The organism is Haemophilus parainfluenzae (assembly GCF_014931395.1).
In the GTDB taxonomy this organism is placed as follows: domain Bacteria; phylum Pseudomonadota; class Gammaproteobacteria; order Enterobacterales; family Pasteurellaceae; genus Haemophilus_D.
Genome location: NZ_CP063120.1, coordinates 115343 through 172811, shown reverse-complemented (window position 1 = coordinate 172811; position 57469 = coordinate 115343). Strand labels below are relative to the sequence as shown.

At 40.1% G+C, this 57469-nt stretch carries 58 protein-coding genes and 1 riboswitch (2 of these 59 cut by a window edge); of the genes, 35 read left to right on the top strand and 23 right to left on the bottom strand.

All coding sequences use genetic code 11. The features are described 5' to 3' along the window. The 8 genes from tatB to rplS all read left to right on the top strand — a co-directional run. Window positions 1–153: the end of a Sec-independent protein translocase protein TatB gene (gene tatB, locus INP94_RS00825; RefSeq protein ID WP_197543730.1), read on the top strand. It extends 453 nt beyond the left edge of the window; the window shows 153 of its 606 coding nt (coding positions 454–606); its start codon lies off the left edge, out of view; the stop codon is at window positions 151–153. Between the two features lie 9 nt (window positions 154–162). After that, entirely contained in the window at window positions 163–957 is a 795-nt protein-coding gene (tatC, locus tag INP94_RS00820) for a twin-arginine translocase subunit TatC (RefSeq protein WP_049372776.1), read from the top strand. 56 nt (window positions 958–1013) lie between these two features. Continuing rightward, on the top strand, window positions 1014–2036 hold the full coding sequence (gene hemB, locus INP94_RS00815) for a porphobilinogen synthase (RefSeq protein WP_197543729.1): 1023 nt from the start codon (window positions 1014–1016) through the stop codon (window positions 2034–2036). Between the two features lie 233 nt (window positions 2037–2269). Beyond that, on the top strand, window positions 2270–3619 hold the full coding sequence (gdhA, locus tag INP94_RS00810; protein ID WP_049371531.1) for an NADP-specific glutamate dehydrogenase: 1350 nt from the start codon (window positions 2270–2272) through the stop codon (window positions 3617–3619). 226 nt (window positions 3620–3845) lie between these two features. After that, window positions 3846–4091, top strand: a complete 246-nt coding sequence (gene rpsP / locus INP94_RS00805; RefSeq protein ID WP_005697005.1) for a 30S ribosomal protein S16 — start codon at window positions 3846–3848, stop codon at window positions 4089–4091. Window positions 4092–4135: 44 nt separating this feature from the next. Then, a complete protein-coding gene (gene rimM / locus INP94_RS00800; RefSeq protein WP_197543728.1) occupies window positions 4136–4663 on the top strand; it encodes a ribosome maturation factor RimM in 528 nt (175 codons plus the stop codon). A 37-nt stretch (window positions 4664–4700) separates the two neighbouring features. Next, complete coding sequence (gene trmD, locus INP94_RS00795; RefSeq protein ID WP_197543727.1) at window positions 4701–5441, top strand: tRNA (guanosine(37)-N1)-methyltransferase TrmD; 741 nt, start codon at window positions 4701–4703, stop codon at window positions 5439–5441. Window positions 5442–5477: 36 nt separating this feature from the next. Next, entirely contained in the window at window positions 5478–5828 is a 351-nt protein-coding gene (gene rplS / locus INP94_RS00790) for a 50S ribosomal protein L19 (RefSeq protein WP_005697898.1), read from the top strand. Between the two features lie 60 nt (window positions 5829–5888). Here the strand turns inward: rplS and rho are convergent, their stop codons facing one another. After that, window positions 5889–7151 carry a transcription termination factor Rho gene (gene rho, locus INP94_RS00785; protein WP_005695393.1) on the bottom strand — a complete coding sequence of 421 codons (1263 nt, stop codon included), beginning with the start codon at window positions 7149–7151 and terminating at the stop codon, window positions 5889–5891. 230 nt (window positions 7152–7381) lie between these two features. On the opposite strand from rho, the gene argH reads away from it, so the two are divergent. Continuing rightward, window positions 7382–8755 carry an argininosuccinate lyase gene (gene argH, locus INP94_RS00780; protein WP_197543726.1) on the top strand — a complete coding sequence of 458 codons (1374 nt, stop codon included), beginning with the start codon at window positions 7382–7384 and terminating at the stop codon, window positions 8753–8755. A 58-nt stretch (window positions 8756–8813) separates the two neighbouring features. Here the strand turns inward: argH and INP94_RS00775 are convergent, their stop codons facing one another. The 3 genes from INP94_RS00775 to serB are packed head-to-tail and all read right to left on the bottom strand — an operon-like array spanning window position 8814 to window position 10751. Then, the gene (locus INP94_RS00775; protein WP_232087404.1) at window positions 8814–9290 is read right to left on the bottom strand and encodes a hypothetical protein; all 477 of its coding nucleotides are present in this window, start codon (window positions 9288–9290) and stop codon (window positions 8814–8816) included. A 4-nt stretch (window positions 9291–9294) separates the two neighbouring features. Beyond that, the gene (locus INP94_RS00770) at window positions 9295–9786 is read right to left on the bottom strand and encodes a YajQ family cyclic di-GMP-binding protein (RefSeq protein WP_005695407.1); all 492 of its coding nucleotides are present in this window, start codon (window positions 9784–9786) and stop codon (window positions 9295–9297) included. 20 nt (window positions 9787–9806) lie between these two features. Beyond that, window positions 9807–10751, bottom strand: coding sequence for a phosphoserine phosphatase (gene serB, locus INP94_RS00765; RefSeq protein WP_197543725.1), 945 nt, complete (start codon window positions 10749–10751; stop codon window positions 9807–9809). A gap of 68 nt (window positions 10752–10819) precedes the next feature. Between serB and INP94_RS00760 the strand changes: the two genes are divergently transcribed. The 4 genes from INP94_RS00760 (at window position 10820) to hpf (ending at window position 16036) form a co-directional block, all read left to right on the top strand. Continuing rightward, the gene (locus tag INP94_RS00760) at window positions 10820–11497 is read left to right on the top strand and encodes a YtjB family periplasmic protein (protein WP_197543724.1); all 678 of its coding nucleotides are present in this window, start codon (window positions 10820–10822) and stop codon (window positions 11495–11497) included. 85 nt (window positions 11498–11582) lie between these two features. Next, window positions 11583–13580: a transketolase gene (tkt, locus tag INP94_RS00755; protein ID WP_197543723.1), complete on the top strand. Its 1998-nt coding sequence runs from the start codon at window positions 11583–11585 to the stop codon at window positions 13578–13580. Between the two features lie 310 nt (window positions 13581–13890). Next, a riboswitch (glycine riboswitch) is annotated at window positions 13891–14012 on the top strand. Between the two features lie 88 nt (window positions 14013–14100). After that, on the top strand, window positions 14101–15471 hold the full coding sequence (locus INP94_RS00750; RefSeq protein ID WP_197543722.1) for an alanine/glycine:cation symporter family protein: 1371 nt from the start codon (window positions 14101–14103) through the stop codon (window positions 15469–15471). 241 nt (window positions 15472–15712) lie between these two features. Further along, window positions 15713–16036, top strand: coding sequence for a ribosome hibernation-promoting factor, HPF/YfiA family (gene hpf, locus INP94_RS00745; RefSeq protein WP_197543721.1), 324 nt, complete (start codon window positions 15713–15715; stop codon window positions 16034–16036). A 65-nt stretch (window positions 16037–16101) separates the two neighbouring features. Here the strand turns inward: hpf and INP94_RS00740 are convergent, their stop codons facing one another. Further along, window positions 16102–18396: a TonB-dependent hemoglobin/transferrin/lactoferrin family receptor gene (locus INP94_RS00740; protein WP_197543720.1), complete on the bottom strand. Its 2295-nt coding sequence runs from the start codon at window positions 18394–18396 to the stop codon at window positions 16102–16104. A 150-nt stretch (window positions 18397–18546) separates the two neighbouring features. Here INP94_RS00740 and INP94_RS00735 point away from each other — a divergent pair, with 150 nt between their 5' ends. Next, window positions 18547–19545, top strand: coding sequence for a transferrin-binding protein-like solute binding protein (locus INP94_RS00735; protein WP_178165597.1), 999 nt, complete (start codon window positions 18547–18549; stop codon window positions 19543–19545). 52 nt (window positions 19546–19597) lie between these two features. Here the strand turns inward: INP94_RS00735 and INP94_RS00730 are convergent, their stop codons facing one another. The 5 genes from INP94_RS00730 to pnp all read right to left on the bottom strand — a co-directional run bounded on the left by INP94_RS00730 (window position 19598) and on the right by pnp (window position 26358). Then, window positions 19598–19741, bottom strand: coding sequence for a hypothetical protein (locus INP94_RS00730; protein WP_005697833.1), 144 nt, complete (start codon window positions 19739–19741; stop codon window positions 19598–19600). 56 nt (window positions 19742–19797) lie between these two features. Next, window positions 19798–21192: a membrane-bound lytic murein transglycosylase MltF gene (gene mltF, locus INP94_RS00725; RefSeq protein ID WP_049372788.1), complete on the bottom strand. Its 1395-nt coding sequence runs from the start codon at window positions 21190–21192 to the stop codon at window positions 19798–19800. Between the two features lie 95 nt (window positions 21193–21287). Then, the gene (locus tag INP94_RS00720) at window positions 21288–23138 is read right to left on the bottom strand and encodes a DEAD/DEAH box helicase (RefSeq protein ID WP_197543719.1); all 1851 of its coding nucleotides are present in this window, start codon (window positions 23136–23138) and stop codon (window positions 21288–21290) included. Window positions 23139–23213: 75 nt separating this feature from the next. Beyond that, window positions 23214–24155 carry a lipoprotein NlpI gene (gene nlpI, locus INP94_RS00715; RefSeq protein WP_178164772.1) on the bottom strand — a complete coding sequence of 314 codons (942 nt, stop codon included), beginning with the start codon at window positions 24153–24155 and terminating at the stop codon, window positions 23214–23216. 64 nt (window positions 24156–24219) lie between these two features. Continuing rightward, window positions 24220–26358 carry a polyribonucleotide nucleotidyltransferase gene (pnp, locus tag INP94_RS00710; RefSeq protein WP_049367217.1) on the bottom strand — a complete coding sequence of 713 codons (2139 nt, stop codon included), beginning with the start codon at window positions 26356–26358 and terminating at the stop codon, window positions 24220–24222. Window positions 26359–26600: 242 nt separating this feature from the next. Here pnp and nanQ point away from each other — a divergent pair, with 242 nt between their 5' ends. Further along, complete coding sequence (gene nanQ, locus INP94_RS00705; RefSeq protein ID WP_197543718.1) at window positions 26601–27068, top strand: N-acetylneuraminate anomerase; 468 nt, start codon at window positions 26601–26603, stop codon at window positions 27066–27068. A gap of 67 nt (window positions 27069–27135) precedes the next feature. On the opposite strand, the gene INP94_RS00700 is transcribed toward nanQ, so the two are convergent. The 5 genes from INP94_RS00700 to polA form a co-directional block, all read right to left on the bottom strand. After that, complete coding sequence (locus INP94_RS00700; protein ID WP_005631077.1) at window positions 27136–27357, bottom strand: sulfurtransferase TusA family protein; 222 nt, start codon at window positions 27355–27357, stop codon at window positions 27136–27138. Window positions 27358–27366: 9 nt separating this feature from the next. Then, window positions 27367–28410, bottom strand: coding sequence for a YeeE/YedE family protein (locus INP94_RS00695; protein WP_269475103.1), 1044 nt, complete (start codon window positions 28408–28410; stop codon window positions 27367–27369). A 166-nt stretch (window positions 28411–28576) separates the two neighbouring features. Continuing rightward, the gene (locus INP94_RS00690; protein WP_197543717.1) at window positions 28577–29881 is read right to left on the bottom strand and encodes an L-cysteine desulfidase family protein; all 1305 of its coding nucleotides are present in this window, start codon (window positions 29879–29881) and stop codon (window positions 28577–28579) included. A gap of 18 nt (window positions 29882–29899) precedes the next feature. Further along, on the bottom strand, window positions 29900–30214 hold the full coding sequence (locus tag INP94_RS00685) for a cupin domain-containing protein (protein WP_197543716.1): 315 nt from the start codon (window positions 30212–30214) through the stop codon (window positions 29900–29902). A gap of 11 nt (window positions 30215–30225) precedes the next feature. After that, window positions 30226–33024: a DNA polymerase I gene (gene polA, locus INP94_RS00680; RefSeq protein ID WP_197543715.1), complete on the bottom strand. Its 2799-nt coding sequence runs from the start codon at window positions 33022–33024 to the stop codon at window positions 30226–30228. Window positions 33025–33184: 160 nt separating this feature from the next. Here polA and INP94_RS00675 point away from each other — a divergent pair, with 160 nt between their 5' ends. Continuing rightward, entirely contained in the window at window positions 33185–33490 is a 306-nt protein-coding gene (locus tag INP94_RS00675; protein ID WP_005695425.1) for a cell division protein ZapA, read from the top strand. Window positions 33491–33538: 48 nt separating this feature from the next. Here INP94_RS00675 and INP94_RS00670 read toward each other — a convergent pair whose 3' ends face one another. Together INP94_RS00670 and ispB are read right to left on the bottom strand one after the other, a co-directional pair. After that, window positions 33539–34279, bottom strand: coding sequence for an epoxyqueuosine reductase QueH (locus INP94_RS00670; RefSeq protein ID WP_197543714.1), 741 nt, complete (start codon window positions 34277–34279; stop codon window positions 33539–33541). A 1-nt stretch (window position 34280) separates the two neighbouring features. Further along, on the bottom strand, window positions 34281–35270 hold the full coding sequence (gene ispB / locus INP94_RS00665; protein ID WP_197544247.1) for an octaprenyl diphosphate synthase: 990 nt from the start codon (window positions 35268–35270) through the stop codon (window positions 34281–34283). 229 nt (window positions 35271–35499) lie between these two features. Here ispB and rplU point away from each other — a divergent pair, with 229 nt between their 5' ends. From rplU to cgtA, 4 genes are all read left to right on the top strand, one after another. Further along, a complete protein-coding gene (gene rplU, locus INP94_RS00660; protein ID WP_005695431.1) occupies window positions 35500–35811 on the top strand; it encodes a 50S ribosomal protein L21 in 312 nt (103 codons plus the stop codon). Between the two features lie 20 nt (window positions 35812–35831). Continuing rightward, window positions 35832–36089, top strand: a complete 258-nt coding sequence (rpmA, locus tag INP94_RS00655) for a 50S ribosomal protein L27 (protein ID WP_005539872.1) — start codon at window positions 35832–35834, stop codon at window positions 36087–36089. Window positions 36090–36275: 186 nt separating this feature from the next. Next, window positions 36276–37193 (top strand): DMT family transporter, encoded by a 918-nt coding sequence (locus INP94_RS00650; protein ID WP_197543713.1) that lies wholly within the window; start codon window positions 36276–36278, stop codon window positions 37191–37193. Between the two features lie 27 nt (window positions 37194–37220). Next, entirely contained in the window at window positions 37221–38393 is a 1173-nt protein-coding gene (gene cgtA / locus INP94_RS00645) for an Obg family GTPase CgtA (protein WP_197543712.1), read from the top strand. A 50-nt stretch (window positions 38394–38443) separates the two neighbouring features. Here the strand turns inward: cgtA and ykgO are convergent, their stop codons facing one another. The 4 genes from ykgO to arcA all read right to left on the bottom strand — a co-directional run bounded on the left by ykgO (window position 38444) and on the right by arcA (window position 40326). After that, complete coding sequence (ykgO, locus tag INP94_RS00640) at window positions 38444–38581, bottom strand: type B 50S ribosomal protein L36 (protein ID WP_005695435.1); 138 nt, start codon at window positions 38579–38581, stop codon at window positions 38444–38446. A gap of 9 nt (window positions 38582–38590) precedes the next feature. Further along, entirely contained in the window at window positions 38591–38857 is a 267-nt protein-coding gene (locus INP94_RS00635) for a type B 50S ribosomal protein L31 (RefSeq protein ID WP_014064115.1), read from the bottom strand. Between the two features lie 160 nt (window positions 38858–39017). Continuing rightward, window positions 39018–39500, bottom strand: coding sequence for an SsrA-binding protein SmpB (smpB, locus tag INP94_RS00630; RefSeq protein ID WP_197543711.1), 483 nt, complete (start codon window positions 39498–39500; stop codon window positions 39018–39020). A 112-nt stretch (window positions 39501–39612) separates the two neighbouring features. After that, window positions 39613–40326, bottom strand: coding sequence for a two-component system response regulator ArcA (arcA, locus tag INP94_RS00625; protein WP_197543710.1), 714 nt, complete (start codon window positions 40324–40326; stop codon window positions 39613–39615). A gap of 179 nt (window positions 40327–40505) precedes the next feature. Here arcA and INP94_RS00620 point away from each other — a divergent pair, with 179 nt between their 5' ends. The 11 genes from INP94_RS00620 (at window position 40506) to INP94_RS00570 (ending at window position 52869) form a co-directional block, all read left to right on the top strand. Then, complete coding sequence (locus INP94_RS00620; protein ID WP_197544246.1) at window positions 40506–42272, top strand: protein-disulfide reductase DsbD; 1767 nt, start codon at window positions 40506–40508, stop codon at window positions 42270–42272. A 116-nt stretch (window positions 42273–42388) separates the two neighbouring features. Further along, window positions 42389–42787 carry a DoxX family protein gene (locus INP94_RS00615; RefSeq protein ID WP_197543709.1) on the top strand — a complete coding sequence of 133 codons (399 nt, stop codon included), beginning with the start codon at window positions 42389–42391 and terminating at the stop codon, window positions 42785–42787. Between the two features lie 184 nt (window positions 42788–42971). Further along, window positions 42972–44570: a bifunctional phosphoribosylaminoimidazolecarboxamide formyltransferase/IMP cyclohydrolase gene (purH, locus tag INP94_RS00610; RefSeq protein WP_197543708.1), complete on the top strand. Its 1599-nt coding sequence runs from the start codon at window positions 42972–42974 to the stop codon at window positions 44568–44570. Between the two features lie 192 nt (window positions 44571–44762). After that, window positions 44763–46052 (top strand): phosphoribosylamine--glycine ligase, encoded by a 1290-nt coding sequence (gene purD, locus INP94_RS00605; RefSeq protein ID WP_197543707.1) that lies wholly within the window; start codon window positions 44763–44765, stop codon window positions 46050–46052. Window positions 46053–46076: 24 nt separating this feature from the next. Next, window positions 46077–47300 carry a DUF711 family protein gene (locus INP94_RS00600; protein WP_197543706.1) on the top strand — a complete coding sequence of 408 codons (1224 nt, stop codon included), beginning with the start codon at window positions 46077–46079 and terminating at the stop codon, window positions 47298–47300. A 63-nt stretch (window positions 47301–47363) separates the two neighbouring features. Continuing rightward, the gene (locus INP94_RS00595; RefSeq protein WP_197543704.1) at window positions 47364–47909 is read left to right on the top strand and encodes a hypothetical protein; all 546 of its coding nucleotides are present in this window, start codon (window positions 47364–47366) and stop codon (window positions 47907–47909) included. A 79-nt stretch (window positions 47910–47988) separates the two neighbouring features. After that, a complete protein-coding gene (locus INP94_RS00590) occupies window positions 47989–48561 on the top strand; it encodes a hypothetical protein (RefSeq protein ID WP_232087403.1) in 573 nt (190 codons plus the stop codon). A gap of 115 nt (window positions 48562–48676) precedes the next feature. Then, window positions 48677–49942, top strand: a complete 1266-nt coding sequence (glyA, locus tag INP94_RS00585; protein ID WP_197543703.1) for a serine hydroxymethyltransferase — start codon at window positions 48677–48679, stop codon at window positions 49940–49942. Window positions 49943–50145: 203 nt separating this feature from the next. Beyond that, window positions 50146–50622 (top strand): hypothetical protein, encoded by a 477-nt coding sequence (locus INP94_RS00580; RefSeq protein WP_197543701.1) that lies wholly within the window; start codon window positions 50146–50148, stop codon window positions 50620–50622. A 161-nt stretch (window positions 50623–50783) separates the two neighbouring features. After that, on the top strand, window positions 50784–52490 hold the full coding sequence (locus INP94_RS00575) for a tetratricopeptide repeat protein (protein ID WP_197543700.1): 1707 nt from the start codon (window positions 50784–50786) through the stop codon (window positions 52488–52490). 103 nt (window positions 52491–52593) lie between these two features. Next, entirely contained in the window at window positions 52594–52869 is a 276-nt protein-coding gene (locus INP94_RS00570; RefSeq protein WP_014064103.1) for a DUF1294 domain-containing protein, read from the top strand. Between the two features lie 75 nt (window positions 52870–52944). Here INP94_RS00570 and dsbB read toward each other — a convergent pair whose 3' ends face one another. Both dsbB and nhaB read right to left on the bottom strand, forming a co-directional pair. Next, window positions 52945–53478 (bottom strand): disulfide bond formation protein DsbB, encoded by a 534-nt coding sequence (gene dsbB / locus INP94_RS00565; RefSeq protein ID WP_014064102.1) that lies wholly within the window; start codon window positions 53476–53478, stop codon window positions 52945–52947. A 19-nt stretch (window positions 53479–53497) separates the two neighbouring features. Continuing rightward, entirely contained in the window at window positions 53498–55036 is a 1539-nt protein-coding gene (gene nhaB / locus INP94_RS00560; RefSeq protein ID WP_197543699.1) for a Na(+)/H(+) antiporter NhaB, read from the bottom strand. Window positions 55037–55169: 133 nt separating this feature from the next. Here nhaB and fadR point away from each other — a divergent pair, with 133 nt between their 5' ends. The 4 genes in view from fadR to ruvX are tightly spaced (at most 58 nt apart) and all read left to right on the top strand, a layout consistent with a single transcriptional unit that may run on beyond the window. Next, window positions 55170–55898, top strand: coding sequence for a fatty acid metabolism transcriptional regulator FadR (gene fadR / locus INP94_RS00555; RefSeq protein ID WP_005697938.1), 729 nt, complete (start codon window positions 55170–55172; stop codon window positions 55896–55898). Window positions 55899–55956: 58 nt separating this feature from the next. Continuing rightward, a complete protein-coding gene (rsmE, locus tag INP94_RS00550; RefSeq protein WP_197543697.1) occupies window positions 55957–56691 on the top strand; it encodes a 16S rRNA (uracil(1498)-N(3))-methyltransferase in 735 nt (244 codons plus the stop codon). Then, window positions 56691–57251: a YqgE/AlgH family protein gene (locus INP94_RS00545; RefSeq protein ID WP_005695456.1), complete on the top strand. Its 561-nt coding sequence runs from the start codon at window positions 56691–56693 to the stop codon at window positions 57249–57251. The genes rsmE and INP94_RS00545 overlap by 1 nt, the downstream gene beginning before the upstream one ends. Further along, a protein-coding gene (gene ruvX / locus INP94_RS00540; RefSeq protein WP_197543696.1) for a Holliday junction resolvase RuvX crosses the window boundary here: on the top strand, window positions 57251–57469 show its 5' portion. The gene runs 201 nt beyond the window's last position; only the first 219 of its 420 coding nucleotides appear in the window; its start codon is at window positions 57251–57253; its stop codon lies beyond the right edge, outside the window. Before INP94_RS00545 ends, ruvX begins: the two co-directional genes overlap by 1 nt.

Sequence of the window (57469 nt, the reverse complement as noted above, 5' to 3'; positions counted from 1 at the left end):
ACTGTCGAAGTTTTGGAATCTGAAAAAACAGAAGTGGATTTGACCGCACTTGAACCTCATGAACAAGCTGAATTAACTGAGCGTTTATCCGATTACTATTCGCCGGATGATGTGGAGCTACAGCCAGCACCGAAATCTGAAGCGAAGTCCTAGAGAATAATTATGAGCAATATGACGGACGATTCCCAACCGTTAATTACCCATCTTGTTGAACTCAGAAACCGCTTATTACGTTGTGTAATTTGTATTTTAGTGGTTTTTGTGGCGTTGGTTTATTTTTCTAATGATATTTATCATTTTGTCGCCGCACCTTTAACCGCGGTGATGCCAAAGGGTGCAACCATGATTGCAACCAATATCCAAACGCCTTTCTTTACGCCAATTAAATTAACCGCGATTGTTTCGGTGTTTATTTCTGTACCTTATTTGCTTTATCAAATTTGGGCGTTTGTTGCACCAGCACTGTATCAACATGAAAAACGTTTAATTTATCCGTTATTATTTTCCAGTACAGTTTTATTCTATTGCGGTGTAGCGTTTGCTTATTATGTTGTTTTCCCTTTCGTGTTTAGTTTCTTTACGCAAACTGCACCAGAAGGGGTAGCTATCGCAACAGATATCAGCAGTTACCTTGATTTTGCGCTAGCATTATTCTTGGCTTTTGGTGTGTGTTTTGAAGTACCCGTTGCCATCATTTTGCTTTGCTGGACTGGCGTCACAACCACGAAAGCATTAGCTGCAAAACGCCCTTATATTATTGTGGGAGCGTTCTTTGTTGGCATGATCTTAACGCCACCAGACGTGTTCTCTCAAACTTTACTTGCTGTACCAATGTGTCTTCTCTTTGAATTAGGCTTGTTAGTTGCGCGTTTCTATCAACCGAAAGAGGATGAAGAAGAGGCAACTGATGAGGAAAGTGCGGTAGAAAATCAGGGTGATTTGAATCACAAAGATTAAGAAAATGGGCGTAGGTGATACGCCCTTTTAACATCATAAAAACAGGAAATATTATTATGACTCAACAAATTTTAGGCGGTTTTCCAACTCGTCGTCTTCGTCGTTTACGTAAACATGATTTTAGTCGCCGTTTAGTGGCAGAAAATACTTTAACCGCGAATGATTTAATTTATCCGGTATTTATCATTGAAGGCGAAAATCATCGTGAACCAGTCCCTTCTATGCCTAAAGTTGAACGTTTAACGATCGATCAGTTATTAATCGAAGCAGGTCTTTTAGTGAAATACGGCGTGCCAGTGATTTCATTATTCCCAGTGGTTGCACAAGATAAAAAATCTTTAATGGCAGATGAAGCGTTTAACCCGAATGGTTTGGTACAGCGCGCAGTGAGAGCATTGAAAGCCGCTTATCCAGAATTAGGGGTATTAACCGATGTCGCACTCGATCCTTATACACTACATGGACAAGACGGGATCATTGATGAGGAAGGCTATGTCTTAAACGATATCACAACAGATATCCTGATTAAACAGGCTGTTTCACACGCTGAAGCGGGTGCTGATATTGTGGCACCGAGTGATATGATGGATGGACGTATTGGTCGTATTCGTCAGGCATTGGAAGAAAATGGTCATATCAATACACAAATTATGGCATACTCAGCAAAATATGCGTCTAACTATTATGGTCCATTCCGTGATGCAGTCGGTTCTGCCGGCAACCTGAAAGGTGGTGACAAGAAAACCTATCAACTAGATCCAGCCAACGGTAATGAAGGCTTGCAAGAAGTGGCTCTTGATTTACAAGAAGGGGCAGATATGGTGATGGTGAAACCAGGTATGCCATATTTAGACATGGTATATCGCGTGAAAGACTATTTCGGTGTGCCAACCTTTGCTTATCAAGTTTCTGGTGAATATGCGATGCATATGGCTGCGATTCAAAATGGTTGGTTGAAAGAAAAAGAATGCATCATGGAATCATTGCTTTGCTTTAAACGTGCTGGTGCGGATGGCATTTTGACGTATTTTGCAAAGCAAGTCGCGGAATGGCTTTACTTAGAAGGTAAAAATAAATAAGCACTTTTTAACTTGAAGTGCTAATCTAAGTGCTAATTTTAGATCTCATCTAATAAAAACGAGAAAATATTAAATGTTTTCTCGTTTTTTATTTTTTCTTCATTTTTTCTATAAAAAAACTATTGCCTAGTTGATTTTTCTATTGTTATATTGATGACACGCCGCAACAAGACGGTGATAAATAAAATAACGTTACACACATCATATTAACTCACTACTAGAAGGAAAATCCTATGTCAGCAGTAGCATCATTAGACGCATTTCTTGAAAAAGTGGCTCAACGTGACGGCCACCAACCTGAATTTTTACAAGCCGTTCGTGAAGTCTTCACGTCAATCTGGCCTTTCTTGGAAGCAAACCCTAAATACCGTTCAGAAGCTTTATTAGAGCGTTTAGTTGAGCCAGAGCGCGCAATCCAATTCCGTGTGGCATGGACTGATGATAAAGGCCAAGTTCAAGTAAACCGTGCTTTCCGCGTGCAATTCAACAGTGCAATTGGCCCTTTTAAAGGTGGCATGCGTTTCCATCCATCCGTTAACTTATCAATCTTAAAATTCTTAGGTTTTGAACAGATCTTTAAAAATGCCTTAACCACATTGCCAATGGGCGGTGCGAAAGGCGGCTCAGACTTTGATCCTAAAGGCAAATCAGATGCTGAAGTGATGCGTTTCTGCCAAGCATTAATGGCTGAATTGTATCGTCATGTTGGCCCAGATACCGATGTGCCCGCCGGTGATATTGGTGTAGGTGGTCGCGAAGTCGGTTATCTTGCAGGCTATATGAAAAAATTATCAAACCAAGCTGCTTGTGTCTTTACTGGTCGTGGTCTTTCATTTGGTGGAAGCTTAATTCGCCCAGAAGCAACGGGGTATGGATTGGTTTATTTTGCCCAAGCAATGCTTGCAGAGAAAGGGGATAGTTTCCAAGGTAAAACGGTTTTAGTGTCCGGTTCGGGTAACGTGGCGCAATATGCCATTGAAAAAGCGATGGCGCTAGGTGCGAAAGTTGTAACCTGTTCTGACTCTGCAGGTTACGTGTATTTACCAGAAGGATTCGATCGTGAAAAATTAGAAGCGTTATTAGAGCTTAAAAATGTAAAACGTGGTCGAGTAGAAGAGTTTGCAAAACAATTTGGTCTTCAATATTTTGCAGGTAAACGCCCTTGGGAAGTGAAAGCAGATATTGCACTTCCTTGCGCAACCCAAAATGAATTAGAGATCTCTGATGCAAAAGCCTTAATTGCAAATGGTGTGAAATTAGTCGCTGAGGGGGCAAACATGCCAACCACTATCGAAGCGACAGAAGCATTCTTAGAAGCTGGTGTATTATTTGGCCCAGGTAAAGCGGCTAATGCTGGTGGTGTTGCGACATCCGGCTTAGAAATGGCGCAAAGTTCACAACGTTTATACTGGACAGCTGAAGAGGTGGATAGACAGCTTCATCGCATCATGTTAGATATTCATGCAAACTGTAAAAAATACGGTTCAGCAGAAGGCCAAGCAAACATTAACTATGTAGTGGGCGCAAACGTAGCTGGCTTTGTAAAAGTAGCCGATGCAATGTTGGCACAAGGGGTTTATTAATCCAATAAATGAGTGAAAACTTGACCGCACTTTGTGATGAAGTGCGGTCATTTTTTATGGTGAATTTCTCAAGTAGAAATAGGCTATTGGCTTGCTTTTTTGCTCAAAAAGTGTAAAATCTTCAGGCTTTTTGTCTATATATACAGAGAAAAAAGTAAGCTATATTCTTAAATCACTTTCGAGTTTGAGAATATTCTTTTAGTAATTAAACATTTAGAGGAAGGTTATGGTAACCATTCGTTTATCTCGTGGCGGAGCTAAAAAACGCCCATTTTATCAAATTGTAGTAGCTGACAGTCGTTCACCACGTGACGGTCGTTTCATTGAGCGTGTAGGTTTCTTCAACCCAATCGCACAAGGTAACGCAGAGCGTCTTCGTGTTGATCTTGAGCGTGTAAACCACTGGGTTGCTCAAGGTGCATCACTTTCAGATCGTGTTGCAACGTTGGTAAAAGAAGCTCAAAAAGCATAATCTCGCTTTTTGATTTAGTTCTTAAACTAAGATAGGTGAAAAATATGGAACAACAACGCATTGAAGTTGTGGGCAAATTAGGCTCAACCTACGGTATCCGTGGGTGGTTACGTATTTATTCATCAACAGAACAAGCTGAAAGCATTTTTGATTATCAACCTTGGTTTTTAAAAATCAAAGGTGAATGGCAGCCAACTGAATTAGAAAACTGGCGTCATCATAATCACGAAATCATCGTTAAATTAAAAGGCGTTGATGATCGTGAAGCTGCACAAACTTTAGCGAATGTTGAAATTGGTGTGGATTTATCTGTTTTCCCTGAACTGGAAGAGGGCGATTATTACTGGCACGATTTAATCGGTTGTTCAGTCGTCAACCTAGAAGGTTATACAATGGGAACGGTAACAGAGATGATGGAAACCGGTTCTAATGATGTGTTAGTAGTTAAAGCCAATGCCAAAGATGCTTTTGGAAAACAAGAGCGGTTAATTCCGTTTTTGTATGAACAAGTAGTTAAAAGAGTCGATCTCACCACGAAAACAATTGAAGTGGATTGGGACGCTGGTTTCTAATCTCAAGTATGCACAAACGTAATGTAGTAGGCTTTTTATGTGGATAGGGGTGATTTCATTATTCCCTGAAATGTTTAAAGCGATTACGGAATTTGGGGTTACAGGTAGAGCCGTAAAACACAATCTTCTGCAAGTGGAATGTTGGAATCCAAGAGATTTTACATTCGATAAGCATAAAACTGTGGATGACCGTCCTTATGGTGGTGGTCCTGGAATGCTGATGATGGTGCAACCTTTACGGGATGCGATTCATGCTGCGAAAGTTGCTGCAGGAGAAGGCGCAAAGGTGATTTACCTTTCGCCACAAGGACGTAAACTCGATCAAGGCGGCGTAACGGAGCTTGCTCAAAATCAGAAATTGATTTTGGTATGTGGACGTTACGAAGGTATTGATGAGCGATTGATTCAAACTGAAATCGATGAAGAATGGTCAATCGGGGATTATGTTCTGACCGGTGGAGAATTGCCGGCAATGACATTAATTGATGCTGTTGCGCGTTTTATTCCCGGTGTATTAGGCAAGCAAGCCTCTGCAGAAGAAGATTCTTTCGCAGATGGTTTATTAGATTGTCCTCATTACACCAGACCGGAAGTGTTAGAAGGATTAACTGTACCACCCGTGCTGATGTCGGGACATCACGAAGAAATTCGGAAATGGCGATTAAAACAATCGCTACAAAGAACGTGGCTCCGACGCCCTGAGCTCTTAGAAGGCCTAGCTCTGACTGACGAACAACGTAAGCTGTTAAAAGAGGCGAAAGCCGAACATAACAGTTAGTTTCAGTTACATCTAGGATCAATAAAGGATCAAACAATGTCTAACATTATCAAACAACTTGAACAAGAACAATTAAAACAAAACGTACCTAGCTTCCGCCCAGGTGATACTTTAGAAGTTAAAGTATGGGTAGTTGAAGGTAGCAAACGTCGTTTGCAAGCATTCGAAGGCGTGGTTATTGCAATTCGTAACCGTGGCTTGCACTCAGCATTCACTTTACGTAAAATTTCTAACGGCGTAGGTGTTGAGCGTGTATTCCAAACTCACTCTCCAGCAGTAGATTCTATCGCTGTTAAACGTAAAGGTGCAGTACGTAAAGCTAAACTTTACTACTTACGTGAACGTTCAGGTAAATCAGCTCGTATTAAAGAGCGTTTGGGCGAATAATTCGCAAAATAAAAAAGGCTTGGTTTTCCAAGCCTTTTTTGTTTTTAAGTGCGGTCAGAATTAAGACCGCTTCATAATTTCAAAAAACTCATCGTTGGTTTTCGCCACCATAAGTTTGTCGATGAGGAATTCCATCGCTTCCACTTCACCCATTGGGTTAAGGATTTTGCGAAGAATCCACATTTTTTGTAATTCATCTGGTGTGGTAAGTAAGTCTTCTTTACGCGTACCAGAACGGTTGAAGTCAATCGCTGGGAACACACGTTTTTCTGCAATTTTACGAGAAAGATGTAATTCCATGTTACCGGTACCTTTAAATTCTTCAAAGATAACCTCATCCATTTTTGAGCCGGTATCTACAAGTGCGGTTGCAATAATGGTTAAACTCCCGCCTTCTTCTACGTTACGTGCAGCACCAAAGAAACGTTTTGGTCGATGTAAAGCATTTGCATCCACACCCCCAGAAAGAATTTTACCAGACGCTGGTGTAACGGTATTGTAAGCACGTGCCAAACGTGTAATAGAGTCGAGTAAAATCACTACGTCTTTTTTATGCTCAACAGAACGTTTTGCTTTCTCTATAACCATTTCAGCCACTTGAACGTGACGAGCAGCTGGTTCATCAAAGGTTGAAGCAATCACTTCACCTTTTACTGAACGTTGCATTTCCGTTACTTCTTCTGGACGCTCATCGATTAAAAGTACAATAAGTTCACATTCTGGGTAGTTGTGCGTGATGCTTTGTGCAATATTTTGTAGCAACATGGTTTTACCAGCTTTTGGTGGAGCCACGATAAGACCACGCTGACCTTTACCAATCGGAGAGGCTAAATCCAAAATACGCGCAGTTAAGTCTTCGGTTGAACCATTACCACGTTCCATTCTTAAACGAGAATTTGCGTGTAATGGGGTTAAGTTTTCGAAAAGAATTTTGCTGCGAGAGACTTCAGGTTTGTCATCGTTGACTTGGTCGACTTTTAAAAGTGCAAAATAGCGTTCGCCTTCTTTTGGTGGACGGATTTTACCTTCGATTTTATCACCAGTTTGAAGATTGAAGCGACGAATTTGACTTGGAGAAACGTAGATGTCATCAGGACCAGCAAGGTAGGAACTGTCTGCGGAGCGTAAGAAACCGAAACCATCGGGTAAAATCTCCAACACGCCGCCGCCAAAAATATCTTCACCGCTCTTGGCGTGTTGTTTCAAAATAGCAAAAACAATATCTTGTTTACGTAAACGGGCAAGATTTTCCAAACCCATTTGTTCTTCACCAAGTTTCACAAGATCAGAAACAGGCGTATTTTTAAGTTCTGTAAGATGCATAATTAATAATGTTGGAACGAATAAGAGTTGATAATACTGAAATGTTTGAATGGTGGGCAATGCCCTTAAGAATGGTGCGTAAATTACCACTAAAATTTAATACTGTCTAGTTTTTGTTAGAAAAAACAGGGTAAAATAGCAAACTATGAAGAGATTATTATTGCATATTGATTAATTATGCGTAATAATTGAATAATTAATCAATTTTGGTATTAAGAGAAGGATAACCTATGGCTCTCTGGGGTGGTCGTTTTACACAAGCGGCAGATAAACGTTTTAAAGATTTTAATGATAGCCTGCGTTTTGATTATCGCTTGGCAGAGCAAGATATCGAAGGCTCCATTGGCTGGTCTAAAGCTTTAGTCAATGTTGGTGTATTAAGTGCTGAAGAGCAACAACAGCTAGAAGTTGCCTTAAATGAATTATTAATCGAAGTGCGGTCAAATCCACAAGCGATTTTACAAGATGATGCAGAAGATATTCATAGCTGGGTAGAAAGTAAGCTTATCGATAAAGTGGGTAATTTAGGTAAAAAATTACACACGGGTCGTAGCCGTAATGACCAAGTTGCACTCGATATCAAAATGTGGTGCAAACAACGTGTAACGGAGTTGCAAGCATCTATTCGTAATCTTCAACGTCATTTGGTGCAAACAGCGGAAAAGACGCAAGATGCGGTGATGCCGGGGTATACTCATTTACAACGTGCTCAACCAATTACTTTTGCCCATTGGTGTATGGCTTATGTGGAAATGTTTGAGCGTGATTATTCACGTCTCGCTGATGCTTATAAACGCATGAATAGCTGTCCATTAGGCAGTGGTGCACTTGCAGGAACAGCCTATGCAGTTGATCGTGAACAATTAGCATCAGATTTAGGTTTTGCTTTTGCGACGCGTAATAGCTTGGATAGCGTCTCTGATCGTGACCATATTGTGGAATTACTTTCAACGGCGTCTTTAAGTATGGCGCACCTTTCTCGTTTCGCAGAAGATATGATCATTTTTAACAGTGGTGAAGCGAATTTTGTCGAATTGTCAGATCGTGTAACTTCAGGTTCCTCTTTAATGCCACAAAAGAAAAATCCAGATGCTTGTGAATTGATTCGTGGTAAAGCGGGCCGTGTAATGGGCGCATTAACCGGTATGTTGATGACCTTAAAAGGTTTACCGTTAGCGTATAACAAAGATATGCAAGAAGACAAAGAAGGGATCTTTGATGCGTTAGATACCTGGCAAGATTGCGTAGATATGGCGACTTTTGTACTAGATGAATTAAAAGTGAATACCGATCGTACTCGTGAAGCTGCTTTAAAAGGTTACTCAAATGCAACAGAGCTAGCAGATTATCTTGTAGCAAAAGGTGTACCATTCCGTGATTCTCACCATATTGTCGGTGAAACCGTGGTTTATGCCATTGAAAAAGGCAAAGCCTTGGAAGACTTAACCATTCCTGAATTCCGTCAATTCAGTGATGTGGTAGGGGATGATGTATATGACATTCTTTCACTACAATCTTGTTTAGATAAACGTTGTGCGAAAGGTGGGGTTTCACCACTTCGAGTGGCAGAAGCGATTGCAGAAGCAAAAGCGAGATTAGCTTAATTAACGTAAATAAAAAGAGCGGTCAAAAAATATTGTGCTTTTTGACCGCTCTTTAGTTTTATTGTGGAAGTGGATCCATTAATTCAAGGATTTTATCGGTAGGCTCTTTTATATCGAAACTCGATCCCATTAATAATGAAAAAGTCTCGTCATTTCGTTTGCAAGCAGCATGAGAAATTAGCTTACCTTTCTTATTACGCAAATCGATAGTAACTTGACTGATGCTCGTCTTATCTACTGCTCTTTCTTTTATTATCGTCCACAACTGATTATTTTCTGTTGGTGGAAGAAAAAGAGTCGCTTCTGTGGCATAAGCTTGTAAGTAAGCATTATCTATCGTTTGATCAGCCACATTCACATCGTTTTTCATGTAAGTGAATGTTTTAAGATTATTTAGCGCGACCCAAAGTTTTTCCCCTTTGGTGCTTTCACATTTTACAACATCAATGATGCTATCACCGAGATTCATGGCATTCTCATTTGCGAGCGAACATAGTGGAACGGTAGCCAAAAATACCCACAGATATTTTTTCATTAAATTAATCTCTAAAGTTATTAAATTGGAATGGTTGACCTAATTCAGCGCCTTTCACTAATTGAATAACGGCTTGTAAATCATCACGAGATTTGCCGGTTACGCGTACTTGTTCACCTTGAATTTGAGTTTGAACTTTGATTTTTGAATCTTTCACTAATTTAGTGATTTTCTTCGCCATCTCCGTTTCAATCCCTTGTTTTAATTTGATTTCTTTGGTGTAAAGTTTACCGTGATGTTCACTTTCTGTTGGAATATCCAATGAGCTATGCTCAATGCCACGTTTTACAAACGCACCAATCAAGATTTCAATTAATTGTTCTAATTGGAAATCAGATTCTGTGGTCACTTTCACTGTTTCGCTTTTTTCATTTAATTCAATGACGGCTTCCACACCACGGAAATCATAACGTGTACTTAATACGCGGTTTGCATTTTCAACCGCATTACGCACTTCGTGCATAGTAATTTCAGATACGATATCAAAAGATGGCATAAGTTTTCTCCCAAAATGAATTAAATTCGATCATTTGCACTTAAAAGACATAAAAGTGCGGTTAAGTCAGCAAAGTTTACCACAATTTGTGCTTGTTGTTGCACCTTCGGTTTGGCATGGAATGCTACGCCTAATCCGGCGACCTTCATCATCGCTAAATCATTAGCGCCATCACCAATAGCAAGGGTATTTTTGCGTGGAATGTTGTATTCTTCAGCGAGTTTTTGCAAGGTATTCGCTTTGTATTGTGCATCGACCACGCTACCTTTTACATTGCCAGTCAGCGTGCCATCAATAATTTCAAATTGATTAGACGCCGCAAAATCGAGGTTTAATAAGCTTTTTAAGTAATCGGCGAAATAGGTAAAGCCACCGGAAGCGATGGCAGTTTTCCAACCATGTTGTTGTAATGCCTTAATGGTTTCAATTAAACCTGGCATTAAAGGCAATTTTTCACGTACTTGCTGCAAAATACTTTCTGGTGCACCTTTAAGTGTTCCCACTCGACGACGCAAACTTTGTTCAAAATCGAGCTCGCCACGCATGGCACTTTCAGTAATGGCAGAAACTAATTCACCTGTGCCAGCCAGTTTAGCAATTTCATCAATACACTCAATTTGAATCGCCGTAGAATCCATATCCATCACCAATAAACCTTTTTCTGATAATTTGGCATCAAAATCCAGTTTTGCGATGTCTAATTGCAGGTTGTGAGCGTGGGCAATAAAATCAGTTAGCCATTTGCCTTTTAAAAGGACAACGGTATTTTTTTCAACGTTCCATGCATCAAAACACAGGAAAGATTGACCGCACTTTTGTTGGAATTCGAGTAATTTGGCTAAATTCAGCGTTGTGCCGTATAAAATAAACGCATGAGTTTCATCGGGATGAGGCAAATCAGACGAAAGTGCGGTGGGAAATTGGGGATATTTTTGGGTAATGCTTGCAAGGTTTTGAATTTGCATAGAAAATCCTGTAAATTGTGAATACTCATCTATTCTAGCCGATCTTGGCGAAAAAATGGAAAAACAACGTGCAATTAATTAAAGAAAAACTTCAAAAATCACTGATGTTTGGGCTCATCGTGCTGCTTTGTATCGGTGCCATGGCGGTGATTTTGTTTGGTGTGAAACAATTTAAGATTGGTTCACAGCTTTCAAGTGTGAATCAAGTAGCGAATTTATCGCATACTTTGGTTCGTCAGCAAGCCAATTTATTTTCAGTTTTATTAACCAATAATGTGAAATCCGATCAGCTCGTCGAAAATTTAGATAATTTAGTCAAAGAAGACTTTGTGCTCGATGCGACCATTTATGATTATAATGGCAAAGAATTGGCACAAAGTACCAATACCGGCAATCTTCGTGAGCAACTTGGTCTTGAGCATAAAAATGAAGGTGAGTTTTCAACACAACAAATTGTTGAACCGATTTATTCGGCTTCCAATAATGCTGTCCGAGGCTTTTTACGTGTGACCTTTGACGCCCAATATGCTCAAACGACGCAGAGCAAAATCAATCAAGTGTTTCATCGCTTATATGGTGAAATTGTCGTGGTCTTTTTATTAGGCGCTTTATTCGCCAGTTCCATTCATTATTTTTTAAGTCATTATCGTCGAACATATCGAAAACCAGTGGAAACTAAAACGGTGGTCAATTTACAAGGTAAATCAAGTAGCCAGCGTTTCCATCAACGTCGTCGAAGAATTTGATCAAGTTAAATAAAATTGCAAATATTGGTTAAGCCAATCAGTAAATAGGGTAGAATGCTGAGAATTATTTAGATAGGAGAAAAACATGGCAACTCGTAGACAACTCGCCAACGCAATTCGTGCGCTATCAATGGATGCAGTACAAAAAGCGAAATCAGGCCACCCAGGTGCACCGATGGGAATGGCGGATATCGCTGAAGTATTATGGCGCGATTTCTTAAAACACAACCCAAACAATCCTAAATGGGCCGATCGCGACCGTTTTGTGCTTTCTAATGGCCACGGTTCAATGTTGATCTATAGCTTATTACATTTAACAGGCTATGATCTTTCTATCGAAGATTTAAAACAATTCCGTCAATTACATTCTAAAACCCCAGGCCACCCAGAATATGGTTACGCGCCAGGTGTTGAAACCACAACCGGTCCGTTAGGTCAAGGTATTACCAATGCCGTGGGTATGGCGATTGCGGAGAAAACATTAGCAGGTCAATTTAACCGTGAAGGTCATGAAATCGTGGATCACCACACTTATGTGTTCTTAGGCGATGGCTGTTTAATGGAAGGGATTTCTCACGAAGCTTGCTCTTTAGCAGGAACATTAGGCCTAGGTAAATTAATCGCCTTCTACGATGACAACAATATTTCGATTGATGGTCATGTTGATGGTTGGTTCAGCGATGATACGGCAGAACGTTTTGAAGCTTATGGCTGGCAAGTGATTCGCAATGTTGATGGTCACGATGCAGAACAAATTCGTGCCGCAACTATTCTTGCTCAAGCAGAAAAAGAAAAACCAACATTAATTATTTGTAAAACTATCATCGGCTTTGGTTCACCAAATAAATCAGGCTCCCATGATTGTCATGGTGCGCCATTAGGTGATGAAGAAATCGCACTAACCCGTAAAGCACTTGGTTGGGAATATGGTCCATTTGAAATTCCAGCAGAGTACTATGCGGAATGGTCAGCAAAAGAAAAAGGTGCGGCAGCAGAAAAATCTTGGGAAGAAAAATTTGCGGCTTATGCAAAAGCATACCCTGAACTTGCAGCAGAATTTACACGTCGTGTAAATGGTGAATTACCAGCAAATTGGGCGGCAGAATCTAAAGCATTCATTGAAAAATTACAAGCAAATCCTGCAAATATTGCAAGCCGTAAAGCATCACAAAATGCAATCGAAGCTTATGCACATGTATTACCTGAATTCTTAGGTGGCTCAGCAGACTTAGCAAGCTCTAACTTAACGTTATGGAGCGGTTCTAAACCAATTCGTGCCCACGAAAACGTAGGTGGTAACTATATCAACTATGGTGTGCGTGAGTTCGGTATGTCAGCGATTATGAATGGTATTGCTTTACACGGCGGGTTCATTCCTTATGGCGCAACCTTCTTGATGTTCTACGAATATGCACACAATGCGGTGCGTATGGCCGCATTAATGAAACAACGCACTTTATTCGTTTATACGCACGACTCGATCGGTTTAGGCGAAGATGGTCCAACTCACCAACCAGTTGAGCAAACTACATCATTACGCTTAATTCCAAATCTTGAAACATGGCGTCCATGTGACCAAGTGGAATCAGCCATCGCATGGCAACAAGCGGTTGAACGTCAAGATGGCCCAAGTGCGTTGATCTTTACCCGTCAAAACTTAGCACAAATGGACCGCACTTCTGCACAATTAGATGCCGTTAAACGTGGTGCTTATGTGTTAAAAGACTGTGAGGGTACACCAGAGTTAATCTTCATTGCGACAGGTTCTGAAGTGGAATTGGCAGTGAAAGCAGCAGATGTATTGACTGCTGAAGGTAAAAAAGTGCGTGTCGTCTCTATGCCAAGTACTAACCGTTTCGACAAACAAGATGCAGCGTACCGTGAAAGTGTGTTACCTGCAGCCGTAACCAAACGTGTTGCAATCGAAGCAGGTATTGCAGACTTCTGGTATAAATACGTTGGCTTTGAAGGTCGCGTGGTTGGTATGAATAGCTTTGGTGAATCAGCACCAGCAGATCAATTATTCAAACTCTTTGGTTTCACCGTGGATAACGTGGTAGCAAAAGCAAAAGAGATTTTATAATTATTAAAATGGATAAAGGCAGGCAATGATCTGCCTTTCTTTTTTGATTTGAAAAAAGTGCGGTCAAAAAATAAGAAAATTTTTGACTGCACTTTGTTTTTATCTGCTTTCACCTTGTTATCTAAGCCTTTTTTCGTCAATCCATTGAGTTAGCCTTTCAAGTTTGCTAAAATTCGCGACACTTTTTGCGATAAAAAATAAAACGTAAAAAGTGAGTTCGGAAGAAGGTAGCTGGAGAGTAGGGAATTGCCCCTACGCCGACGAGGTAAAATCTTTCAGGCGCAATCGCAAGATTGCAGGGACTGTTACTGGACGAACCCTTGGAGAGATCTATTGCATTTTATTGATGTAAATGGACGCCGAAGGCGCAAAAGAGCGGTCGAATTTTCGATTGTTTTCCAAACGCTCAGGCAAAAGGACAGGGGCAAAAGACAATCCGTATTATCAATATAATTTCTATCGGGATTCTTCTTGTCTCCTTGTCGAGTTTATTTGTATTTTAAACGACGAGGAATCATCAATGTCATTACAGACAATCTTATCGGCTATTAGTAGCTTTATATGGGGACCGCCTCTACTTATTCTTTTGTCCGGAACCGGACTTTATCTCACCCTTCGTTTAGGCTTTTTGCAAATTCGTTATTTGCCTCGTGCCTTGGGCTATTTATTTGCTCGTGGCGCAAATAAAGGCAAAGGGGACGTGTCTTCTTTTGCCGCACTTTGTACCGCATTAGCGGCAACCATTGGTACAGGGAATATCGTGGGTGTAGCGACCGCCGTGCAAGCGGGTGGACCTGGCTCGATTTTTTGGATGTGGCTAGTTGCATTATTAGGCATGGCAACTAAATATGCAGAATGTTTGCTTGCGGTGAAATATCGTGTACGTGATAAATACGGTTTTATGGCAGGTGGGCCAATGTACTACATCGAACGCGGTCTTGGTATCAAATGGTTAGCAAAATTATTTGCACTATTTGGGGTGTTGGTAGCTTTTTTCGGTATCGGTACTTTCCCTCAAGTGAATGCGATTACGCATGCAATGCAAGACACCTTTAACGTGCCTGTTGTGATTACTGCAACAGTGGTGACGGTATTGGTCGCTATGATTATTCTTGGTGGAGTAAGACGTATTGCGAGAGCATCTGCAGTCATTGTGCCTTTTATGGCGCTGGGTTATGTAACGACTTCAATTATCATCTTAATCGTTAATTACGACAAATTGCCAGCAGCAATTGCATTAATTATTCAGAGTGCGTTTAATCCTCAGGCAGCTTTAGGTGGTGCAGTTGGCTTTACCGTGATGAAAGCCATTCAATCGGGTGTTGCGCGTGGTATTTTCTCAAATGAATCAGGTTTAGGGAGTGCGCCAATCGCAGCCGCAGCAGCGCAAACGAAAGAGCCCGTTCGCCAAGGTTTAATTTCGATGACAGGGACATTTTTAGATACTATCATCGTATGTACGATGACAGGCTTAGTGCTTGTTATTACGGGAGCATGGAGTAATCCTGAGCTTTCAGGCGCAAGTGTGACTAACTATGCTTTTGCTCAGGGATTAGGTACATCATTTGGTGCAACGATTGTAACAGTTGGCCTATTATTTTTTGCTTTCACCACAATTTTAGGTTGGTGCTACTACGGTGAACGTTGTTTCCTTTATCTAGTTGGTATCCGTGGTATTAAAGTGTATCGCTTCGTGTTTATTGTTCTGGTTGGGGCAGGCTCATTCCTGACTTTAGATTTAATTTGGATCTTAGCGGATATCGTGAATGGTTTAATGGCTTTCCCGAACTTGGTAGCATTAATTGGTTTGCGTAAAGAGATTATTTCAGAAACCAAAGATTACTTTGAACGTTTAAAAGCGACGCAACATGATCAAGATGAATTAGCCTAATTTATCTCATAAAAAGAAAAGGGAAGCCGAGTGCTTCCCTTTGTTGTTTACAGCTTTACATCATAACAAGTTTACACGGAAATGAAATCACATTTTTTCAGAAATTAGATCCCGATCATATTTTTGAACATTTGTTTTTTTATTTCCCTAAAAGCACTTGAAAAAGTGGTTCAAGGTCGATATGTTGTTATTAAAGATGAACGGAACCGAAGGGTTCATTTAAGCAAAAGAGGTAAATGCTATGACACTCAATATCACAAGTAAACAAATGGAAATCACCCCTGCAATTCGTGAACATGTGGAGGGAAGACTTGCAAAATTAGAGAAATGGCACACTCAACTGATTAGCCCGCACTTTGTTTTAAGTAAAGTACCAAACGGCTTTTCAGTAGAGGCTTCAATTGGAACTCCATTAGGTAATCTGTTAGCCACTGCAACGGCTGATGATATGTATAAAGCGATCAATGAAGTCGAAGAAAAATTAGAACGTCAATTAAATAAACTTCAACATAAAGGCGAATCCCGCCGATCAGATGAGCGTTTGAAAGATTCTTTTGAAAAATAAAGGATAATGAATAAATAAAAAGGGCGAACATGATGTTCGCCCTTTTTTACTAAGGATGTAATCAATTAAAAACGAATCTCAATAGATGCTGCAAAATTACGTCCTGGCGCATAAAAACGCTCTAAACCTTTTCCTTCTTTATCAACTGAATCAGTCGTACTTATTTTGTTAATACCACGTAGGGTATCCCAAGTGTGATATTTGCGATTAAATAAGTTATAAAGCCCTGCTCGTAGTGTGATATTTTTATTCACTTTATAGAAACCATATAGATCAAATAAGACCGCTGAATTATTGAGATAAGGGTAGCTTTTGACTTCTCTCTCAAAATTTGGCGTGTACTGTACTATTTGCGCATCTTTAGCTTTCTTCGCTCCAAGGTAACTAGCTTTCGCATTAATTCCCCAAAGATCATTTGGGTCTTCATACCCAATTCCTAGAATCACTTTAATAGGTTGAATGGAAAGCAAGCTTGCTTCAGTGCCGCTAAGTTTCCCCTTAGCATAACCAAGATTTGCTGTAAATTTCCAACCTTGTGGAATAGCTGAAATAATCTGATCTAAATTAACTTTACTCGTAAACTCCACACCTGAAATTTTAGCACGATCAATATTTACTGCTTGTTGTGCGATAGTTGTGTAATAAGGTAACTGTCCATAGCCTGCACTATATGAGTCGTAGAATCTATTCCATTTCTTATAGGTTGACTCCTGTTCATAGAGGAAATTTTTATAACGCGTATGATACAGATTTAGACCGAATGAACCTAATTTATGTTCAGCTTGAACATAAATAGATTGATTGAGCGCCTGTTCGGCTTCTAGATCTGGATTCGCTATCCAGTTACCTGCTGGATGCTCATAAGTGAAATACATCTCTGATGCAGTTGGGATACGAAAACCAGTAGAAATGTTATAACCGATTTTCCAAATATCATTAAGTTGAGCATCTAATCCTAATGAGCCACTGATACTTTGGAAGGTATTTGATGCAGGCGTACTGCTACAAGCACGACAGGTTGCATTTAAATCTTGTGGTACTAATTCATCCCAGTCATAACGAATACCAAGCTGGCTAGAAAATATGTCATTCCAAGTCACATTATCTTGTAACTGAGCAAAAAATGAACGAGTTCTTACAGGATGTTGAATGGATTCACTATCTTTCGCGCTAGAACCATCAGCATTTATATTTAAATATTCATGGTTATTACGGTTATCAAAATCTTTTTGTGAGATACCGGTTTTTATAGTGAATTGATGGCTACCAAAACGGCTTTCCCACGGCTGAAAATCAACTCGTAATGATCCGCGTATAAAGCGGGTGTTCATATGTGTATCTTGGATTTCATATAAACGTTTTTCTAACGCCTTATTTAAATCGGCATCATAACGGTGGCCGCCTTTATAGTTATTTGAACCAACACTTGTTTTTTGCCAATCTAGGTCAGTTTTCACATAACTTAACCAACGATTATTTTCTGGAAAATATTCGTAGGCAAGGTTAGCATTATAACGTTTACCAATATCTTCAGATTCACGCCAAATACCAGAAAGTTGATAAGACTTTTCATCAACAAAATTATTGGCTTTTTGTCCATTAAATGATGCGCTTATACGATGTAAAGGAGTAATAAAGTAGCCAATTTTCGCTAAATAACTGTGATTCTTATGGTGGGATGGATCTGGAATACCGCGAGCATTACCAAAAATATCTTCACCATTACCACGACTTTTCATTTCATGCCCATTGCGGTGAGAATAGAGTAAAGTCGCATCAAATTTATCATCTCTATAAGCCGTACCTATCGTGTTTGTCCATTCACGGTTTTTACTCGCGTAACCGTTTTTAAGTAAAACACCCCATTTTTTACCTGGTAGAATAATGTCTTCTGGGCCAAGAGTGCGATAGTTTACGGAACCACCGAGTGAACCACTTCCCGTATTGAATGAGTCTGAACCGCGAATAATGTCAATACCTTGTACTAATTCAGGATCAATGCTTAGTCGTGAGCTATTAAAGTTACCATAACGTGCATAAAGTGAATTTTCTTCTGATTCAGGTAAATTAACACCATCAACACTAATACCCACGCGGTTACCTTCTACGCCTCGCATTGCAAAACCTTTGTTACGACGACCATTATCGCTGATGCCAACATCAGTTGCATAACGCACTAAGTCATAATTATCAGCCACTAACTCTTCTTGAATGACTTTACGAGTTTTTTTAATTTGACTTGCTTTGATTTCAGTATCGGTTACCGTGATGGTATCTAGTGTTGTTTGTTCTTCTGCGTAAGCTTGTAAAGCTACTGCTACACAAATTGCACCTAAAGAAAGAGGAAATTTAAGAGCCATAATTTCACCTAAAATTCGATTGATATATAAACTTTGGAGTAAAGTTTACAAAAGTTAAAGAAATTTGACAATGATATTGCAAATTATTTTCATTTTATGTAAATTGTGTGCATCTATTAATTTAAAGTATAAACATATAAGGATTCTTCTATGAGTAAAATTAAACTTTCAATCATTGCTCTTTCTTGTGTTATGGCATTAAGTGCTTGTTCTTCTAGCTCGAAAGGTGGTACAGATAATTCAGAGCAAATTCGCCAACTCGAAAACGATTTGAATCAAAAAATAGCTGAGTTATCTAAGAAGACAGAAAGTAAAAATTCAAAATCAAGTAATGAAGGCAGTCAAAACCAATCTAACAAAAGCCAAGTTAGTCAAACTGGAACAAAAGGGTCGTATACATATACGTCATCTTCAGATACTGAGACAAAGTTAAAAGAACTTGAAAAATTGCTTGCAGATGAAAAATCTAAAGTATCATTAGGTGATAAAATTTTCGGTGGCACTAGCGGTGAGATGACAGATTATATTTCTGGAGGTATTTTAGTTGGAGAGAAAAATGAGGCCTCTCGTCCACAAGCGCGTGATATCCGTGACCTAACTATTACGGATGAAAATGGTCGATTAGTGGATATCAATATTTTAAGAAGAGCGGGAGAGATGGATCCAGAGAGTTTTGAGCCATACGACGATCAATATAATCTCCGTAAAGAACGACAAACGATTTTAAGTAATAGTAATTTTAAATCTAGTGCATTTGGTGCCTATTATGACACATTAACGGGAAATCGATATTTCTTTGCACAAGGTTTGCCGACAGCTGTAGCTCAAATTCCAACTTCAGGTCAAGTGGAGTATAAAGGTGGTGCTGTTTATAAGAAAGATGGTGAGCAAAATTATAGTGAACTGAGCGAGATGACAGCAACAGCAGATTTTGCTACAAAAGTGATTGATATCAATATTGCAGGAAAAACAAATGCTCTACCAGGAATGAACTTTGGCGGTAAGATCTCAGGTAACAGCTTTGCCGGAAATGCGAATGGTATAAAAACCCAAGGTGGTTTCTTTGGTGAAAATGCACAAGAAATGACAGGCCTATTCATTAATGAAGCCGACCAAGCGCGTGGTGCATTCGGTGGTATTAAGCAATAATATTTAATAATAAACAATAAAATAAAAGGGCGAACATGATGTTCGCCCTTTTTTAGATATCTTGAATCACTAATTGTAATGCATGGCGTTGAAATTGTTTTGCTTTACGGTGTTTTAAGCGTCTTAAACGCAAGTTACGTGAGGCTGAAATATCTCTTGATGCTTTTTTCTTTAAGAAGGTTTTTCTTTTTAACATCTTTTTCTCCTTGTTTTCTTTCCATTCAATAAAAACGCTATTTTTTCTGACCGCACTTATTCTGTTGCTGTCGCTTGGTTTTCTTGAACACGATGATAATTCACAATACTGTTCATGTAACGTCGAATATTTTCGACATATTGGTAGGCTTCATAGCCGCGAGCGTAGCCATATTTTAAGTTTGAATAATGACGCTTTTCCGATAATAGCTGAAGATTATTTTTTACATCTAACCAGTTATCAGGATTGCCGCCTAATTTTTTAGTTAGGCGACGAGCATCTAAAATATGCCCTAACCCCATATTATATGCCGCTAAAGAATACCAAATTCGATCTTCTTCTGGAATACTGTCAGGCATTTGGTCGAGTAGCCAATGCAAATACTCCGATCCCGCTTTTATACTTTGTTCGGCATCCGTGCGATTATTAATATTCATCCGCACAGCCGTATCTTTGGTAAGCATCATCATCCCGCGCACACCTGTTGGAGAGGTGGCATAAGGGTCCCAATGCGATTCTTGATAGGCTACAGCGGCTAATAATCGCCAGTCTAAATTCCCTTTGTATTTTTCAAAGAGCGGTTGATATTGAGGTAGAATTTTTTCAACCGCCTCTAAATAAGCCTGAGTATCCACATAATCAAAGGCAGTAATATGGCGGAAATATTTCTCCTCAATGCGATCAATTAATCCTGTTTCAATGGCATTATTCATAAAATCCAACAAGCCTGCTTGCAACTCATTATAGGATTGATTGGAGAGATACCAATGCACAGTCATTTCATCCGTTAAGTCAAATGCAATCGCTAAGTTAGGACGAATTTGTTGTGCCGCAGCCACATCAATACTATTTGCAATGGTGTAAGGAATTTTCCCTTCAGCTACTTGAATCAATAATTCTTCTTGGGTTAATTGCTTGTTATTCTGCCATTTAAGTGCAGGAAGTTTTTTCTGTGCAAGGGATAATAATTTTTCTAAGTCTTCCCCCGCAGAAATGATAATTTCTTGCTGGACTTGCGCTAAATCTTTCGGGCGATTTTCACCTTTTTTATATACAAGCTGCCAAGAGGCGGAAGTATAAGATGGCCCTAACTGAAATTTTTCTGCCCGTTGAGGCTGGAACAAAAGATTCGCAGCGGCGATATCAATATTATTGTTCTCTAATTCATTAAAAAGTTGATCGTTATTTTCTAAGGTTTTAATTTGTAAGCGAACCCCTAAATAATCAGCAAAGTTTTTTGCTAATTCGTATTCCAAGCCTGATTCGCCTTCATTCCCAATAAAATAGTAAATAGGATTATTAATGGTGCCGACAATCAGGCTGCCACGATTTTTGATCGTGGTGTAAGGGTTTTGCTCCGATTGCATAATTTTTTGCCAAGGGAAGACCATATCAATTGCCCAAAGTAATAATGCAAAAGCAGCAATGATACGTAAAAATAGACCTTTCAATAGATAAACCTTATAAATTGAGATAAGAGACGATTGTAACGAGAATTAAGACAATAAAAAAGCCCCTTTTACTTCAAGGGGCTGTTAAATAAGGATTAACGTTGGCGATCTCGGCGACCACATTCATTAAAAGTGCGGTTGTTTTTATCGTTAAATTTACGCTGACGACGTTCGCCATTTCGTTCACCACGGAAGCGATCTTGGCCACGGTCTCCACGGTCATTACGACGACCATCGCGACGGCCTTTTCCACCAAAATCGTTACCACTACGTCCGCTGTCTGATTGTACCGCACCCATAAAGCTCATTTGCATTTGTTTATTTAAAACGCGAGTTTTACCGAATTGTTGAAGCAATTCTTTTGGCATGCCTTGTGGTAATTCAACGGTAGAGTAGTCATCATAAAGTTTGATATGGCCAATATAACGACTGTTAATATCGCCTTCATTTGCGATAGCGCCTACAATATGACGCACTTCTACACCATCCGCACGACCTACTTCGATACGATATAAATCCATTGGTTGTGGGGTGCCATAGCCTTTACGCTCACCACGACGTTCAGCTGAACGTGGATTTTCACGGCGATCACCGCGATCATTACGGTCACGACGACGCTTATCCATTGGTGGATCAGGTGGAAGAATGAGTTTTTGTTTTCCTTGAAGCAACATCAACATCGCCGCAGCAATATCTTCTTGATCCTGATCTGCCGTGAATAAATCTTCCAATAAGCTACGATACATTTCCAGATCGTGATGTTCCAATTGTTTGGTAATCTTGTCTTGGAATTTTTTACGACGACAGGCTTGTAACACTTCATGATTTGGCAATTCAACTTCATTGATTGGTTTTTTCATCAAGTGCTCGATATTGCGAAGTAAACGGCGTTCACGTGGTTCAACGAATAATAATGCACGACCAGAACGACCAGCACGACCAGTACGGCCGATACGGTGAACGTAAGACTCTGCATCAAGCGGGATGTCATAGTTCACTACAAGGCTGATTCGTTCAATATCAATACCGCGCGCAGCCACATCGGTTGCAACGACGATATCAAGGCTACCATTACGTAAGCGATCTAAGGTTTGCTCACGTAATTGTTGAGTCATATCACCGTTTAATGCCGCAGCACGGAAACCGTGTTTTTCTAATAATTCAGTCACATCAAGTGTGCCCGTTTTAGTGCGGGTAAAAATGATTGCCGCATCAAACTCTTCCACTTCTAAGAAGCGTAATAACGCATCATTTTTGCGGAAACCTTGAACATACCAACAATTTTGCTCAATATCCGGCGCATTATCGTTATTTACTTTGATTTTCACTTCTTGTGGATTGTTCATGAAGCGTTTTGTGATACGACGAATTGGCTCAGGCATGGTTGCTGAGAAAAGGGCCGTTTGGTGCTCTTCCGGTAATTCAGCCATAACGGTTTCTACATCATCAATAAAGCCCATGCGAAGCATCTCATCGGCTTCATCAAGTACGATCGCTTTTAATTCAGAAAGATTTAATGTGTTACGACGGATGTGATCCAAAATACGACCTGGTGTACCTACAACAACTTGTGCACCTTGTTTTAATGCACGTAATTGAATGTCATAGCGTTGGCCACCATAAAGGGTCACGATGTTGACGCCTTTTGCATATTTCATGAAATGTTCACAAGCATCCGCAACTTGAATGGCAAGTTCACGCGTTGGTGCCATCACCAATAATTGTGGATGTTTTGCGGCAGGATCAATTTTTGCCAAAATAGGTAAAGAGAATGCGGCAGTTTTACCACTACCGGTTTGTGCCATACCAAGTACATCTCTGCCTTCTAGAAGAGCAGGAATACAAGCTTGTTGGATTGGCGAAGGTGTTTCAAAACCAAGGTCAGAAACGGCTTTTAGAATGAATTCTGGCAAGCCTAAATCATTAAAAGTGATTTTGTCTGTCATTAAAATGCTCGAATATAAGTAAGGAAAGCTCAATTTCGCTTTCAGGTTTATTTGTTACAAAAGAAAGAGGGAAGTCTAAAAAACAGCAGTTTTTGTGACCGCACTTTTTTCTTCTTTTTCGTCGTCAGTTTGAGCTGGCTTCAATTTCATCAGCTCTAACACGGCAAAACGATACTCAACAAAGTTATACACCTGATTCGCAATAGCAAGTTTGAATAAAGCCGCAGCTTCATCAATTTGCCCCAAATTGAGTTTTTGTTTTGCTAGATAAAAGTAGGTTTCGGTTAATATTTCTGCATATTGTTGTGAATTTTCTGCAAATTTAGTTGCCCGTTCTTGCAAGTCACTCACAGAAATATTACCTAAATAGTATTGAACGATATTGGTTCCCCAGAAGTCCTTAGATAGCCCTTTAGCTCGTTCAACAAGGTTGGCATGGGCTTCTTGTGGTTTTAATTTTTGTTCGTTCAAATAGAGCCAGAGTACGCGATAGGGATCTTTGGTATCGGCTTCGTAAAACTTCATCAAATCGTCTTCAGCAAGATTATAGCGTTCGACGTAATAAAAATTTAAACCACGATTAAGGTGGGTATAGTCATAACTTGGATCCAACTCAAACACCGCATTAAAGGTTTCTAATGCACTGTCGTAATCTTCTTCAAGCAGTAAGTAAAGCCCTAAATAATTGTAAACAGAAGCCATCTTTGGCTGTAATGCAAGGGCTTGTGTAAAGTCATAACGTGCGAGGCCCCATAAACCGAGGGAATCGTATAATACGCCACGTTCAAAGTGAAGTGTCGCCCGTTCTTCATTACTCATTTTTCCAACTAATAAAACTTGCCCGATTCGGGTAATCATCACTTCTTGTTCGAAGTGCGTATTCGGCGTTTGATCCGCTAGCACGACTTTATTTGGTGCGACAAACACGTTTCCCGATTGTACACAACCGGAAATAAATAAAATCACACTTAGGCTAGACAACGAAACTAGAAAACGGAATAACCGAAAATACTGCATTGTTTTATAAGTTAGTTTGATAATCAAAACGGGTGTGTAAACTAAATTCACACACCCTGTGAGATTATTCTTGTTCTTCTGAAATGTCTTCTGCTGGTGCAGATTCTGCTTCAGTTTCTTGTTTTGGTGCAAGATCTTTCATGGTTAAGCGGATACGACCTTGGCGATCGATTTCAACCACTTTAACAGTCACTTCTTGACCCACTTGAAGATAATCACTCACTTTTTCTACACGCTCTTCAGCGATTTGAGAAATATGAACTAAACCTTCTTTATTTCCTACGATAGCCACGAATGCACCGAAGTCAGCAAGACGAGTCACTTTACCTTTGTAAATTGCGCCCGCTTCAACTTCAGCAACAATTTCTTCAATACGTGCCATCACATTTTTCGCTGCACTGCTATCTACTGCGGCGATTTTCACTGTGCCATCATCATCGATATCGATAGAAGTACCCGTTTCTTCAGTTAATGCACGGATAGTTGCACCACCTTTACCGATAACATCTTTGATTTTCTTCGGATCAATTTTCATGGTGTGAATACGCGGCGCGTAGTCAGAAATATCTGCACGTGGTGCAGGGATTGCTTGTTCCATTACGCCAAGAATGTGCATACGTGCACCTTTCGCTTGGTTTAATGCAATTTGCATAATTTCAGGGGTGATACCCTCAATTTTGATGTCCATTTGAAGTGCAGTGACACCTTCACGTGTACCTGCTACTTTAAAGTCCATATCACCTAAGTGGTCTTCATCACCTAAGATATCTGAAAGAACCACAAATTTTTCTTCTTCTTTCACTAAGCCCATTGCGATACCTGCAACAGCTGCTTTGATTGGTACACCCGCATCCATTAATGCTAAAGACGCACCACATACAGATGCCATAGAAGAAGAACCGTTAGATTCAGTGATTTCAGATACAACACGCACGACATACGGGAATTCTGCAAGGCTTGGCATAACCGCAGCGACACCGCGTTTTGCTAAACGACCGTGACCGATTTCACGACGTTTTGGTGAGCCGATCATACCGGTTTCACCTACAGAGTATGGAGGGAAGTTGTAGTGGAATAAGAAGTGATCTTGACGTTCACCTGTTAATTCATCAATGATTTGTGCATCACGTTCAGTACCTAAAGTCGCTACGGCTAATGCTTGCGTTTCACCACGGGTGAAAATTGCAGAACCGTGAGTACGTGGTAATACACCAGTACAAATATCTAATGCACGAACGGTATCAACGGTACGACCATCAATACGTGGTTCACCTGCAATGATACGGCCACGAACGATTTGGCTTTCAAGTGCGGTGAAAATATCCACGATTTTACCTTCGCTGATTTCTTCATCTTCAGCTGTGATTTGTGCAATCACATCCGCTTTAATCGCATCGATCTGTTCGTAACGTGCTTGTTTTTCAGTAATGCGGTATGCATCGCCTAAACGTGCTTCAGCAATCGCTTTTACTTTGTTGATTAAATCTGTGTTTGGTTGTGGCGCAACCCAATCCCAACGTGGTTTGCCCGCTTCTTTTGCAAATTCTTTGATTGCTTCAATCACAACTTGTTGTTGTTGATGACCGAATACTACCGCCGCTAACATTTGTTCTTCAGTTAAAATGTCAGCTTCAGATTCAACCATTAATACGGCTTTGTCAGTACCCGCAACCACTAAGTCCAAACGGCTTTGTTTTTGTTCGGCCATAGTTGGGTTTAATACGAATTGGTTGTCGATAAAACCAACGCGCGCTGCACCGATAGGACCATTGAAAGGTACACCAGATAAGGTTAATGCTGCAGAAGCACCGATCATTGCCACTAAGTCTGGGCTGATTTGTGGGTTGACAGAAACCACAGTTGCCACAACTTGGATTTCGTTGAAGAAACCTTCTGGGAACAATGGACGAATTGGACGGTCGATTAAACGTGCAATTAATGTTTCACCTTCAGATGGACGACCTTCACGTTTAAAGAAACCACCCGGGATTTTACCTGCCGCATAAGTACGCTCTTGGTAGTTTACGGTTAATGGGAAGAAGTCTTGACCTTCTTTCACATCTTTTTTAGCAACAACAGTCACGAATACCGTGGTATCGTCCATGCTTGCCATAACCGCAGCAGTTGCTTGACGTGCAATTGCGCCGGTTTCTAGAGTAACGGTATGTTGACCGTATTTAAATTGTTTAACAATTGGATTCACAATGTTTTCCTTCAAAATAATATTTAAAACAAAGCTTTATTTTCCAGATTGCGACTAGCAAAAGAAATCTTTCGAAAAAATGACCGCACTTTGGGCGTTTAAAAATCTCTTTTGATAGCCGCACGCTAATGCAGAAAATAAAGCTCGCTTATTATACAGAGTTTTAAATTTATTGGTAACTTTATTTAATATAAGCAACTTGTTATCATATTCTCATACAAATACATACGTAAGGAGACACTATGATTATCAGTGCATTAAATAACCCAAATTTCAAAGTGGGTTTACCAAAAGTTATCGCGGACATTTGCGATCATCTCAATACTTTAGATCTTGAAGCATTAGAAAATGGTCGTCATGATTTAAATGAGCAAGTCTATATGAATGTCATGGAATTTGATACGGTTGAAGCGGATAGCAAACAAGCTGAACTTCACCACAAATATCTAGATATTCAATTACTTATTCGTGGGGAAGAAAATGTTGAAGTAAGCGCGACTTATCCAAATCTCAGCTTATACGATGAATATCGTGACGCTGATGACTACCAACTTACCCCACAAATTGAAAATAAAAGCACGGTGACACTTTTACCAAAAATGTTCGCTGTCTTTTTCCCTTATGAGCCCCATAAGCCGGGTTGCACTGTAAACGGTAAATCAAGTTTTGTGAAAAAACTGGTAGTGAAAGTACCAGTAGAATTGATTTAATTATTTCGATTCATTAAAGCAAAAGTGCGGTCAGAAATTTATATATTTTTCTGACCGCACTTTTTTATTATTTAATCACCGTAATTGACCATTTCGCATCATCAATTTGTTCGAAGTTTGTCACTTCATAACCTTCTTCAGCCGCCCAAGCGGGAATGGCTTCAGTGGCTTGTGTGCAGTCGAATTCAATTTCTAGGCCATCGCCTTTATTTAACTTAGCCATAGCTTCCTTGGCTTCAACGAGAGGAAAGGGGCAAACAAGGCCGAGTGTTGGTAATTTAACGATCATATAAACTCCTTATGATGCTTTTGCTAATTTTAAACGTTGTGGACGGATAATGGTGAAGTAGGCGGCCACCCAGGTGCCGAAAATCATCAATGGCAATGATACCCAACCTTGCCAAGAGAAAAAGGCGGTTTCGACTAAGCCATTACCGATAGAGCAGCCACCCGCAAGGGTTGCACCGATGCCCATGAGAATACCGCCGAGTCCGCTGCGTAGAATCGTAGTGGCATCCGGTACACGGACACGGAATTCATTGCTCGCTTTCGCACCGATGAATGATCCAATAAAAATCCCTAAGACTAAGAATACGCCCCAGTTAATAAATTTACCGTCGCCAGTAACGAGGAATTGCATGATATTGGCTGAGGGACCAGTGATCCCAAGTCCAAACTCACGACCTGTAGCGACACTGAGTGGCCAAGCCGCAAGCGCGATTAATCCGATTAACACAGCAGAGAAAAATGGGTGCCAGCGTTTTTCAAATAATAAATGAGCAAGCCCCGTTTTCTTTGGTTTTAATGCTGCGACTTTTACGCTTGGTTTGCTGAGGTGTTTGTACACATAGAAAGCCGTCACTAAAGTTAATAATGCGACTAACCACCAAGGTGAGATACCGAATGTATCGTAAATGTTGCGTTGTTCAATATTGATACTGCGTAAAGTTTTATTGAATTCGCCTAATGGGCCAGTACGCATGATGGCACTTAACAACATATAAGTGAATAACGCAACCCAGCTGCCGACTAAGCCTTCCGCAGCACGGTACCACGTACCTGTCGCACAACCTCCAGCAAGAATAATACCGATGCCAAACACAAAGGCACCGATAATCACCGCTAAAAAGGCAAAGTTTTCAGCCGGATCAACATTTAAAACACCGATTTCTTTTAAGAGAAAGAAACCGATGGATTGCACGGTAATCGCCAATAGAAGGGCTACAAACATTTTGTTATTTTTGGTGACATACATATCGCGAAATGCGCCAGTAATACAAAAGCGCCCTCGCTGCATCACAAATCCGAGTAAAATTCCGCAAAGTAATCCGGTTAAAAGCATAAATATTCCTTCTCTTTTAAAACTAAGTAGGTCGGTATTTTCTAAAAAAATAAGAAGGTGACGCCAATAACTTTTGGCTAGAAAATATGTTTTTTTGATATAAAAAAAGTGCGGTCAGAAATTTGTGTGTTTTTCTGACCGCACTTTATCGTAAGTGATCACGACATTAAGGACAGGGTTTACTCACCATAATTTCAATTACTTGGCGATCGATATGATGCATACTCTTAGAGGCAATTGAGCATAGATTGTCGATAGTGCGATCGAGATCGTGTTCAACGATACCTTCATTACCCGTAACATGGGTTTCATCCATTGCCATGAGAACTGATTTATAGCCAGAAGCCACGCTAGTGGAAACTTTCATTGCACAGCTATTAGATGCACCATCACAGATAATGCCACTGATATCGCCGATCATACTGCAAATCCCCATGCTCACGGTTTCAAATTTCCCCGTAAGTAAATAGGCAATACCCGCACAGCTTCCCATTGATGCGGTTGTTACTGCGCAAAGGGCAGACAGTTTGGGTAATTTACTGTGGATATAAATGGCCATTAAGTGTGATAAGAAGAGGGCACGGAGGCGTTTTTCTTCACTCACGTTTAAATAATCGGCGACCACAACCACGGGCATAGTCGCGGCAATACCTTGGTTACCTGAACCTGAATTACTCATTGCTGGCAATGTAGCCCCGCCCATACGCGCATCGGAGGCTGCAGTGGTTTCGATCATAATTTTGCTGAGTAAATCGTCTGACATTAAGCCACTACCAACTTGTTTGCGTAACGTTCTGCCAATGTGTAAACCGTAATTTTCGCGTAATCCTTCGTTAGACAGCGCTCGGTTAAGGGCGGCAGCCTGTCCGATAAAGTGGATTTTATTGAGCTCAACTTCACAAGAAAATCCAAAGATTTCACGTGCGCTCACCTGCTTGAAAATATCATAAGGGTCGCAATCCGCACATTCATCCTGTTCTTTCTCAAAAATGACCTCGCCATTTTTTTCAATCAAAATGATGTTGGTGTGTTGATCTTGAATGGCTACTTTCACTCGGTCATTATCTGAAAACAACACAGCTTCAGAATATAAAATATGCTCGGTTTGATGAATATCGACATTGACGAGCTTGTTATCAAGCATCGCCTTGGCTTGGGATACTTGTTCTGGTGTGATGTGTTTTAACACTTCCAACTCACCCTCAGGATCTCCGCCTAAAGCACCAATCGCCGCGGCAATAGGCAAGCCCACCATGCCGGTTCCAGGTACCGCAACGCCTAATCCATTTTTCATTAAGTTTGGTGACACCTTAGCTTCAATACGCTCCGGTGTTTTGCCTAAATATTTAGCCGCTGTTGCTGCTGCAAGCGCCAAAGAGATAGGTTCAGTACAGCCAAGTGCCGGAACCACATCGCGTTCCACAAGGTGAAGTAATGGTTTTTCGATTTCGTTGAGTCTTTCTTGATTCATAAAATTCTTTTTTATCTGCTAAATGCTGTCTTCTTTCTCTATGACTAATATGCGCGCTTCACCTTGTGGATGAGCAACATGTTCGGTACCGATACCCGCATAAAAAATATCACCCGTATGGAGCAATACGGCTTTCTCTTGACCCTCTTCTTTGTAGTGCATTTCCACCGTCCCATCCATGACCGCAAAGACCTCTTCACCGTCATTGATATGCCATTTGTAAGGTTTGTCTGTCCAGTGAAGACGAACGGAAATGCCATTAATATTGGTAATATCAAGGGAGCCCCAAGCGCGTTCAGCCGTAAAGAGGTGACTTCTAATAACTTTATTCATGACTAAATTTGTTAGTGAGCCTCATCCCAGTTCGTACCTTGACCCACTTCTACAATCAGTGGCACGACTAAATCGGCTGCACTTTCCATTTGTGTTTTGATGAGCTCGCTATAAAACGCAACTTTTTCTGACCGCACTTCAAACACCAATTCATCATGTACCTGCATAATCATCGCAATATCGGGATCGTTTTGTAGTGTTTGATCCAATTGAATCATGGCACGTTTGATAATGTCTGCGGCGGTGCCTTGCATCGGTGCATTGATTGCGACACGTTCGGCAGCTTTACGGCGCATACCATTAGAGGAGTTAATATCCGGCAGATATAAACGACGGCCGAATAGGGTTTCCACATAGCCTTGGGCTTTAGCTTTTTCACGAATATCATGCATAAAAGTTTGTACGCCTGGATAGCGTTTGAAATACAAATCCATATAGCTCTGGGCATCCGCACGGCCAATACCGAGTTGGCGCGATAAGCCAAAGGCTGACATACCGTAAATTAAACCGAAGTTAATCGCCTTGGCATTGCGGCGTTGTTCGGACGTCACTTCATCTAGTGCGACACCAAAGATTTCTGCCGCAGTAGATCGGTGAATATCTTTGCCTTGGGTAAAGGCGTTAATTAAGCCCTGATCCTGAGATAGGTGCGCCATAATGCGTAGTTCGATTTGTGAATAGTCGGCCGCAACAACAGTAAATCCTTCGCGGGCGATAAAAGCTTGACGAATACGGCGACCTTCTTCATTACGAATCGGAATGTTTTGCAGATTTGGATCGCTTGATGAAAGACGACCTGTGGCTGTCACCGCTTGATGGTAGGAAGTATGCACTCGACCCGTTTGCGGATTCACCATTTGTGGCAATTTGTCAGTGTAGGTGGATTTTAGTTTGCTTAGCCCACGATGTTCTACTAACACTTTCGGTAATTCATGACTAAATGCGAGTTCCTCCAACACTTCCTCGTTGGTGGATGGCGCACCTTTTGGTGTTTTTTGAATGACTGGTAAACCTAATTTATCAAACAAAATTTCTTGCAATTGTTTGGTGGAAGCTAAATTAAATGGCTGACCCGCCAAGACATAGGCTTGTTCTTCTAATTCACTTAAACGGTTAGCGATTGCGTTAGATTGCAGGAATAGCGCATCGCTATCAATTAAGACACCGCGACGTTCCATACGGGAAAGTACGCCTAACAATGGCAATTCCATTTCTTTAAAGAGTTTTTCAAGAGTGGGTTCTTTAGAGAGTTTTTCCCATAGCACTTGTTGCAGTTTCATTGTTACATCAGCATCTTCCGCAGCGTACTCGGCGGCTTGTTCTAATGGAATTTGGTTAAAGGTCAGCTGATTTTTACCTTTGCCTGCAATTTCTTCAAAACTAATGGTTTGATGCCCTAAATAACGTTTCGCTAGATCATCCATATTATGACGACCAGTGCTATTGAGCACATAGGATTCGAGCATGGTATCGAAAGCCACACCTTGCACATCAATGCCATTACGGGCGAAAATAGTGAGATCGTACTTGAAGTTTTGCCCGACTTTTTGAATGGCTGGATTTTCTAAAACCGGTTTTAACAGCGAAAGTGCGGTTGTTTTTTCAAGGGTTTTTGGTGCACCTAAATAATCTAATTGCAGCGGTAAGTAAGCTGCTTCACCGTTTTCTAACGCAAAGGAAATCCCCACTAAGTTGGCAGCCATATAATCTAAATTATCGGTTTCTGTATCTAGGGCAAAAAGTTTGGCTTGCTTGAGTTTTTCCATCCAACGATTTAAATCCGCTTCAGTGAGTAAGGTTTCATAACGGCTACGATCAATTTGAATTGGTGGTAATGCTTCCTCGCTATTGTCTTGAGCGAGCGCTGGTGTAGCTTGATAGTGATTAATCTTGGTCGGTTGTTCGTTATTATTGGTGATGGAATCCGTACCATTCATCACTTCATTGAGCCAACGTTTAAACTCATAACGGCCGAAATATTCAGTGAGTTGATCATTATTGCTTGCGCCAAGAGTGAGTTGCTCTGGCGTAATATCGAGGGCAACATCGGTTTTGATCGTGGCAAGGCGATAGGATAAGTCGGCCATTTCTTTTTCAGACAATAATTTATCACCTAATTTTTTTGCCCCACGAATTGGCAATTCAGCCACTTTGTCTAAGTTGGCATAAATTTCTGCCATGCTGCCGATACCTTGCAAGAGACCAAGTGCGGTTTTTTCACCGACACCCGATACGCCTGGAATATTATCGGCGCTATCGCCCATTAGCGCTAAGTAATCGATGATGAGTTCTGGTGGAATACCGTATTTTTCAATCACGGCCTCGCGATCTAATAAGGTGTTATTCATGGTGTTAATCAACATAATGTTGTCATCCACTAGCTGCGCCATGTCTTTATCGCCGGTGCTGATTAAGACTTTTTGATTAGCTTTGGAAGCCGCTACCGCTAAGGTACCGATGACATCATCAGCTTCAACACCTTCAATGACTAAAAGAGGAATGCCAAGGGCACGGATAATATCGTGTAACGGTTGAATTTGTTTGCGTAGGTCGTCGGGCATCGGTGGACGATGGGATTTATATTGTTCAAACATTTCATCACGGAAAGTTTTGCCCTTTGCATCAAAGACAACCGCAATATGGCTCGGTTGCACTTGCGAAATCAGACTTTTAAGCATATTTAATACACCGTACATGGCACCGGTTGGTTCGCCGGCTGAATTGGTGAGTGGCGGAAATGCATGAAAAGCACGATATAAATAAGATGAACCGTCCACTAGGACTAATGGATTAGGAGCGATAGTTGGCATAAATATTCCGTTCAAAAATAATGAAAAGTGTCGCATTATAGCGTAAATTGCGAAATGGGGCGAACGGATAAAGTGCGGTCAATTAAACGTAAAAATTATGACGAAGGCGTTTGGCTGTGGCATAATAGGCTCACTTGAGCATTCAACATAAGGGAATAACATGTCATTAAAACTGGTTGAAGTTGTTGTATTAGGGCAAGTGCTGCGCTTGAATGTCCCTGCAGAACAAGAAGAGATTTTGCGTCAAGCGGCGCGTAATTTAGATCTTCAAGTGTCTGAAATGAAAGAGCGTACAGGTTTATTACAATTAGACCGTGTGCTTTCTATTGTTGCCTTGAATTTAAGTTTTGAATTAACCCAAGAAAAAAATAAAAATGCCCAGATTGAAAACGTGTTATGTACGCGAATTCAGCAGTTAGATCATTCTTTAGAGAATGCATTAGGTGGGCGTACCATCGTAGATTAAATAAAAAAGAACCGCATGTTGAAAGTGCGGTTCTTTTTTATGTGTTTTTTAGTCTGGCGTGTAATAGAGTTTACCAATTTCAATTTTTTGTCGCCCTGTTTCTTCACGCCATTTATTGCTGTCTCGTAAAGAATAAACACAGCCACAATATTCCTGTTGATAAAAACGTTCACGCTTACTGATTTCGATCATGCGTTGCGATCCTCCAGCTTTACGCCAGTTGTAATCCCAATAAATCACATCATCATATTTTTCAGCCGCACGGTGACCACAACCATTAATTTGATCCATATCTTTCCAACGGGAAATACCAAGACAGCTAGTAAATACAGGGAAACCATGTTCATGAGCATATTCAGCGGCTTTTTCAAAACGCATATCAAAACACATGGTGCAACGAATACCACGTTCAGGCTCCCATTCCATACCTTTTGCGCGATCAAACCATTGCTGGCGATCGTAGTCTGCATCGATAAATGGAATCCCAAATTTTTGGGCGAAACGGATGTTTTCTTCTTTGCGAATTAAATATTCTTTTAATGGATGAATATTCGGGTTGTAAAAATAAATCGTAAACTCAATACCTGAGGCCAAAATGGCTTCCATCACTTCACCTGAGCAAGGCGCACAGCAAGAGTGGAGAAGTAGCTTATTATGCCCTTCAGGTAATTCGAGTTTTTCACGAATAAAAGGCGCATTGGGATCCTTGCACACTTTTTGTTTACGTGGTTTTTGAAATTTAGGTTGAGAATCGACCGCACTTTGCGGTTGAATTTGTTCTTCAGTCATATTAATAAGTTCGGTCTACCGATAAATAAGCCAGTGAAATTAAGGCTTTTTTGTATTCGCTTTTAGGTAATAAGGCAATGGCATCAACCGCTTTTTGAGCTTCTTGTTTTGCACGATCCATTGCGTAGTCGAGAGATTTATGTTCTGCCATAATTGCAAGTACGTCATTGATCGCATCACGTTTTCCGCCTTGTTCAATAGCTTCACGAATAAGCGCGGCTTGTTGTGGATTGCCGTGACGCATTGCGTGTAATAAAGGAAGAGTCGGTTTACCTTCGGCGAGGTCGTCACCCACATTTTTACCTAATGCCGCAGCGTTAGCACTGTAATCTAGCACGTCATCCACTAATTGGAATGCGGTACCAAGATAGCGACCATATTCTTGAAATGCGGTTTCAATTGATTTTTCAGCACCAGCAACAATCGCCACAGATTGTGCTGCCACTTCAAATAAGCGTGCCGTTTTACTATAAATCACACGCATATAGCTTTCTTCCGTGGTATCCGGATCGTTCACGTTCATCAATTGTTGAACTTCACCTTCAGCCAACACGTTGGTGGCATCTGCCATAATGCGAAGAATATCTAGCGATTGTAATTGCGCCACTAATTGGAATGCACGAGTATAAATGAAGTCACCCACTAATACGCTAGCGGCATTACCAAAGGCAGAGTTTGCCGTTGCGCGACCACGACGCATATCCGATTCATCCACCACATCATCATGTAATAAAGATGCGGTGTGAATAAATTCCACAAAGGTAGCACAAGTCGCCACTTTGTCGCTTTCGTAACCTAATGCACGCGCCGCTAAAACCGCAATAAGTGGTCGAATACGTTTTCCGCCACCTTGCACAATATAAAAACCAAGCTGATTAACCATCGGCACATCGGAGTTAATTTGTGCTAAAATGGCTTGGTTGACTTTCTGCATATCCGCATCTGTTAATGCTTGGATGGCATGCATATCCATTAAATCTTGTTTGTTCATCTTCATTTGGTTCGATGGTTGTGTATATAAAAGAAAGTGCGGTGAATTTTACCCGATTTTTCAAGGTTTTTGAAATTAAGCTCGAGGAAAAGCGCTTTTTTTTATTTTATTGCAAATAAGTGCTTGCGATCGAGTTGTTTTTTCCGTAGAATTTGCGACCTATTTATATGAATTTTGAAGTGCGGACCGAAAATAGTAACGGAGAAGCACAATTTATAGCGGAGTATTTATGTACGCAGTTTTCCAAAGTGGCGGTAAACAACACCGTGTGAGCGAAGGTCAAGTCGTTCGTTTAGAAAAACTTGAACTTGCAACTGGCGCAACAGTTGAGTTCGACTCAGTGTTGATGGTCGTTAATGGTGAAGATGTTAAAATTGGTGCACCAGTAGTAGCTGGCGCGAAGGTAGTGGCTGAAGTTGTGGCACAAGGTCGTGGCGATAAAGTTAAAATCGTTAAGTTCCGTCGTCGTAAACACAGCCGTAAACAACAAGGTCATCGTCAGTGGTTCACAGAAGTGAAAATCACTGGGATTCAAGCATAATTTCAGAGGAGATCAAGTAGATGGCAACTAAAAAAGCTGGTGGTTCAACTCGTAACGGTCGTGATTCTGAAGCTAAACGCCTTGGTGTTAAACGTTTCGGTGGCGAATCTGTATTAGCAGGTAGCATCATTGTACGTCAACGTGGTACTAAATTCCACGCAGGTAACAACGTAGGTATGGGTCGTGACCACACCTTATTTGCTACCGCTGACGGTAAAGTAAAATTTGAAGTTAAAGGCGAGAAAAGCCGTAAATACGTAAGTATTGTAACTGAATAATTTTACATCTGATTTGATAAACGCCCCGCATTATCTGTGGGGCGTTTTCTTTGTTTTCTTACCTTTGATTTACAATCATTAATCAAATCTGTTATCTTGGCACTGTCATTCATTCTTTTCAATATTTCTTAGAATGAAATTTACCTGAATTCCTAACTGTGCTTTAGCCAAATAAAGGAAGACATCATGAAACAACAACCTCTTTTAGGATTTCTATTTGCTTTAATTACAGCGATGGCATGGGGATCTTTACCTATTGCGTTAAAACAGGTTTTATCCGTGATGACGCCACAAACGATCGTGTGGTATCGCTTTATTGTGGCATTTCTAGCACTCTTTATTTTGCTTGCCTATAAGAAAAAATTGCCACAATTTTTGAAAGGTGGTCAATTTATTTGGTTGGTAGTAATTGGTGTCATAGGATTGTCTGGCAACTTCTTCTTATTTAATAGCTCACTTAAGTTTATCGATCCTTCTTCGGCTCAAATTTTTATTCACTTTTCCTCTTTTGGCATGTTGATTTGCGGTCTTTTTGTCTTTAAAGAAAAGCTTGGATTACACCAAAAAATAGGTTTAGTCTTATTACTTGTAGGGTTAGTGCTTTTCTTCAATGATAGGCTAGATGGGTTTCAAGGGGAAAGTCGCTATTTAACGGGCGTATTATTAAGTCTGGCCGGCTCGTTAATTTGGGTTGCTTATGGTATGGCACAGAAATTAATGCTTCGCCGTTTTAGTTCACCACAAATTTTATTAATGATTTATTTCGGTTGTCTTTTGGTATTTACGCCTGTTGCTGAATTTTCCCAAGTGAGAGAACTCAGCCCGTTAGCGTTTGGTTGTTTGGTTTATTGTTGTTTAAATACCTTATTTGGTTATGGCGCTTATGCTGAAGCCCTTAATCGTTGGGAAGTTTCTAAAGTAAGCGTTGTGATTACCTTGGTACCGCTATTTACTATTTTCTTTGCTCATCTTGCGCATTATGCGAGCCCTGATAATTTTGCCGCGCCAGAATTAAATATGATTAGCTATATCGGGGCGTTTGTTGTAGTATGCGGAGCAATTTTGTCGGCAATCGGACATAAGTTATTACCGCAATCAAAGTAAAGTGCGGTTAAATATTGGAGAGTTTTTATGAAATTTATTGATGAAGCCCTGATTCGTGTGGAAGCAGGGGATGGTGGAAACGGTTGTGTAAGTTTCCGCCGTGAAAAATTTATCCCCAAAGGTGGCCCTGATGGCGGTGATGGCGGTGATGGCGGTGATGTTTATTTGGTTGCAGACGAAAACTTAAATACCTTGATCGATTATCGCTTTACGAAACGTTTTGCCGCAGAACGCGGTGAGAATGGTCACAGCTCCGATTGTACTGGTCGCCGCGGTAAAGATATTACGTTACGTGTGCCGGTGGGAACGCGTGCAATTGATAATGATACTAAAGAAGTGCTTGGAGATTTAACAAAGCATGGAGCGAAAATGTTAGTGGCGAAAGGTGGTTATCATGGTTTAGGTAATACACGTTTTAAATCTTCGGTGAACCGTGCACCTCGCCAAAAAACTATGGGGACACCAGGTGAAAAACGCGATTTATTATTAGAATTAATGCTTCTTGCGGATGTCGGGATGTTAGGCTTACCAAATGCAGGTAAATCCACTTTTATTCGTGCCGTTTCAGCTGCAAAACCAAAAGTCGCTGATTATCCATTTACCACTTTAGTGCCAAGTTTAGGCGTAGTGAAAGTGGATGAGAGCCATAGCTTTGTAGTGGCAGATATTCCTGGATTGATTGAAGGCGCATCAGATGGTGCAGGTTTAGGAATTCGTTTCTTAAAACACTTGGAACGTTGTCGTGTGTTAATTCATTTAGTGGATATTAACCCAATTGATGAATCCGATCCTGCAGATAATATTGCGATCATCGAGTCAGAATTATTCCAATATAGCGAAAAATTGGCAGATAAACCGCGCTGGTTAGTCTTCAACAAAATTGATACGATGACAGAAGAAGAGGCGCATGAACGTGCTCAAGAGATTACCGAACGTCTTGGTTGGGAAGAAGGCTATCACCTTATTTCCGCCGCAACCGGTAAAAATGTGCCACCACTTTGTCGTGATATTATGGATTTCATTGAAGCGAATCCGCGTGACGTTGAAATAGAAGAAAATAAACCGGAAGAAGTGAAATTCAAATGGGAAGATTACCATCAAGAACAGCTCGCTGAACATCAATTTGATGATGAAGATGACGACTGGGATGATTGGGACGAAGAAGATGAAGAAGGCGTTGAGTTTATTTATAAACCTTAATGCCTAAATGAAAAAAAGAGCGGAAATTTGACCGCTCTTTTTTATTGGGGTTAACCTTTCTTTTTCCCACCTTGACGTGCTTTAAAGCGAGGGTTGGTTTTCGAAATGACATAAACGACACCGTGGCGACGAACAATTTTGCAGCCAGGACGGTTTTTTGCGCTTTTGAGTGAAGATAATACTTTCATTGAATATTCCTATTTTGATTTAAATGCGCCAAATTTACCGTAACGGCTTGCAAATTCACTTGCACGACCTTCATTACCAATTTGACGAGTTTTACCAGTATAAAATGGGTGAGAAGCAGATGAGGTATCGCACATAAATACAGGGTATTCATTACCATCTTCCCATTTCATGGTGTTGTTGGTTTTAGCACAAGAACGAATGAGAAAGCCTTGTTTTGCGTTGGAATCATAAAATAAAACAGTACGATAATTTTCAGGGTGAATGCCTTTTTTCATTAGAGCTCCTTATATAACGAAAAGAATTGGGCGAAGATACTAATTCAAAAGAGAATGATTATCAATATAATTTTATTCATGGCTATGAGAATTTTTTTCATATTGAGAAAAAGAAAAATGCCTTTCGATTGAAAGGCATTTTGTCAGTTTGGAGGGAGAGTTATCCACGATGTGCATTTTTCATAATACGCTCTTTCGCTACTTTCCATTCACGCTCTTTAATATCATCACGTTTATCATGTTGTTTTTTACCTTTCGCAAGACCGATTTTGATCTTTGCCCAAGCACCTTTCCAATAAAGAGAAAGGGCAACAATGGTAAAACCATCACGGCTTGATTTACCGAAAAGATTATCCAGTTCACGTTTATTCAATAAAAGCTTTCGCGTACGCGTCGGATCGCAAACCACGTGGGTAGAAGCCAAGCTTAATGGTTGAATGGCCGCACCAAATAAATAGGCTTCCCCGTTTTTAAAAATGATATAGCTGTCGCTGATATTGGCTTTACCTGCGCGCATTGATTTCACTTCCCAACCTTGTAATTCAAGGCCGGCTTCAATTTCATCTTCAATAAAATATTCGTGTCTTGCTCGTTTATTTAACGCAATGGTGTTGGAGCCGACTTTGACTTTCTTCTTGGTCATTGTTATCCGTTGTTCATTAATCGTAAATTGGCGTTGATTTTACCGAATCTCGCCGTGGATAGCAAAAAACAAAAGGCTGATTTGACTCAGCCTTCTATTACTAAATGATAGATTATTCTTCTAACTCACCACAGAAACGATAGCCTTCGCCATGCACGGTAGCAATGATTTCAGGGGTATTAGGATGATCTTCAAAATGTTTTCGAATGCGACGAATTGTTACATCCACGGTACGATCTTGTGGTTTTAATTCACGTCCCGTCATTTTTAGCAATAATTCTTCACGAGTTTGCAATTTGCCAGGGTTTTCGCAGAAATGCAACATGGCACGGAATTCACTGCGAGGCAGCTTAAATTCAGTGCCTTCTGGTGTAATTAAATTATGGCTATTTAAATCCAGCGTCCAACCATTAAAACGATAGTTCTCACGTTGTAAATGGGTTTCTTTGCCATTTAGTGTCATGGTGCGATGCAATAAATTTCGTGCACGAATGGTGAGTTCTCTTGGGTTAAATGGTTTAGTGAGATAATCATCTGCCCCAATTTCCAAGCCTAAAATTTTATCGACCTCGTTATCTCTCCCCGTGAGGAAGATTAATGGAATCGCAGCTTTCTCACGTAATTCACGCCCCAGTAATAAACCATTTTTACCAGGTAAGTTGATATCTAATACGATGAGATTGACCATTTCTGAGTTTAACTGACGATACATTTCCGCACCATCTTGTGCTTGTAATACCTCATAGCCCTCAGCTTCAAAAATTCCTCTTAACGTATTACGGGTTACCGCTTCATCTTCCACGATGAGAATTTTTGGGGTAGCCATTCATTGCTCCTTGTTATACTTCGTTATGGGCATATTCTATAATTGTAACATTGCTGTAACAACAGAAATGTGCAGTCATTGTTTAAATTACATTTAATTTTATGATCTAAGTCATAAATTATTAACATTCCGCTTATCTATGCTAGAATTTTAGTAGGAACAATAGTTGGGACTTTATGATGAAGCGAATTCTTCTTTTTTTATTTTTTATTTTTACCGCACTTTCCACTCAAGCCGGTCTTTTTGATAAGAAACCGGCTTTCTTGCCAGTGGATGAAGCTTTTCAATTTTCAGCTGCAAAAAGCGAGAATCAAGAAAATGTGATCGTCAATTGGTCGATAGCAGAAGGGTATTATCTCTATCAAGAGAAAATTTCCGTGAAGCTCAACCAAGAGGAAACCTCATCATTTGATGTGCCGATATTTTCTATTTCCCCTGAAGATTATAACGATCCTTATTTTGGCTTAATGAAGATTTTCAAAAAGCCCGTGCAAGCTATTTTTAAAGCAAGCCACCCGCCATTAAAAGCCGAAGATGTGGTTGAAATTGCTTACCAAGGTTGTACATCGGGCTTTTGTTATCCTCCTGAAGTGAAAGAAATTAAAGTGGCAGATTTGCCTATTGCACAGGTCGCTAATACTGAAAAAACATCGGAAAACTCGACCGCACTTTCAGCACAACCCAAAGCAGAACAAGACCGTTTAGCGGAAAGTTTATTTAACAGCAAATATGCAGTATTTGGTTTCTTCTTGTTAGGATTAGGTTTGGCCTTTACCCCTTGTGTATTGCCAATGCTACCACTGCTTTCAGCGATTGTGATTGGTCAAAATCAACGCCCTAATATGTGGCGCGCTTTCGCATTAAGCTTTGTGTATGTGCAGGGGATGGCGGTGACTTACACCTTATTAGGCTTGATTGTGGCTGCAATTGGTTTGCCATTCCAAGTGGCTTTACAACATCCTTATGTGATGATTGGTTTATCAATCATCTTTGTCTTGTTAGCCTTGTCGATGTTCGGTGTATTTACCTTACAGCTCCCAAGCTCCTTACAAACAAAACTCTCTTTACTTAGCCAACAGCAAAAAGCAGGTGCCTTTGGTGGCGTGTTCTTAATGGGGATGATTGCGGGTCTTGTGGCTTCGCCTTGCACATCTGCACCGCTTTCTGGCGCCTTGCTTTACGTGGCGCAGAGTGGTGATTTATTCACTGGCGCAATTACACTTTATCTACTCGCATTAGGGATGGGCGTACCGCTGATTTTAATCACGTTATTTGGGAATAAAATCCTGCCTAAATCAGGCGTGTGGATGGAAACCGTTAAAAAGCTCTTTGGCTTTGTGATGCTCGCGTTACCTGTATTCTTAATTTCTCGTATTTTGCCGGATGAATGGACTCCAAGATTATGGGCGATGTTGGGTACCGCATTTTTCATTTGGTTTGCTTTCCAAATGCCAAAAAATGGTACAGGTTGGGTATTCCGAATTCTCTTTTTAGTGGCAGCTATGATTAGTGTGAAACCGCTTCAAACTTGGGTGTGGGGCGAAAGCCAAGCAACAAGTGCGGTCGAAAATAAATCGGTTTCTCATGTTGAATTTAAGAAAGTGAAAAGCGAAGCTGAATTGCAACAAGTTCTGGCGGAAAATAACAAACCGCTTGTGATGCTCGATCTTTATGCGGATTGGTGTGTGGCTTGTAAAGAGTTTGAAAAAGAAACATTTAGTGATCAAAGTGTACAAAAAGCCTTTGGTGATATGCTGCTCCTTCAGATTGATATGACAAAAAACTCCGAAGAAAACCGTGCTTTAATGACAAAATATAAAGTGTTAGGTTTACCGACTATTTTGTTCTTTAACCGAGATGGAAAAGAAATTGAGGGGAGTCGTGTTAACGGATTTATGCCGCCCGTTGAGTTTTTACAATGGATTGAGAAAATTAGTAAAGCGTAAAATTATTTCCTAATCGTAAAAAGTCCTTTTCGATTTGAAGTATTGTTTGGCTTTGAATTAATCATTAATATACACCCCGTTCTCAAATCACTTTTTATTTTTATTAGGAAAACTTTATGAAAAACTTAGAAAAATACTCTCCGTATGTTTTAGCTTTATTACGTATCGTTGCCGCGTATATGTTTATCTTACACGGCACAGCGAAATTCTGGGAATTCCCAATTTCGATGACGGGCGGTAACGGCGCAGTGGGCGATCCACTGATGATCGTCGGTGGGGTAATCGAGATTGTTGGTTCAATCCTATTAATTTTAGGTTTATTTGTTCGCCCAGCGGCATTTATCCTTTCAGGTCAAATGGCTTATGCGTATTTCTTTATGCACGTTGCAGGTAAAGGGAATTTATTCTTCCCAATCGCGAACGGTGGTGAACTTGCTTTACTTTACTCTCTCGTGTTCTTCTATTTTGTGTTTGCGGGTGCCGGTGCATTTTCTTTAGATAACCGCAAACGCTAATCACATTATTCACACTGTTAGGTTGCCCGCATTTTGCGGGCTTTTTTATTTTTTAAACCTCCTAAATAATAAGCAGTCGAACCTTGAAGTGCGCTTACCAGGAAAATTTTTTCTACATAAACGCAAACGTTTGCGCTATAATTCCACCCACTTATTTTTAACCATTTAATGAAAGGAAAATGTAATGACAGATCGTCCAATTCGTCAGGCTTTACTGAGTGTTTCTGATAAAACCGGTATCGTAGAATTTGCTCAAGGCTTAGTACAGCGTGGTGTAAAACTACTTTCCACAGGCGGTACCGCAAAATTATTGGAGCAACATGGTTTACCGGTGACAGAAGTGTCTGATTATACGGGATTCCCAGAAATGATGGACGGTCGTGTGAAAACCTTACATCCAAAAGTACATGGCGGTATTCTTGGTCGTCGCGGTACAGATGACGCTATCATGCAGCAACATGGCATTGAAGGCATTGATATGGTCGTCGTGAATTTATATCCATTTGCCGCCACCGTGGCTAAACCGGATTGCACTTTGGCTGATGCGGTAGAAAATATCGATATCGGTGGCCCAACAATGGTACGTTCTGCCGCGAAAAACCATAAAGATGTGGCGATCGTGGTGAATAATCATGATTTTAACAACATTCTTGCTGAAATGGATAAACACCACAACAGCCTAACACTTGAAACTCGTTTTGACCTTGCGATTAAAGCATTTGAACATACCGCTCAATATGATTCTATGATTGCCAACTATTTTGGACAAATGGTGAAACCGTATCATGTAGCAGAGGAAGAAGACGCGAATGCGAAGTGCGGTCAATTCCCACGTACTTTAAATCTTAACTTCGTGCGTAAACAAACCATGCGTTACGGCGAGAATTCCCATCAAAATGCGGCTTTCTACGTTGATTTAAATGTGAAAGAAGCAAGCGTAGCCACCGCTCATCAATTACAAGGCAAAGCTTTGTCTTACAATAATATTGCAGATACCGATGCGGCACTTGAATGCGTGAAAGAATTTGATGAGCCGGCTTGCGTGATCGTTAAACATGCCAATCCATGCGGTGTGGCTTTAGGTAAAGATATTTTAGAAGCTTATAACCGTGCTTACCAAACCGATCCAACTTCTGCATTTGGCGGCATTATTGCTTTCAACCGTGAATTAGACGAAAAAACTGCGAATGAAATCGTGGAGCGCCAATTCGTTGAAGTGATTATTGCACCGAAAGTATCAGCTGAAGCGCAAGAAGTCGTGAAACGTAAGAAAAATGTTCGTTTACTTGAATGTGGTGAATGGACATCACGTTCTGAACGTTTAGATTTCAAACGCGTGAACGGCGGTTTATTAGTACAAGATGCGGATTTAGGCATGGTTGGCGTGGATGACTTAAAAGTGGTAAGTAAACGTCAGCCAACTGAACAAGAACTAAAAGACTTATTGTTCTGCTGGAAAGTGGCGAAATTTGTGAAATCGAATGCCATTGTTTACGCCAAAGACAATCAAACTATCGGCATTGGTGCAGGCCAAATGAGCCGTGTATATTCTGCGAAGATTGCGGGTATTAAGGCTCAGGATGAAGGTTTAACCGTAGCTGGTTGTGTGATGGCTTCTGATGCATTCTTCCCATTCCGTGACGGTATTGATGCAGCAGCGAAAGTGGGAATTCAATGTGTTATCCATCCAGGTGGTTCAATGCGCGATCAAGAAGTCATCGATGCAGCAGATGAACATAATATGGTGATGGTATTAACTGGAATGCGTCATTTTAGACATTAATTTATATCGTAACTTCGCTCAATAAGCGAATTACTTTTTTACTTATTCCTCCCCCCTCTTTCGTAAAGAGGGGGCTGGGGGGAGATTTAAACGATGCTAAATATACTATGAGGTTGAAATAACTTCTGCCAAATCTCCCCTACCCCTCTTTGCTAAAGAGGGGGTTAAATTCAAAAAGATACAAGGAGCATTATGAACATCCTCATCATTGGAAATGGCGGTCGTGAACACGCCTTGGCTTGGAAAGCAGCACAATCTCCATTAGCAGATAAAGTTTTTGTCGCACCGGGTAACGCAGGTACCGCATTGGAACACAAAGTAGAAAACGTGAATATTTCTGCAACAGATATCCCCGCATTAGTGAAATTTGCTCAAGATAAGCAAGTTGGATTAACCATTGTTGGCCCTGAAGCACCGTTAGTAATTGGTGTGGTTGATGCATTTCGTGAAGCTGGATTGAAAATTTTTGGGCCAACTAAAGCAGCTGCGCAATTGGAAGGCTCAAAGGCATTCACTAAAGATTTCCTCGCTCGTCACAAAATTCCAACGGCAGAATATCAAAACTTCACTGAAGTAGAACTTGCATTGGCATACTTGCGCGAAAAAGGTGCGCCAATTGTCGTAAAAGCAGATGGTTTGGCAGCGGGCAAAGGCGTAATCGTTGCAATGACATTGCAAGAAGCGGAAGAAGCTGTGCGTGATATGCTTTCTGGCAATGCCTTTGGTGAAGCGGGTAGCCGAGTGGTGATTGAAGAGTTTCTAGATGGTGAAGAAGCCAGCTTTATCGTCATGGTAGATGGTAAAAACGTCGAACCTATGGCAACTAGTCAAGACCATAAACGCGTGGGAGAAAACGACACTGGTTTGAATACCGGCGGTATGGGGGCGTATTCACCTGCACCAGTGGTGACACCAGAAATTCATGATCGCATTATGCGTGAAGTGATTTATCCAACGGTCAATGGTATGGCTGCGGAAGGCAATGTTTATACTGGCTTCCTATATGCAGGATTAATGATTATGCCGAATGGTCAGCCGAAAGTGATCGAATTTAACTGTCGTTTTGGCGATCCAGAAACCCAGCCGATCATGCTACGTCTTGAATCAGATCTGGTAGGATTTTGTCTTAAAGCTTGCGATGGTAAATTGGACGAAGTGAAATCCCAATGGAATCCAAAATCTTCTTTGGGTATTGTTTTGGCTGCTGAAGGCTATCCAGGTGATTATCGCAGGGGCGATGAAATCACCGGTTTGCCACAAAGTGCGGTCGAAAATGAGAAAGTTTTCTTAGCGGGCGTCGCAGAACAAGAAGGCAAGTTAGTCACGAACGGCGGTCGCGTGCTTTGTGTGACTGCGTTAGGCGAAAGTGTATTTGAAGCGCAACAAAAAGCTTTAAAACTCGCTGAGCAAATTCAATGGTCTGGACGTTTTTATCGTCGAGATATTGGCTATCGTGCTGTTGAACGTGAGCAGCAAAAATAACGACATTTAATGTTAAGGGATCGAATGGATTATAAAAATAAAGAATTATGTCGTCTTCGCACAATCAGTTTTTTTCTGACTTTACATAAAGATAAAACGCAATGGGAAGACGCCCTTTATTCGGTGAAACGTGATGTGGATTTGTTATTACCTGCTGTACAGAAAGCAGGTTATACCTTGCAATCGATTCGAGTGATTACCAATCCCTTTGGGGAATATTTGGATTTAACTAATTTGCAGACAGCAAAAGCAGATTTGCAGTATTTAACGGAGTTATTGAATAAATTTAATGAAAGTGGAATTCGTCTTCGATTTGCAATAGGTGCGGCGAGAAATAAAGAGGAAATTACGTTATTGCCAGAGTTAATCGCAGCTTATGGTGACTTGTGTAATGCTTGTGTCAATGTGCCATTAGATGAGAATGGCGTGTTAGATAATGAACTTATCGAACAATCTGTTTATGCGGTACAACGAATTGCAAATATCACACCACGTGGCGAAGGTAATTTTAACTTTACGGTGAATTTTAATTGCAAGCCATTTATTCCTTATTTCCCTGCCGGTTATCATCTAAGTCATTTACCAAATAGTTTTGTCATTGGGTTAGAAACACCTGATTTATTAGTCGAAGTATTAAAATCTGTACCAAAATCGTCTCATAATCAATTTTATGCGGATTGTTATCGAGCAATGTCGCAAGCGCTGCAATATCATGTAGATCAAGTGTTAGAGATGCTAAGTGCGGTCAAATTATCGGGCGAATTTGAATTTGCAGGGATTGATAGTTCGGCGGCACCATCGAAAAATTGTTCATCTATGACAAAAATCTATGAATTAATGGGATTACCTTATTTTGGTGCGGCTGGTTCTGTAGAGGTTTCTGCCTTACTGACAAAAGTGTTTAAATCAATCCAACATGTGCCATTGGTTGGGTTTTCCGGATTAATGTTGGCGGTGACGGAAGATTTAGGTTTAGCCGAAGGAACACAAAAACACTATTTTGATATTCGTGTTTTACTGACGTATAGCGCTGTATGTGGTATCGGTTTAGATACGGTTCCTGTGGCGGGAAATGCTAAGGCTGAAAGCATTGCGGCGATTATGCGTGATACGGGGACGATGGCATTTCGCTTAAATAAACCGCTAACTGTGCGTTTATTCCCGATTCCAAATAAGGTTGCAGGCGAAATATCAGAATTTGAAAGTGATGATTTATGCAACTGCCGCCTTTTGCGTATTCCAGATTAAACAAAATTTTCCCTACTTTGTAGTGATGAATGTTATCCCTACAGTCAATAAAAGGAGTATCTTATGAGAAAGTTAATATTGGGTAGTATCGTCGCAGTATTATTAACAGGTTGTGCCGGGGCTTCAAATGTTTCACAAAGCTCAACGTTAGATGGCGAGTGGATTTGTCATACTATCCCGACGAAAGATAAACAAACTTATGATCGTTTAGATCATTTTGTTTTGAAATCTGATGGAACCGGGCTATTGCGAGGCATTTCTAGCATTGAATTAGATAGAGAGAGCACAATTCGTTATTTAACCAAAGGTAAGGTGAAATGGCAGGCTCAAAATAATGTCTTGAGTTTCGATTTTATCGATCGTGCTATGGTGCCGGCTCATAGTAAAAATGTGGCTAAAGTCATCAAGCAAAATAAAGCTTTACAAAAACAAGAAAAAGAACAGTTGGCTGCATTTTATAGTAAATCTGGTAATCATACGGATATGCCAATTGAGCTGAAACAAAATGGCAATCAACTTATTCTCGGTAAGGATTATGCGACCTGCCGACGAGTAACAGAGAATGACAAGGACATTCAGTTATTGGATAAGTGGTTTGTCAAGAAATAGGGTCGATTAAGAAAAACAAATACGATTTCAACCGCACTTTATTTTTAGATGCGGGGATCTGATTAATAAAAGGAGAATTATGATGAGAAAATTAGTATTAAGTAGTTTTATCGCAGTATTGTTATCGGGATGTGCAACGGCACATCAACAAACGGAACAGGAAAAAGCCTTAGTCGGCGATTGGATTTGCCATGTAAAACCTGCAGCTAAATCCCCTTTACCTGTTGAGCATTTTGATTATGTCACCTATCACGCAGATCAAACTGTGCTTCTACGTGGTATTTCACAGATTGATACAAAAGAAGGCTGGATGCGTTATTTATTGCAAGCTAAAGCCAAATGGAAGGCAAGTGATGGCAAGTTAAGTTATGACTTTACCGATCGTCTATTTAAAACAGCGCATTCACCAGAAGTTGCGAAAATTATTGAACAATCTCCAGAATTTAAAGAATATGATAAGGAATTTGTTTCACCTTGTAATAACTGCGGTAATCATTTGGAGATGAAGATTAAACTGAAAAGCCCAACAAGGATGACTAATTTTAATACCTATACGAAAGAAACCAGCCAATGCCATAAACTGGGTGCTGGCGAGAAAACAAAAGAAGTTAAACTAATTGAGAAATTAGTGAAAGAAAAAGGCTCGATTTAGATAAATGAATGTTTTTCATTGTAATAATGAAAAATATGATCGAAATTTTTGATTAAGTTTTTACTTGGAAACAGGTAAACTATACACAAATAATGCAAACAACGAGGAAAACACAATGTTTAAAAAAAGTATGAACATCGCTGATTACGATCCGGTTCTATGGCAAGCCATTCAGGGCGAAAATCGTCGTCAAGAAGAGCATATCGAGCTTATCGCATCTGAAAACTATGCGAGCCCACGCGTAATGGAAGCGCAAGGTTCACAGTTTACTAACAAGTATGCTGAAGGCTACCCAGGTAAACGTTACTACGGCGGTTGTGAGTACGCAGACATTGTAGAGCAGTTAGCAATTGATCGTGCTAAAGAGTTGTTTGGTGCGGATTATGTAAACGTACAGCCACACTCTGGTTCTCAAGCCAATGCGGCGGTATATGGTGCATTACTTAATGCAGGTGATACTATTCTAGGGATGGATTTAGCACATGGTGGTCACTTAACCCATGGGGCGAAAGTGAGTTTCTCCGGTAAAATCTATAATTCTGTGCTTTATGGTATCACTGCTGATGGCTTAATCGACTATGAAGATGTCCGTCAAAAAGCATTAGAACACAAACCAAAAATGATTGTAGCGGGTTTCTCTGCTTATTCTCAAGTCGTAGATTGGAAAAAAATGCGTGAAATCGCCGATGAAGTGGGGGCGTATTTATTTGTGGATATGGCGCACGTTGCGGGTTTAATCGCAGCAGGTTTATATCCAAATCCATTACCATATGCACATGTTGTCACAACGACTACCCATAAAACCTTAGGCGGTCCACGTGGTGGTTTAATCCTTTCTTCTTGCGGTGATGAAGAACTTTATAAACGTTTACAATCTTCTGTTTTCCCTGCAAACCAAGGTGGTCCATTAGTTCACATTATTGCAGCGAAAGCCGTATGTTTCAAAGAAGCGTTAGAGCCAGCTTATAAAGAATACCAAGCGAATGTGATTAAAAATGCGAAAGCAATGGTAGAAGTGTTTAAACAACGCGGTTATGACGTGGTTTCAAATGGCACAGAAAACCATTTATTCTTAGTGAGTTTCATTAAACAAGGCTTAACCGGTAAAGCAGCTGATGCTGCGTTAGGTAAAGCGAACATCACAGTGAATAAAAACTCTGTACCAAATGATCCACAAAAACCATTTGTGACCTCTGGTATTCGTGTTGGTACACCAGCGGTGACTCGTCGTGGCTTTAACGAACAAGACTGCCGTGAGTTAGCCGGCTGGATGTGTGATGTATTAGATGCATTAGGCAAAGAAAACGAAGAACAAGTGATTGCAGCAACCAAAGAAAAAGTATTGGCAATCTGCAAACGTCTTCCTGTTTACGCAAGCTAATTTTTAATCATTGTTAAAAGAAACGGTAACATCAGTAAAGGATGTTGCCGTTTTTTATTTTAATTTTTTTATGATTTATAGGGAAAGGTAAGAGCTAATTAGTTGATGTTATAGTGCTATTTTTCTGACTGATTGAATAGTTGAATAAAATACTATATTATTCGGCTGAATGGTAAATATATTCAAGTATTAAAGGAATAGTGATGAAAACTTTAACTAAAACGCTTCTTGCTGCAACTTTTGCAATCGCTTCTTTTTCAGCCTTTGCTGATACGGAAATTGATCTAACAAAATATGAAGGCGAATGGAAATTTGACAGTCAAAGTGTAGCTGCAAAACATTTTCCTAAAACTGCTAATTTAAGTATTACACCTCAAGAGGAAAATAAGAAAAAATGTGGTAAGTCAGTTTATCATACTGAAGTAAATGGTGAGCTTGGCGAAAAAATCCATCAGTCTTTAGAGGATGTTGTCACCACATCTGAAGAATCTGAAAAATTTACAGCACTTGTAGAAGAAGGTAAGAAAATCTTCAAAGCTAAATCGATCTATCCATTATTTGTAGAAGTTTGTGGTGAGGATGTTTTTCTTTTCAATTTAAATAGTGAAAAAGAAGGAATTGTCGTCAAAGTTAATCCTCAAAAAATGGAGAAAGCTTATATAAGCAAAGTTTTCCGTTAATCAATATACTAAAGAGACTGGATAAAACCAGTCTCTATTATACCTACTCAAATTGCCACGATAGTGGTTTCAACGGTGCAGGATTATTATCCAATTTGGTTAAAAATCTGACCGCACTTTTGTACTCAACTGAAATACATTTATCTCTCCAAAGGAAGTTCATGCTTAAAACATTATTTAATTTATTTAGAAAAAAGGATAAAAACAGCCTTAAAACTTTACAGCAACGTATAGAGCAAGGGGATGCTGAGGCAATGTATCAGTTAGGCCGTTTTTATCATATTGGAGAGGTGGTAGAAGCTGATTATGACAAAGCGATGACGTTATATCACCGCGCGAATGCATTGGGTTATCCATTAGCGGCAAATAATATTGGTGCGCTTTATGATGATATGGGTGAGCCCGAAAAATCAGTAGAATGGTTTGAGCAAGGCATTCGTCAAGGCGATAAACGAGCGACAATCAATTTGGGACGATTCTATCTTTTAGGCATTGGTGTGGGGCAAGACACATTTAAAGGCATGCAAATGCTAGAGAAATATGACGATGATGGGTTTGTTTTATATCTCTTAGCGCAGGTATATGATGGCGTTATAGGATATGGAGTTCCAATTAATTATCCTAAAGCATTGGAATATTACTTGCTTGCTGAGAAAAATAAACAAGATTTAACCAATGAAAATTTAATGACGCTTTATAACAACCTTGGGACACTCTACAACGCTCATGAGGATATTCCAACTAATTATGCTGAAGCACAAAAATACCTAACCAAAGCTGCTGAAATGGGGCTTCCTAATGCGATGTATGGCTTAGCAAATTTACACGATTTCAGAGGGGATAAAAAACAAGCCTTTAAATGGTATTTAAAAGCCGCTGAAAATGGCTTAATTGATGCCTATTACTATGTTGGTAATGCTTATAAAAGAGGTGAGGGTGTTCAACAAGATAGCCAGAAAGCCTTGAAATGGCTAGAGCTAGCAGCAGAATACCAAATGAGGGATGCGGCTAGGGAATTGGCTGAGATTTACCAGGATGGGCTAGGTAATGTGTCACAAAATTTAGAAAAGGCTAAAGAATTTTATCTACTTGCAAAAGAATCAGGAGAGAATGTCGAACGCTCAGTGCAACAGCTGCAAAGTCGTCTTGCTGTGCGTGATGATTTTGGTGCATTACTTGAACTAGCTAAAGAAGGCAATCTTGAGGCACAAAAGGATTTAGCGATGGCTTACGTTCGAGGTGATGAAATTGAACAGAATTATGAAGAAGCCTTTAAATGGTATAAAGCTGCCGCCGAACAAGGTGATGCTGATGCACAAAATAGTCTGTACAATCGCTATGCAAAAGGCGAAGGAGTTGAACAAAATAGCGAAGAGGCGATGAAATGGCTACATCGTAGTGCAGAACAAGGTTATGGGCTGGCTTACTATAATTTAGGATTTGAATATAGTTCAGGTGATTTAGTCAGAAAAGATGAATTAGAAGCGATCAAATGGTATAAAAAGGCTGCGAAAAAAGACATTAAAGAAGCTTATTACCAACTTGGATTTCTTTATACTTATAGTGATACCATTAAAGATTACCAAGCTGCGCGGGAATGTTATGAATTAGCAGGCGGAAGTTGGAACGGTGAAGCGCAAAATGAGTTAGGCATTCTTCACTTTAATGGGTTCGGCACACCAAAAGATGATGCCAAAGCTTTTTTGTATTTCCAACTTGCTGCTGAAAACGGCAGTCCTGAGGGAATGTATAATTTAGGTGCGATGTATGACAATGGCTTTGGCACAAAACGCAATAGCAAGCTTGCCGCTCAATGGTTTAAAAAATCCTGTGAAGCTGGATATGAAAAAGCCTGTGAGATGCTATAAAAATAACACCTTACTTGATGTTTGTTCATGCAAAAGGAGAGGCGTAATACCAGATCAATATGTTAAAATGAACTATTATTTTTGATCTTCTTGTTTACGCATAATGCTGATTCAGCTTTTATTGGTGATGTTAGCGGCGGTAAATATCGCCGCTTATTTTTTAATGTGGAAAGACAAAGTCCGCGCGGTTCGTCACGGCTGGCGAATTTCTGAAAATACTTTCTTTCTATTAAGTCTTCTTGGTGGATTTATTGGTGTTTATTGCGGGATGAAACGCTTTCGTCATAAAACCAAACACTTCAGTTTTAAATTTGTTGTTATTCTCAGTGCCTTTATTTGGTTGATCTTAATGCCTTATTGGTATTTCTTTCTTGAATAATGTTGAGTACAGAATGACTTTCAGTAAGAAAAAAGCCTAGAGAAATATCTCTAGGCTTTTTAGTATGTGATTAGACTATTTAAAAATAAGACGTCGATTTCGACTTTTCTTCACTTGTGAAAGTGTAATTAATCCCAACACAATGACATAGACAGCGAAAATAAATACCAACCATTGCACCATCGTGATGCCGAAAAGTGACCATTGGCTTTCGTTACAGCTGCCTGTTGGATTGAAGACCGCAGGTAGCCATTTATGGAATGGTAACGTTTCTGGAAAGTTTGGTATAAATTCACATTGTTTCCATGGCGCAGGGTTCATTTGTAAATCAAGGTGACGAATGGAAATCATTAATCCTTTGATTGCACTAAATAAACCCACAATAAGAGCAAGAATGCGGACAATAAGCGAACTAGGGGCTAAGGCGCCGATAAAACCAGCAATAAATAACCCTACCATAGCTAAACGTTCGTAAACACAAAGTACGCAAGGTTGTAAACCCATTCCGTATTGAAAGTAAAGTGCGGTGGATTCTAGGGCAAATGCGGAAAATGCCAAAAAGATCCACGCTGAACGTTTAAGGGATAATTGCTTAAAAAAGTCGAGCATTCTTTCTCCTTATGCTTCATTAAATTGGAAGAATTAAGCCAAGGTTTGCAAGCCAAATCGTCATTCCTGGTAGGATAAATTCGATTGCAAGGAAACCAACTAGCGTTAATACGATAGTGTAAGGCAATGCCATGTAGACCATTCTACCATAAGAAAGTTTAATTAACGGTGCAAGCGATGATGTTAATAAGAACAAGAACGCGGCTTGACCGTTTGGTGTAGCGACAGAAGGTAAGTTTGTACCTGTATTGATTGCTACCGCAAGTAATTCAAATTGGTGCGGTGTAATTGCGCCTGTCGCAAGGGCATGTTTCGCTTCATTGATATAAACTGTTGCTACGAATACGTTATCAGAAATCGCAGAAAGTAAACCATTGAAACCGTAGAATAATGCTAACTGTGTTTTCTCTTCAGAACTTAATACAAAGTGAATAATTGGCGCAAAAAGTTTTTGATCGATAATCACCGCAACGACAGAGAAAAATACGACTAATAATGCAGTGAAAGGTAAACTTTCTTGGAATGCTTTACCAATAGCGTGTTCATCAGTTACACCAGTAAAGGTTGTTGCAAGGATAATCACACTTAAACCAATCATGCCTACAGCCGCTAAATGGAAGGCTAAACCTAAGATCAACCAAACCGCGATAACCGCTTGGACAGAAAGACGAATCTTATCTTGTTTAGACATTTTTTGTGCGTTTTCACGATCTAAATCCGCTAAGACTTGCCATACTTCTTCCGGTAGTTTTTCACCATAACCGAATAATTTAAATTTTTCGACTAAAATACAAGTGAGTAATCCGCAGATAAATACAGGGACTGTCACAGGAGCCATACGGAAGAAAAATTCAATGAAATTCCATTTGGCTTGTTCTGCAATGATTAAGTTTTGTGGTTCACCCACCATGGTCATTACACCACCGAGTGCAGTACCGACACCAGCATGCATCATTAAGCTACGTAAGAAAGAGCGGAATTTTTCGAGAGTTTCGTGATTTTTAATTTTGTTATCATCGGCAATATCAACTGCATCCTGTAGATTTTTCCCTGATGCCACTTTGTGATAAACCCCATAGAAACCCATGGCAACACTGATGATGACCGCCACAACAGTTAGTGCATCTAAGAAAGCTGAAAGAAATGCAGCACTAAAACAGAATGCTAAAGAGAGAACGATTTTAGAACGAATACGCACTAATAATTTGGTGAAAACATAAAGCAAAAGTTGCTTCATAAAATAAATACCGGCCACCATGAAGATTAAAAGTAAAACGACTTCAAAGTTTGCCACGATCTCCGCTTTAACGTGTTCAGCATTCGTCATACCAATGGCAATGGCTTCAAATGCTAATAAACCACCCGGTTGAAGTGGGTAGCATTTTAATGCCATGGCTAGCGTGAAAATAAACTCGGCAACGAGTAGCCAACCAGCAAGAAATGGACTAACAAAAAAGAATAAAATCGGGTTAATTACCAGGAAGGCAATAATGGTTAATTTATACCAATCTGGACTTGCGCCCAGAAAGTTTTTCATAAATGCTTGTGTGTAAGTCATATCGAACTCCGTTTTTTTATAGTCTTAACATTGTAATATATACAGCTTTAAAGGATAATAGACCAGTTAAAGATTTATTGAATAAATCACATTTTTTGATCTTTTTAAGCTTTTTTATATTTATTTTATATTTATGCAAACAGATAATACCCTTTTACGGGCACAAAGCCCAGCCGCACTTGCCGAAGAATATATTGTTAGAAGCATTTGGGATGATGTATTTCCCGCGGGTACCAATCTTCCTTCTGAACGTGATTTAGCCGATAAAATCGGTGTGACACGCACCACATTACGTGAAGTATTACAGCGTTTAGCACGAGATGGATGGCTTACCATTCAACACGGCAAGCCGACAAAAGTCAATGATATTTGGGATACAGCCGGCCCAAGCATTATTGAAACCTTAATTACCTTAGATCGTCAGAGTGCGCCATTAATCATTGAAAATATGCTTTCGTTGCGTAGTCGTATGTCTGAATCTTATATTTATGAAGCTGTCAAAAATTCACCTAAAGCTTCAGTTGCTTTGTTTAAAGGGTTGGATTCATTAGAAAACACCGCTGAAAGTTATATGGAATTTGATTATGCATTATTCCGCCAATTTACAGTCATGGCGAATAAACCTTTCTATCGTTTGATTTTTAATAGTTTACGCGGGGTTTATCATAAAATTGGTTTATTGTTTTTCAGCGAAGAAAAACATCGCCAAGTCACGCATGATTTCTATGTTGAATTGCGCGATATTTGTGAAAGTGGCCAATCCGATTTAGTGGTAGGTTGTATTCGCAAACATAAGCAAGTGACTTCCGCTTACTGGCGAACCATTTTAGAAAGTTTGCCAAAAGATTTAGAAACAGAATAATATGAAAAGTGCGGTTGAAAATGACCGCACTTTTTCCTTATATCAAAGACTCAATGTTATGCGTATTCCAAGAATTTATCATCCAGAATCCCTTAAAAATCAATCCACTTGTCAACTTTCAGAGGATGCGGCTAATCACGTAGGACGTGTACTGCGGATGACAGAAGGCGAACAAATCGAATTATTTGATGGAAGTAATCATATTTATCCATCCAAAATTATTGAAGCGAGTAAAAAAGCCGTTAAAGTGGAGATTTTGGGGTGTGAATGGAGTGATAAAGAGTCAAATTTATCGATTCACTTAGGACAGGTGATTTCACGTGGTGATCGAATGGAATTCACCATTCAGAAATCCGTAGAGTTGGGTGTGAATGTGATTACACCATTATGGTCAGAACGATGTGGAGTGAAGCTAGACGGCGAACGCATGGATAAGAAAATTCAACAATGGCAAAAAATTGCTATTGCCGCTTGTGAACAATGTGGACGTAATGTTGTACCAGAAATTCGTCCGTTAATGAAATTACAAGATTGGTGTGCTGAAAATGATGGTGCACTGAAATTGAATTTACATCCAAGAGCCCAATATTCAATTAAAACCTTACCTTCAATTCCAAAAGAAGGGGTTCGTTTACTTATTGGTTCTGAAGGTGGTTTATCACCTCAAGAAATCGCACAAACTGAACAACAAGGATTTACTGAAATTTTATTAGGAAAGCGTGTGCTACGCACAGAAACGGCTTCTTTAGCAGCCATTAGTGCGTTACAAATTTGTTTTGGAGATTTGGGATAATGATGGATTTACAAGGGCAATTTTTAATTGCGATGCCACAGTTGGAGGATTATTTCCAAAATACCGTGGTGTATATGTGCGAGCATAATGAGCAAGGTTCGATGGGCTTAGTGATTAATCAACCCACCGATTTAAGCATTGCAGAGCTATATTCAAAAATGAATTTTATGATGAAAAATGACCGCACTTTTAGCAATGAACTTGTACTTGCGGGTGGCCCTGTACATTCTGAGCGTGGTTTTATTCTGCATAAGAAAACAGCGAAAGAATTTGAGCATAGTTATAAAATTACTGATGACATGTATCTCACCACGTCAGCAGATATTGTGGAAACCTTTGGTTCAGCGGATGCGCCTGAGAAATATCTGGTTGCACTCGGTTGTGCCAGTTGGACAGCTGGACAGTTAGAACAAGAGATTGCGGATAATGCGTGGTTAGTGGCACCGGCTTCAGACACCATTTTGTTTGAAACGATTTATGAAGATCGTTATCCCGCAGCGAATCAATTATTAGGGATTCATCCTCATAATTTTGTCTTTTCACAAGTAGGGCATAGTTAATGGGCATCACGGCAATCGCGTTTGATTTTGGCACAAAAAGTATCGGTTGTGCGGTCGGGCAAAGTATCACGGGTACAGCGCAAGCCTTGCCCGCATTTAAAGCGCAAGATGGGATTCCAAACTGGGATGCCATTGAAAAATGTTTAAAGGATTGGAAGCCTGATGTTATTGTGGTGGGATTGCCTTTAAATATGGATGGTACCGAGCAAGATTTAACA

Excerpts from the sequence above, each read along its gene's own strand:
- arcA (WP_197543710.1), bottom strand. The coding sequence starts at position 40,326 with ATGGCTACCCCAAAAATTCTCATCGTGGAAGATGAAGCGGTAACCCGT.
- rplS (WP_005697898.1), top strand. The coding sequence starts at position 5,478 with ATGTCTAACATTATCAAACAACTTGAACAAGAACAATTAAAACAAAAC.
- INP94_RS00690 (WP_197543717.1), bottom strand. The coding sequence starts at position 29,881 with ATGAATCAAGAAAGACTCAACGAAATCGAAAAACCATTACTTCACCTT.
- rpsP (WP_005697005.1), top strand. The coding sequence starts at position 3,846 with ATGGTAACCATTCGTTTATCTCGTGGCGGAGCTAAAAAACGCCCATTT.
- ispB (WP_197544247.1), bottom strand. The coding sequence starts at position 35,270 with ATGAACAAACAAGATTTAATGGATATGCATGCCATCCAAGCATTAACA.
- INP94_RS00615 (WP_197543709.1), top strand. The coding sequence starts at position 42,389 with ATGAAAAACTTAGAAAAATACTCTCCGTATGTTTTAGCTTTATTACGT.
- INP94_RS00730 (WP_005697833.1), bottom strand. The coding sequence starts at position 19,741 with ATGTTAAAAAGAAAAACCTTCTTAAAGAAAAAAGCATCAAGAGATATT.
- smpB (WP_197543711.1), bottom strand. The coding sequence starts at position 39,500 with ATGACCAAGAAGAAAGTCAAAGTCGGCTCCAACACCATTGCGTTAAAT.
- rimM (WP_197543728.1), top strand. The coding sequence starts at position 4,136 with ATGGAACAACAACGCATTGAAGTTGTGGGCAAATTAGGCTCAACCTAC.
- INP94_RS00675 (WP_005695425.1), top strand. The coding sequence starts at position 33,185 with ATGTCATTAAAACTGGTTGAAGTTGTTGTATTAGGGCAAGTGCTGCGC.
- tatC (WP_049372776.1), top strand. The coding sequence starts at position 163 with ATGAGCAATATGACGGACGATTCCCAACCGTTAATTACCCATCTTGTT.
- rsmE (WP_197543697.1), top strand. The coding sequence starts at position 55,957 with ATGCGTATTCCAAGAATTTATCATCCAGAATCCCTTAAAAATCAATCC.
- argH (WP_197543726.1), top strand. The coding sequence starts at position 7,382 with ATGGCTCTCTGGGGTGGTCGTTTTACACAAGCGGCAGATAAACGTTTT.
- INP94_RS00750 (WP_197543722.1), top strand. The coding sequence starts at position 14,101 with ATGTCATTACAGACAATCTTATCGGCTATTAGTAGCTTTATATGGGGA.
- fadR (WP_005697938.1), top strand. The coding sequence starts at position 55,170 with ATGCAAACAGATAATACCCTTTTACGGGCACAAAGCCCAGCCGCACTT.
- rplU (WP_005695431.1), top strand. The coding sequence starts at position 35,500 with ATGTACGCAGTTTTCCAAAGTGGCGGTAAACAACACCGTGTGAGCGAA.
- dsbB (WP_014064102.1), bottom strand. The coding sequence starts at position 53,478 with ATGCTCGACTTTTTTAAGCAATTATCCCTTAAACGTTCAGCGTGGATC.
- INP94_RS00735 (WP_178165597.1), top strand. The coding sequence starts at position 18,547 with ATGAGTAAAATTAAACTTTCAATCATTGCTCTTTCTTGTGTTATGGCA.
- INP94_RS00545 (WP_005695456.1), top strand. The coding sequence starts at position 56,691 with ATGATGGATTTACAAGGGCAATTTTTAATTGCGATGCCACAGTTGGAG.
- serB (WP_197543725.1), bottom strand. The coding sequence starts at position 10,751 with ATGCAAATTCAAAACCTTGCAAGCATTACCCAAAAATATCCCCAATTT.
- INP94_RS00580 (WP_197543701.1), top strand. The coding sequence starts at position 50,146 with ATGAAAACTTTAACTAAAACGCTTCTTGCTGCAACTTTTGCAATCGCT.
- trmD (WP_197543727.1), top strand. The coding sequence starts at position 4,701 with ATGTGGATAGGGGTGATTTCATTATTCCCTGAAATGTTTAAAGCGATT.
- INP94_RS00700 (WP_005631077.1), bottom strand. The coding sequence starts at position 27,357 with ATGATCGTTAAATTACCAACACTCGGCCTTGTTTGCCCCTTTCCTCTC.
- purH (WP_197543708.1), top strand. The coding sequence starts at position 42,972 with ATGACAGATCGTCCAATTCGTCAGGCTTTACTGAGTGTTTCTGATAAA.
- INP94_RS00575 (WP_197543700.1), top strand. The coding sequence starts at position 50,784 with ATGCTTAAAACATTATTTAATTTATTTAGAAAAAAGGATAAAAACAGC.
- hpf (WP_197543721.1), top strand. The coding sequence starts at position 15,713 with ATGACACTCAATATCACAAGTAAACAAATGGAAATCACCCCTGCAATT.
- INP94_RS00685 (WP_197543716.1), bottom strand. The coding sequence starts at position 30,214 with ATGAATAAAGTTATTAGAAGTCACCTCTTTACGGCTGAACGCGCTTGG.
- cgtA (WP_197543712.1), top strand. The coding sequence starts at position 37,221 with ATGAAATTTATTGATGAAGCCCTGATTCGTGTGGAAGCAGGGGATGGT.
- ykgO (WP_005695435.1), bottom strand. The coding sequence starts at position 38,581 with ATGAAAGTATTATCTTCACTCAAAAGCGCAAAAAACCGTCCTGGCTGC.
- INP94_RS00650 (WP_197543713.1), top strand. The coding sequence starts at position 36,276 with ATGAAACAACAACCTCTTTTAGGATTTCTATTTGCTTTAATTACAGCG.
- INP94_RS00595 (WP_197543704.1), top strand. The coding sequence starts at position 47,364 with ATGAGAAAGTTAATATTGGGTAGTATCGTCGCAGTATTATTAACAGGT.
- INP94_RS00720 (WP_197543719.1), bottom strand. The coding sequence starts at position 23,138 with ATGACAGACAAAATCACTTTTAATGATTTAGGCTTGCCAGAATTCATT.
- gdhA (WP_049371531.1), top strand. The coding sequence starts at position 2,270 with ATGTCAGCAGTAGCATCATTAGACGCATTTCTTGAAAAAGTGGCTCAA.
- INP94_RS00775 (WP_232087404.1), bottom strand. The coding sequence starts at position 9,290 with ATGAAAAAATATCTGTGGGTATTTTTGGCTACCGTTCCACTATGTTCG.
- nanQ (WP_197543718.1), top strand. The coding sequence starts at position 26,601 with ATGATTATCAGTGCATTAAATAACCCAAATTTCAAAGTGGGTTTACCA.
- INP94_RS00635 (WP_014064115.1), bottom strand. The coding sequence starts at position 38,857 with ATGAAAAAAGGCATTCACCCTGAAAATTATCGTACTGTTTTATTTTAT.
- hemB (WP_197543729.1), top strand. The coding sequence starts at position 1,014 with ATGACTCAACAAATTTTAGGCGGTTTTCCAACTCGTCGTCTTCGTCGT.
- INP94_RS00570 (WP_014064103.1), top strand. The coding sequence starts at position 52,594 with ATGCTGATTCAGCTTTTATTGGTGATGTTAGCGGCGGTAAATATCGCC.
- INP94_RS00740 (WP_197543720.1), bottom strand. The coding sequence starts at position 18,396 with ATGGCTCTTAAATTTCCTCTTTCTTTAGGTGCAATTTGTGTAGCAGTA.
- INP94_RS00620 (WP_197544246.1), top strand. The coding sequence starts at position 40,506 with ATGAAGCGAATTCTTCTTTTTTTATTTTTTATTTTTACCGCACTTTCC.
- nlpI (WP_178164772.1), bottom strand. The coding sequence starts at position 24,155 with ATGCAGTATTTTCGGTTATTCCGTTTTCTAGTTTCGTTGTCTAGCCTA.
- glyA (WP_197543703.1), top strand. The coding sequence starts at position 48,677 with ATGTTTAAAAAAAGTATGAACATCGCTGATTACGATCCGGTTCTATGG.
- rpmA (WP_005539872.1), top strand. The coding sequence starts at position 35,832 with ATGGCAACTAAAAAAGCTGGTGGTTCAACTCGTAACGGTCGTGATTCT.
- INP94_RS00770 (WP_005695407.1), bottom strand. The coding sequence starts at position 9,786 with ATGCCATCTTTTGATATCGTATCTGAAATTACTATGCACGAAGTGCGT.
- tkt (WP_197543723.1), top strand. The coding sequence starts at position 11,583 with ATGGCAACTCGTAGACAACTCGCCAACGCAATTCGTGCGCTATCAATG.
- INP94_RS00590 (WP_232087403.1), top strand. The coding sequence starts at position 47,989 with ATGATGAGAAAATTAGTATTAAGTAGTTTTATCGCAGTATTGTTATCG.
- INP94_RS00600 (WP_197543706.1), top strand. The coding sequence starts at position 46,077 with ATGGATTATAAAAATAAAGAATTATGTCGTCTTCGCACAATCAGTTTT.
- purD (WP_197543707.1), top strand. The coding sequence starts at position 44,763 with ATGAACATCCTCATCATTGGAAATGGCGGTCGTGAACACGCCTTGGCT.
- polA (WP_197543715.1), bottom strand. The coding sequence starts at position 33,024 with ATGCCAACTATCGCTCCTAATCCATTAGTCCTAGTGGACGGTTCATCT.
- INP94_RS00670 (WP_197543714.1), bottom strand. The coding sequence starts at position 34,279 with ATGACTGAAGAACAAATTCAACCGCAAAGTGCGGTCGATTCTCAACCT.
- INP94_RS00695 (WP_269475103.1), bottom strand. The coding sequence starts at position 28,410 with ATGCTTTTAACCGGATTACTTTGCGGAATTTTACTCGGATTTGTGATG.
- rho (WP_005695393.1), bottom strand. The coding sequence starts at position 7,151 with ATGCATCTTACAGAACTTAAAAATACGCCTGTTTCTGATCTTGTGAAA.
- nhaB (WP_197543699.1), bottom strand. The coding sequence starts at position 55,036 with ATGACTTACACACAAGCATTTATGAAAAACTTTCTGGGCGCAAGTCCA.